This is a genomic window from Nocardioides sp. NPDC054178, assembly GCF_055585005.1.
In genome coordinates this window covers 723,384-779,084 of record NZ_JBVJKY010000002.1, presented here as the reverse complement: position 1 = coordinate 779,084, position 55,701 = coordinate 723,384, and the positions used below count along the sequence as shown (strand labels likewise).

The 55,701-nt window shown below is 69.6% G+C and carries 53 protein-coding genes and 1 tRNA gene (2 of these 54 running past the window's edge); 25 read left to right on the top strand and 29 right to left on the bottom strand.

Features of this window, described 5'->3' with window-relative positions:
* The 3 genes in view from ACZ6WN_RS10470 to ACZ6WN_RS10460 are tightly spaced (at most 55 nt apart) and all read left to right on the top strand, a layout consistent with a single transcriptional unit that may run on beyond the window.
* Positions 1-124, top strand: the end of a protein-coding gene (locus tag ACZ6WN_RS10470; protein ID WP_465864573.1) for an AAA family ATPase. 845 nt of this gene lie to the left of the window's left edge; the window shows 124 of its 969 coding nt (coding positions 846-969); its start codon lies beyond the left edge, outside the window; the stop codon is at positions 122-124.
* 55 nt (positions 125-179) lie between these two features.
* On the top strand, positions 180-1,391 hold the full coding sequence (locus ACZ6WN_RS10465) for a DUF58 domain-containing protein (protein ID WP_465864572.1): 1,212 nt from the start codon (positions 180-182) through the stop codon (positions 1,389-1,391).
* On the top strand, positions 1,388-3,625 hold the full coding sequence (locus ACZ6WN_RS10460) for a transglutaminase TgpA family protein (RefSeq protein WP_465864571.1): 2,238 nt from the start codon (positions 1,388-1,390) through the stop codon (positions 3,623-3,625). Before ACZ6WN_RS10465 ends, ACZ6WN_RS10460 begins: the two co-directional genes overlap by 4 nt.
* Position 3,626: 1 nt before the next feature.
* Here ACZ6WN_RS10460 and ACZ6WN_RS10455 read toward each other — a convergent pair whose 3' ends face one another.
* Both ACZ6WN_RS10455 and ACZ6WN_RS10450 read right to left on the bottom strand, forming a co-directional pair.
* Complete coding sequence (locus tag ACZ6WN_RS10455; protein WP_465864570.1) at positions 3,627-3,992, bottom strand: PPOX class F420-dependent oxidoreductase; 366 nt, start codon at positions 3,990-3,992, stop codon at positions 3,627-3,629.
* Between the two features lie 33 nt (positions 3,993-4,025).
* Positions 4,026-5,555, bottom strand: coding sequence for an FAD-dependent oxidoreductase (locus ACZ6WN_RS10450; RefSeq protein ID WP_465864569.1), 1,530 nt, complete (start codon positions 5,553-5,555; stop codon positions 4,026-4,028).
* Between the two features lie 275 nt (positions 5,556-5,830).
* On the opposite strand from ACZ6WN_RS10450, the gene ACZ6WN_RS10445 reads away from it, so the two are divergent.
* Positions 5,831-6,361: a DinB family protein gene (locus ACZ6WN_RS10445; RefSeq protein WP_465864568.1), complete on the top strand. Its 531-nt coding sequence runs from the start codon at positions 5,831-5,833 to the stop codon at positions 6,359-6,361.
* Positions 6,351-6,764 (top strand): VOC family protein, encoded by a 414-nt coding sequence (locus tag ACZ6WN_RS10440; protein WP_465864567.1) that lies wholly within the window; start codon positions 6,351-6,353, stop codon positions 6,762-6,764. The genes ACZ6WN_RS10445 and ACZ6WN_RS10440 overlap by 11 nt, the downstream gene beginning before the upstream one ends.
* A gap of 233 nt (positions 6,765-6,997) precedes the next feature.
* Here ACZ6WN_RS10440 and ACZ6WN_RS10435 read toward each other — a convergent pair whose 3' ends face one another.
* Positions 6,998-8,179, bottom strand: coding sequence for a PucR family transcriptional regulator (locus ACZ6WN_RS10435; protein ID WP_465864566.1), 1,182 nt, complete (start codon positions 8,177-8,179; stop codon positions 6,998-7,000).
* 71 nt (positions 8,180-8,250) lie between these two features.
* Here ACZ6WN_RS10435 and ACZ6WN_RS10430 point away from each other — a divergent pair, with 71 nt between their 5' ends.
* On the top strand, positions 8,251-9,411 hold the full coding sequence (locus ACZ6WN_RS10430; RefSeq protein ID WP_465864565.1) for a ferredoxin reductase: 1,161 nt from the start codon (positions 8,251-8,253) through the stop codon (positions 9,409-9,411).
* A 28-nt stretch (positions 9,412-9,439) separates the two neighbouring features.
* The gene (locus ACZ6WN_RS10425; protein ID WP_465864564.1) at positions 9,440-10,690 is read left to right on the top strand and encodes a fatty acid desaturase family protein; all 1,251 of its coding nucleotides are present in this window, start codon (positions 9,440-9,442) and stop codon (positions 10,688-10,690) included.
* Positions 10,691-10,765: 75 nt separating this feature from the next.
* On the opposite strand, the gene ACZ6WN_RS10420 is transcribed toward ACZ6WN_RS10425, so the two are convergent.
* Positions 10,766-11,659: an SDR family oxidoreductase gene (locus ACZ6WN_RS10420; RefSeq protein WP_465864563.1), complete on the bottom strand. Its 894-nt coding sequence runs from the start codon at positions 11,657-11,659 to the stop codon at positions 10,766-10,768.
* A 77-nt stretch (positions 11,660-11,736) separates the two neighbouring features.
* Between ACZ6WN_RS10420 and ACZ6WN_RS10415 the strand changes: the two genes are divergently transcribed.
* A complete protein-coding gene (locus tag ACZ6WN_RS10415) occupies positions 11,737-12,300 on the top strand; it encodes a TetR/AcrR family transcriptional regulator (protein ID WP_465864562.1) in 564 nt (187 codons plus the stop codon).
* A gap of 107 nt (positions 12,301-12,407) precedes the next feature.
* The gene (locus ACZ6WN_RS10410; protein ID WP_465864561.1) at positions 12,408-12,959 is read left to right on the top strand and encodes a RipA family octameric membrane protein; all 552 of its coding nucleotides are present in this window, start codon (positions 12,408-12,410) and stop codon (positions 12,957-12,959) included.
* A 10-nt stretch (positions 12,960-12,969) separates the two neighbouring features.
* On the opposite strand, the gene ACZ6WN_RS10405 is transcribed toward ACZ6WN_RS10410, so the two are convergent.
* A complete protein-coding gene (locus tag ACZ6WN_RS10405) occupies positions 12,970-13,683 on the bottom strand; it encodes a Type 1 glutamine amidotransferase-like domain-containing protein (RefSeq protein WP_465864560.1) in 714 nt (237 codons plus the stop codon).
* 76 nt (positions 13,684-13,759) lie between these two features.
* On the bottom strand, positions 13,760-16,837 hold the full coding sequence (locus ACZ6WN_RS10400; RefSeq protein WP_465864559.1) for a M4 family metallopeptidase: 3,078 nt from the start codon (positions 16,835-16,837) through the stop codon (positions 13,760-13,762).
* A gap of 165 nt (positions 16,838-17,002) precedes the next feature.
* Here ACZ6WN_RS10400 and ACZ6WN_RS10395 point away from each other — a divergent pair, with 165 nt between their 5' ends.
* Positions 17,003-17,302: a WhiB family transcriptional regulator gene (locus ACZ6WN_RS10395; RefSeq protein WP_045547698.1), complete on the top strand. Its 300-nt coding sequence runs from the start codon at positions 17,003-17,005 to the stop codon at positions 17,300-17,302.
* Positions 17,303-17,308: 6 nt separating this feature from the next.
* Here the strand turns inward: ACZ6WN_RS10395 and ACZ6WN_RS10390 are convergent, their stop codons facing one another.
* The gene (locus ACZ6WN_RS10390) at positions 17,309-18,190 is read right to left on the bottom strand and encodes a sigma-70 family RNA polymerase sigma factor (protein ID WP_465864558.1); all 882 of its coding nucleotides are present in this window, start codon (positions 18,188-18,190) and stop codon (positions 17,309-17,311) included.
* Between the two features lie 158 nt (positions 18,191-18,348).
* Between ACZ6WN_RS10390 and ACZ6WN_RS10385 the strand changes: the two genes are divergently transcribed.
* Entirely contained in the window at positions 18,349-18,801 is a 453-nt protein-coding gene (locus ACZ6WN_RS10385) for a carboxymuconolactone decarboxylase family protein (protein WP_465864557.1), read from the top strand.
* Positions 18,802-18,920: 119 nt separating this feature from the next.
* Here ACZ6WN_RS10385 and pgm read toward each other — a convergent pair whose 3' ends face one another.
* Positions 18,921-20,585, bottom strand: coding sequence for a phosphoglucomutase (alpha-D-glucose-1,6-bisphosphate-dependent) (gene pgm / locus ACZ6WN_RS10380; protein WP_465864556.1), 1,665 nt, complete (start codon positions 20,583-20,585; stop codon positions 18,921-18,923).
* Between the two features lie 38 nt (positions 20,586-20,623).
* On the opposite strand from pgm, the gene ACZ6WN_RS10375 reads away from it, so the two are divergent.
* Positions 20,624-21,415, top strand: coding sequence for a crotonase/enoyl-CoA hydratase family protein (locus ACZ6WN_RS10375; protein WP_465864555.1), 792 nt, complete (start codon positions 20,624-20,626; stop codon positions 21,413-21,415).
* On the opposite strand, the gene ACZ6WN_RS10370 is transcribed toward ACZ6WN_RS10375, so the two are convergent.
* The 3 genes from ACZ6WN_RS10370 to ACZ6WN_RS10360 form a co-directional block, all read right to left on the bottom strand.
* Positions 21,397-22,230 carry a hypothetical protein gene (locus tag ACZ6WN_RS10370; RefSeq protein WP_465864554.1) on the bottom strand — a complete coding sequence of 278 codons (834 nt, stop codon included), beginning with the start codon at positions 22,228-22,230 and terminating at the stop codon, positions 21,397-21,399. The genes ACZ6WN_RS10375 and ACZ6WN_RS10370 overlap by 19 nt on opposite strands.
* A gap of 70 nt (positions 22,231-22,300) precedes the next feature.
* Positions 22,301-23,242 carry an oxidoreductase gene (locus ACZ6WN_RS10365; protein ID WP_465864553.1) on the bottom strand — a complete coding sequence of 314 codons (942 nt, stop codon included), beginning with the start codon at positions 23,240-23,242 and terminating at the stop codon, positions 22,301-22,303.
* Between the two features lie 59 nt (positions 23,243-23,301).
* A complete protein-coding gene (locus ACZ6WN_RS10360; protein ID WP_465864552.1) occupies positions 23,302-23,910 on the bottom strand; it encodes a LysE/ArgO family amino acid transporter in 609 nt (202 codons plus the stop codon).
* A 74-nt stretch (positions 23,911-23,984) separates the two neighbouring features.
* On the opposite strand from ACZ6WN_RS10360, the gene ACZ6WN_RS10355 reads away from it, so the two are divergent.
* A complete protein-coding gene (locus ACZ6WN_RS10355) occupies positions 23,985-24,914 on the top strand; it encodes a LysR family transcriptional regulator ArgP (RefSeq protein ID WP_465864551.1) in 930 nt (309 codons plus the stop codon).
* Here ACZ6WN_RS10355 and ACZ6WN_RS10350 read toward each other — a convergent pair.
* Both ACZ6WN_RS10350 and ACZ6WN_RS10345 read right to left on the bottom strand, forming a co-directional pair.
* Positions 24,893-25,216 carry a hypothetical protein gene (locus ACZ6WN_RS10350; RefSeq protein ID WP_465864550.1) on the bottom strand — a complete coding sequence of 108 codons (324 nt, stop codon included), beginning with the start codon at positions 25,214-25,216 and terminating at the stop codon, positions 24,893-24,895. The genes ACZ6WN_RS10355 and ACZ6WN_RS10350 overlap by 22 nt on opposite strands.
* 93 nt (positions 25,217-25,309) lie before the next feature.
* Entirely contained in the window at positions 25,310-26,530 is a 1,221-nt protein-coding gene (locus ACZ6WN_RS10345; protein WP_465864549.1) for an MFS transporter, read from the bottom strand.
* Positions 26,531-26,612: 82 nt separating this feature from the next.
* On the opposite strand from ACZ6WN_RS10345, the gene ACZ6WN_RS10340 reads away from it, so the two are divergent.
* Positions 26,613-27,488, top strand: a complete 876-nt coding sequence (locus tag ACZ6WN_RS10340; protein WP_465864548.1) for a LysR family transcriptional regulator — start codon at positions 26,613-26,615, stop codon at positions 27,486-27,488.
* A gap of 85 nt (positions 27,489-27,573) precedes the next feature.
* Here the strand turns inward: ACZ6WN_RS10340 and ACZ6WN_RS10335 are convergent, their stop codons facing one another.
* Together ACZ6WN_RS10335 and ACZ6WN_RS10330 are read right to left on the bottom strand one after the other, a co-directional pair.
* The gene (locus ACZ6WN_RS10335) at positions 27,574-29,427 is read right to left on the bottom strand and encodes an acyl-CoA dehydrogenase (RefSeq protein WP_465864547.1); all 1,854 of its coding nucleotides are present in this window, start codon (positions 29,425-29,427) and stop codon (positions 27,574-27,576) included.
* A 116-nt stretch (positions 29,428-29,543) separates the two neighbouring features.
* The gene (locus ACZ6WN_RS10330) at positions 29,544-30,788 is read right to left on the bottom strand and encodes an MFS transporter (protein WP_465864546.1); all 1,245 of its coding nucleotides are present in this window, start codon (positions 30,786-30,788) and stop codon (positions 29,544-29,546) included.
* A gap of 72 nt (positions 30,789-30,860) precedes the next feature.
* On the opposite strand from ACZ6WN_RS10330, the gene ACZ6WN_RS10325 reads away from it, so the two are divergent.
* Positions 30,861-31,313 carry a nuclear transport factor 2 family protein gene (locus ACZ6WN_RS10325; protein ID WP_465864545.1) on the top strand — a complete coding sequence of 151 codons (453 nt, stop codon included), beginning with the start codon at positions 30,861-30,863 and terminating at the stop codon, positions 31,311-31,313.
* 71 nt (positions 31,314-31,384) lie between these two features.
* Here ACZ6WN_RS10325 and ACZ6WN_RS10320 read toward each other — a convergent pair whose 3' ends face one another.
* The 6 genes from ACZ6WN_RS10320 to ACZ6WN_RS10295 form a co-directional block, all read right to left on the bottom strand.
* Positions 31,385-32,422, bottom strand: coding sequence for a calcium-binding protein (locus ACZ6WN_RS10320; RefSeq protein WP_465864544.1), 1,038 nt, complete (start codon positions 32,420-32,422; stop codon positions 31,385-31,387).
* A gap of 67 nt (positions 32,423-32,489) precedes the next feature.
* Positions 32,490-33,122, bottom strand: coding sequence for a DUF2461 domain-containing protein (locus ACZ6WN_RS10315; RefSeq protein WP_465864543.1), 633 nt, complete (start codon positions 33,120-33,122; stop codon positions 32,490-32,492).
* Between the two features lie 35 nt (positions 33,123-33,157).
* Complete coding sequence (locus ACZ6WN_RS10310) at positions 33,158-34,534, bottom strand: class-II fumarase/aspartase family protein (protein WP_465864542.1); 1,377 nt, start codon at positions 34,532-34,534, stop codon at positions 33,158-33,160.
* A gap of 158 nt (positions 34,535-34,692) precedes the next feature.
* Positions 34,693-34,768, bottom strand: a tRNA-Gly gene (locus ACZ6WN_RS10305).
* 50 nt (positions 34,769-34,818) lie between these two features.
* Complete coding sequence (locus ACZ6WN_RS10300) at positions 34,819-35,610, bottom strand: SGNH/GDSL hydrolase family protein (RefSeq protein ID WP_465864541.1); 792 nt, start codon at positions 35,608-35,610, stop codon at positions 34,819-34,821.
* 83 nt (positions 35,611-35,693) lie between these two features.
* Positions 35,694-36,158: a hypothetical protein gene (locus tag ACZ6WN_RS10295; RefSeq protein ID WP_465864540.1), complete on the bottom strand. Its 465-nt coding sequence runs from the start codon at positions 36,156-36,158 to the stop codon at positions 35,694-35,696.
* Between the two features lie 293 nt (positions 36,159-36,451).
* Between ACZ6WN_RS10295 and dcd the strand changes: the two genes are divergently transcribed.
* The 9 genes from dcd (at position 36,452) to ACZ6WN_RS10250 (ending at position 44,704) form a co-directional block, all read left to right on the top strand.
* Complete coding sequence (dcd, locus tag ACZ6WN_RS10290; RefSeq protein ID WP_141794788.1) at positions 36,452-37,027, top strand: dCTP deaminase; 576 nt, start codon at positions 36,452-36,454, stop codon at positions 37,025-37,027.
* 36 nt (positions 37,028-37,063) lie between these two features.
* Complete coding sequence (locus ACZ6WN_RS10285) at positions 37,064-37,666, top strand: DNA-3-methyladenine glycosylase I (RefSeq protein WP_465864539.1); 603 nt, start codon at positions 37,064-37,066, stop codon at positions 37,664-37,666.
* Between the two features lie 105 nt (positions 37,667-37,771).
* Positions 37,772-38,803, top strand: a complete 1,032-nt coding sequence (locus ACZ6WN_RS10280; RefSeq protein WP_465864538.1) for an iron-siderophore ABC transporter substrate-binding protein — start codon at positions 37,772-37,774, stop codon at positions 38,801-38,803.
* Positions 38,800-39,831: a FecCD family ABC transporter permease gene (locus ACZ6WN_RS10275; protein ID WP_465864537.1), complete on the top strand. Its 1,032-nt coding sequence runs from the start codon at positions 38,800-38,802 to the stop codon at positions 39,829-39,831. The genes ACZ6WN_RS10280 and ACZ6WN_RS10275 overlap by 4 nt, the downstream gene beginning before the upstream one ends.
* Positions 39,828-40,856, top strand: coding sequence for a FecCD family ABC transporter permease (locus ACZ6WN_RS10270; protein ID WP_465864536.1), 1,029 nt, complete (start codon positions 39,828-39,830; stop codon positions 40,854-40,856). Before ACZ6WN_RS10275 ends, ACZ6WN_RS10270 begins: the two co-directional genes overlap by 4 nt.
* A gap of 16 nt (positions 40,857-40,872) precedes the next feature.
* On the top strand, positions 40,873-41,688 hold the full coding sequence (locus tag ACZ6WN_RS10265; protein ID WP_465864535.1) for an ABC transporter ATP-binding protein: 816 nt from the start codon (positions 40,873-40,875) through the stop codon (positions 41,686-41,688).
* Position 41,689: 1 nt separating this feature from the next.
* The gene (locus ACZ6WN_RS10260) at positions 41,690-42,598 is read left to right on the top strand and encodes a siderophore-interacting protein (protein WP_465864534.1); all 909 of its coding nucleotides are present in this window, start codon (positions 41,690-41,692) and stop codon (positions 42,596-42,598) included.
* Positions 42,599-42,681: 83 nt separating this feature from the next.
* Positions 42,682-44,412: a sodium:solute symporter family protein gene (locus tag ACZ6WN_RS10255; RefSeq protein WP_465864966.1), complete on the top strand. Its 1,731-nt coding sequence runs from the start codon at positions 42,682-42,684 to the stop codon at positions 44,410-44,412.
* Positions 44,413-44,422: 10 nt separating this feature from the next.
* On the top strand, positions 44,423-44,704 hold the full coding sequence (locus ACZ6WN_RS10250; RefSeq protein ID WP_465864533.1) for a hypothetical protein: 282 nt from the start codon (positions 44,423-44,425) through the stop codon (positions 44,702-44,704).
* A 15-nt stretch (positions 44,705-44,719) separates the two neighbouring features.
* On the opposite strand, the gene ACZ6WN_RS10245 is transcribed toward ACZ6WN_RS10250, so the two are convergent.
* The 8 genes from ACZ6WN_RS10245 to ACZ6WN_RS10210 form a co-directional block, all read right to left on the bottom strand.
* Complete coding sequence (locus tag ACZ6WN_RS10245; protein WP_465864532.1) at positions 44,720-45,481, bottom strand: DUF4097 family beta strand repeat-containing protein; 762 nt, start codon at positions 45,479-45,481, stop codon at positions 44,720-44,722.
* 74 nt (positions 45,482-45,555) lie between these two features.
* Positions 45,556-46,137 (bottom strand): toxin-antitoxin system HicB family antitoxin, encoded by a 582-nt coding sequence (locus tag ACZ6WN_RS10240; protein WP_465864531.1) that lies wholly within the window; start codon positions 46,135-46,137, stop codon positions 45,556-45,558.
* Between the two features lie 209 nt (positions 46,138-46,346).
* Positions 46,347-49,790 carry a (Fe-S)-binding protein gene (locus ACZ6WN_RS10235; RefSeq protein ID WP_465864530.1) on the bottom strand — a complete coding sequence of 1,148 codons (3,444 nt, stop codon included), beginning with the start codon at positions 49,788-49,790 and terminating at the stop codon, positions 46,347-46,349.
* A gap of 182 nt (positions 49,791-49,972) precedes the next feature.
* Complete coding sequence (locus ACZ6WN_RS10230) at positions 49,973-51,256, bottom strand: choice-of-anchor P family protein (RefSeq protein WP_465864529.1); 1,284 nt, start codon at positions 51,254-51,256, stop codon at positions 49,973-49,975.
* Between the two features lie 262 nt (positions 51,257-51,518).
* Positions 51,519-52,499, bottom strand: a complete 981-nt coding sequence (locus ACZ6WN_RS10225; RefSeq protein WP_465864528.1) for a hypothetical protein — start codon at positions 52,497-52,499, stop codon at positions 51,519-51,521.
* A 244-nt stretch (positions 52,500-52,743) separates the two neighbouring features.
* On the bottom strand, positions 52,744-53,622 hold the full coding sequence (locus ACZ6WN_RS10220; protein WP_465864527.1) for an HpcH/HpaI aldolase/citrate lyase family protein: 879 nt from the start codon (positions 53,620-53,622) through the stop codon (positions 52,744-52,746).
* Between the two features lies 1 nt (position 53,623).
* A complete protein-coding gene (locus tag ACZ6WN_RS10215) occupies positions 53,624-54,694 on the bottom strand; it encodes an HpcH/HpaI aldolase/citrate lyase family protein (RefSeq protein WP_465864526.1) in 1,071 nt (356 codons plus the stop codon).
* A gap of 57 nt (positions 54,695-54,751) precedes the next feature.
* The gene (locus tag ACZ6WN_RS10210; protein ID WP_465864525.1) at positions 54,752-54,898 is read right to left on the bottom strand and encodes a hypothetical protein; all 147 of its coding nucleotides are present in this window, start codon (positions 54,896-54,898) and stop codon (positions 54,752-54,754) included.
* A gap of 70 nt (positions 54,899-54,968) precedes the next feature.
* On the opposite strand from ACZ6WN_RS10210, the gene ACZ6WN_RS10205 reads away from it, so the two are divergent.
* On the top strand, positions 54,969-55,701 hold the 5' portion of the coding sequence (locus ACZ6WN_RS10205; RefSeq protein ID WP_465864524.1) for a GlxA family transcriptional regulator. Its footprint extends 224 nt past the window's final position; 733 of the gene's 957 nt are visible here — the first part of the coding sequence; its start codon is at positions 54,969-54,971; its stop codon lies beyond the right edge, outside the window.

Sequence of the window (55,701 nt, the reverse complement as noted above, 5' to 3'; positions counted from 1 at the left end):
CGAGCCGGTGCTCTGCCACCGCCTGATCCTCGACCCCGAGGCGATGTTCAACGGCGTCACGGTCGAGGACGTCATCGGCGACCTGCTCACCTCGGTCCCCGCTCCCACCGAGCGTGTCGCCTGAGATGAGCAAGGCCCGCAACCTCGTTGCTGACCTGCGGAAACGATCAGCTCCGGTAGTGTCCGGGGCGGGTTCGGCCTACTCGTTCGTCGCCGACCGGGTCCGTCCGTGGTTCGGCACGGTGACCTCGATCGGCTGGGGCGTCCTGCTCCTCGGCGCCCTGGCCTGGGTCGCCGCGACCGCGCTGGGCTGGATCGAGGCGGCCGTGGTGGCGATGGCGGCGCTGTTCCTCGTGATCGGTGCGGCCTTCTTCATGATCGGGCGCACCCGGCTCGCGGTGGCGACCGTCGTGGAGCCGCCGCGCGTCGCCGTCGGCCAGGCGCTCACCGGCGAGCTGCGGGCCCGCAACGAGGCGCGCGGGCCGCTCGTCTCGACGAGCCTGGAGTTCCCCATCGGAGCGGGCGGGGTGACGTACGACCTGCCGATGCTCCTTCCCGGCGCCGAGCACACCGAGCTCTTCGTGGTGCCGACCCAGCGCCGCGGCGTGATCGACGTCGGGCCGGTCCGGACGGTGCGGGGCGACCCGCTCGGGCTCTTCCGGCGGGTGCAGGAGTGGACCGACCGCACCGAGGTGTTCGTCCACCCGCGCACCACCCACCTGGAGCCCTTCGGGGTGGGTCTGGTCCGTGACCTGGAGGGGTCCACGGCACAGAACACCTCGATGAGCGACCTCGCCTTCCACGCCCTGCGCGAGTACGTCCCCGGCGACGACCTGCGCCACATCCACTGGCGCTCATCGGCCCGCCACGGCCAGCTGCTGGTGCGGCAGTTCCTCGACACCCGCCGCTCCCACATCGTCGTCATCGTCGACTCCTCGCCGATGTCCTACGACTCCGAGGACGAGTACGAGACCGCGATGTCGATCGCGGGCTCCCTGCTCCGGCGCGGGATCCTCGACGAGTTCGACGTCTCGTTCGCGACCGGCGACGTCCTGATGGTGCGAGCCACCGCGGCCAGCGGGGGAGGGCGCTCGGCCCTGGACGCCTGCTCCCGGGCGAAACCGCAGCAGACCAACCTGATCGAGATCACCGCCGAAGCCGCGCGCCAGGCGCCGGACGCGTCGCTGGTGATGCTGGTGACCGGGCGCTACCCGGAGTTCGTGACCCTGCAGCGTGCGGCCGGTCAGTTCTCGGTCGACGCGACGACCGTTGCCGTGCGGGTCGACACCTCGCAGCGAGCGGGTTTCAAGGCCGTCGCCGACCTGCCGATGCTCACCCTGCCCGACCTGGACCAGCTGCCGATCGTGCTGTCGAAGGGGTTGTCCGGATGAAGAACCACCACGCCCTCGACGCCCTGCTCCTGTTCCTTCTCGGCACCATCGCCTTCCTCGGCTTCGACGACACCTACGCCGGCTGGACCTACCTCATCGCGGGTGTCGCCGGTCTGCTGCTCGGCATCCTCATCGCCTTCGTCGGCCGTGGTCAGCCGGTGGTCGTGCTGGCCGTCGGGCTCCTGGCCGCCTTCTTCGTGCTGGGCGGCGCGGTCGCGCTGCACGGCATCGGCGACCTCTCCTTCCTCCCGGTCCCCGACACGATCGGCACCCTCGCCGACAACTCCGTGCACGGCTGGAAGCGGCTGCTGACCACGTTGCCGCCGGTCGACGGTGGGGCGCTGCTGACGATCCCCTACATCCTCGGCCTGGTCGCCGGCTGCCTCGGCTTCGCCCTGGCGGTGCGGACGAAGGCGGCTCTGCCGCCGGTGCTCGTCGCGTTCGCGCTGATGGCCGGCGTGATCCTGCTCGGCGTGCAGGACCCGTCCAAGACCGCTCTGCTCGGCGCGCTCTTCGGGGCGATCGCGATCACCTGGCTGTGCATCCGCGGCATGCGGGCCCGCGCCCTCGCCGCCGGCGGCCGCCGTCTCTCGCGGACCGCGATCGGCGCCTTCCTGTGCCTGGGCGCGGCGGGGCTGGCGTTCCTCGCCGGGCCGCTGCTGCCGGGGATGGCGCCCGAGCGTACGGTGCTGCGCGGCGAGATCGAGCCGCCCTTCAACGTCGGGCAGTACCCCTCGCCCCTGGCCGGCTTCCGGGTCTACACCAAGGGCTACCAGACCCCGGAGGACGACCGCCGGCTCTACGAGAAGGACCTCTTCACCGTCTCGGGCCTCCCCGAGGGCACCCGGGTCCGGGTGGCCGCGATGGATTCGTACGACGGCACCGTCTGGCGCGCGGCCAACGACTCCGGCGAGACCGAGGGTCCCGACGACACCTTCCAGAAGATCAGCTCGACGCTGCGCAACCCGCTCGCCGACGGCAAGCAGGTGCGCGGGACGATCACGATCGGGGAGGACTTCGGCGGCGTCTGGGTGCCGCTGCCCACCGCGCTCACCCACATCTCCTTCGACGGTCCCGACTCCGACTCGTTCCGCTACAACCTGGCGACGTCGACCGGTGTCCTGCCGTCCGCGCTGAAGCCCGGCGACTCCTACTCCTTCACCGCCTCGGCCGCCGACGAGAAGGTCGGCAAGAAGAGCGAGGTGTGGTCCGGCGGGTCGCCGATCGGCGACGAGGCCGCCCAGTTCCAGGCGCTCGCCGCCGAGTACGCCGGCGGTGGTGACTCACCGATCACCAACGCGCTGGCGGTGGCCGCGAAGCTGAAGGAGGAGGGCACCTACACCGACGGGGAGCCGCCCAACCAGCAGTACCCGGCCGGCCACTCGCTGCGTCGTCTCGCCGACTTCACCGCCAAGGGCGGCCAGCTCGCCGGCAACGACGAGCAGTACGCCGCGCTGATGGCGGTCCTCGCCAACCAGGTCGGCGTCCCGGCCCGGGTGGTCCTGGGTGCCGTCGTCGGCTCCGACGGTGTGGTCCAGGGCAAGGACATGCACGCCTGGGTCGAGCTGCGGATGTCGGACGGGTCCTGGGCGACCCTGGACTGGTCCGAGTTCATGAACACCGAGAAGCCGCCCGAGCAGAACGCTCCCCAGCCCGAGGAGCTCGTCACCGGCAAGGTCGTCCCGCCGCCGGCGCCCGTACGCCCGCCCGCGACCTCCGGCGACCCGCTAGACGAGTCGGTCAACCAGAAGGCCAACGCGCGTCCCGACGGGTTCACCCTGCCGGGGTGGCTGATCGCCGTCTTCACGTACGTCGGCATCCCGCTGCTGCTCATCGCGGCCGTGTGCGGGGCGATCATCGGGGCCAAGGTCTGGCGCCGACACCGGCGGCGGACCCGCGGCACCCCGGTCGCCCGACTCTCCGGTGGCTGGCGCGAGACGATCGACCATGCCCGTGACTTCGGGGTCGGAGTGCCCGTCGGAGCCACCCGCCGCGAGCAGGCCTCCGTGCTGTCCGCGTCCCCGGGCCTGGACGGTGCGCCGGGGCTGGCGCTGCTCACCGACAACACCATGTTCGGCGAGGCCGGACCCGACGATGCCGAGGTCGCCGCGTTCTGGGAGCAGGTCGGCACGCTTCGCTCGTCGGTCTCCGACTCCCGCACCCGGTGGCAGCGGATCCGGGCGGCGATCAACCCGCTCTCGCTGCTGCCCGCCCGGCTGCTCCGGAAGCGCTGAGTCAGTCCCCGAGCCCGTAGTCCCTGATCCACTCCGGAGTGATCCGGAGGATCTCGCGCGACATCCCCCGCATCGGCGGGTCCACGTCCGTGAGCGCCTCGGCGGTGCCACGGATCTCGACCATCCGCGGCTTCCACGGGTTGGTGGAGGCGAGATCGTCGACCACGAAGGCCACCTTGGCGTGCTTCTGGGCGTTCCGGAACTTCCGTGATCGGCCCATCTGGTGCCCGCCGATGAGGATCCGGTGCTCCTCGTCGATCTTGAACCCCACCGGGTTGTTCTGCAGGCCGCCGTCGGGGGCGAGGGTCGCGAGCCTTCCCAGCGGCTGGGTGCGGAGGTAGCGGAGCTGCGTATCGGTGAACTTCATGGCACCAGCCTCGGTGCTCATGTCGGCTTGAGGTCAAGCCTCCGGATCGTCGGCGCCGGGGCGTGTGAGCGGTCTGACGGCGGGCCCGTCCAGCACCGAGCCGTCGGGGGAGAACCGCGAGCCGTGACACGTGCAGTCCCAGCTGGTCTCGGCCTGGTTCCAGTGCAGGGGGCAGCCGAGATGGCTGCACCTGGCGCTCACCGTGTGCAAGGCGCCCGCCGGGTCCCGATAGCCGCCGACGGTGTCGCCGTCGAGGTCGACCAGGCCGCCTTGGCCCGGTCGCAGCTCGGAGACCGGACGGGCCTCGGGGTCGTGGCGACGGCCGGCGACGAGCTCCTCGCCGACCTTCAGGTTGTCCTTGATGAGCTTGCCGACACTCCTGACGTCGCCGATCCGGCTGGCGTCGAACACCGGTAGCCACGGGTTGTCGGTGCCGGCGAGGAGATCGGCGAGCATCATCGACGCCGCGGTCCCGCTGCACAGGCCCCACTTCTGGAAGCCGGTGGCCACCAGGATCGTCTCGCTCGTCGGTGGATGGCCGACGTAGGGGAGCCGGTCCGGGGTGAGGTAGTCCTGCGATGACCAGCGGTAGTCGATCGCCTCGACGTCGAAGGTGGTGCGGGCCCAGCTCTCGAGGTCGGCGTACATCGCCTCGGTGTCGGGCTCGGCGCCGGTCTCGTGGTCGTTGCCGACCACGATCAGCCCGTTCGGGCCGGGATCCGGCCACGGTCGGGTCGAGCGGCTGGGCGAGTCGATGCTGATCGCCATGCTGGTCGGCGCCGGGCCGCGCAAGCGGACCGCCAACCCGTAGGAGCGCGAAGGCCTGGTTCGCGCGAAGTAGCCGCCGAGCAGGCCGGGCGGGAGCAGCGAAGCGACGACCACCTGGTCGGCCACCACCGTCCCCGCGGGCGTGGTGAGCTGGACGGTTCGGTCGCCCTGCTCGTCGATGTCGATGACCCGCGTCCCCTCGCGCAGGTGCCCTCCGGCCGCGGTGAACGCGTCGGCGAGGCCCGCCAGGTATCGGCCGGGATGGAAGTGGATCTGGTCGTCGAACGCAACCGCTGCCTCGATGTCGAAGGGCAGGTCGGTCCGCTCGGTCATGCGCGCGGGGAGCCCGAGCCGAGCGGCGGCCCGGGCCTCGTCCTCGATCCGGGACCGCTGCTCCGGCTGCCGGGTATAGGCCAGGGCCGGCGCTCGGGTCAGGTCGCAGCTGATCTCCAGCTCCGAGGCCAGATCGGCGACCTGCTCGACCCCGGCGCGCATCGCGCCGGCGTACAGCCGGGCGTCGTCATCGCCGTGCCGCTCGACCAGCTCGGCGTAGATCAGCCCGTGCTGCGCGGTCACCTTCCCGGTGCTGTACCCGGAGGTCCCTCCGCCCACGGTCGCCGCCTCCAGCACGGCGACCTGCAGGCCACGCCGCTGTGCGAGGAGCGCGGTCGTCAACCCGACGATGCCACCGCCCACCACGGCCACGTCGACCGCGAGATCAGCCTCCCGGCCGGTTTCCGGGGTGGCCGACCGCGGCCTCTCGGCCGTGGCCAGCCACACGCTCGTGTGCTCCATCGAGTACGTCCTCTCTGTCGACGTCCGGGCGGAGCCACGAGCGTCTTTCTGGGAATCGGTCAGAGCGGGCCGGGTCGATCTCCCGCCTGCGGGGTGCGCCCCAGTGCGAGGCCGAGCACGATCATCCCGGCGCCCAGCTCATAGACCGATAGGTGGTGGCGTCAGTCATGGCAGCCGTGGTACCCGGTTCGCCGAGCTCGTATGCCGTGCCCAACGGCTGCGTCGCGCCGATAATCGGAAGGTTTACGTCCGGAACCGGGCCTAGCGTGAGCGGCATGACGATCGAGATGACCCCGGTCATGGACGAGGCGGGGACACTGCTCAGCACGCTTGACCGGATCCGGCGTACGTTCGCCTGGAAGTGCGGCGGTCTGAGCGACGAGCAGCTGCGCCAGCGGCTGGAGCCCTCGAAGATCACTCTCGGCTGGCTCCTCAAGCACCTCGCCCTCTGCGAGGACCACTACTTCACCGCGGTCCTCGCCGGCAAGGGCTACCCCGACGTCTGGGACCGCTACGACCCCAGCCAGGACGGCTGGGACTGGAAGACCGAGGAGATCGACACCGCCGAGGACCTGACGGCGCTCTGGGAGGGTGCTGTCGCCCGGTCCCGCCGGTCGATCGCCGAGGCCCTCGCCAAGGACGGGATGGACACCCTCGCCACCAACTTCGAGTGGCAGACCGAGGCCAACGCCCGCCGCTACATCGCCGACATGATCGAGGAGTACGCCCGCCACACCGGCCACGCCGACCTGATCCGCGAGTCCATCGACGGCCTCGTCGGCGAGGACCCACGGGATGGCGAGTGAGGTGGCGGGGATCCGCGGCGTCACCGGATGGATCGGCGTCAACCTCGCCTGCACCGACCCACCCGCACTTGCCACGTTCTATGCGGACCTGTTCGGCTGGGAGGTCAGCAGCTCGGAACCGACATACGCCACGGTTCTCATCCGCGACCCCGCCGGCAACGGCACTCACAGCAACCTCGCCTTCGAGCTCGACCGCCGCTACCGGCGGCCGGTCTGGCCGAGTAATCCCGTAGCCCAGCAGCAGATGGTCCACCTGGACATCGGAGTCACCGACCTGGGCAGGGCCGTCGAGGATGCACTCGCGCTGGGCGCCCAGGTCGCGGACTTCCAGCCCCAGGACGACGTACGCGTCATGCTCGACCCCGACGGCCACCCGTTCTGCCTCTACCTGGATCAGGACTGAGCCGCGGAAATGCGCGGCTGACGACAGCGGGGCGACGTACCGTGGCGTCATGAACGAGGTGACGGCCGAGGAACTGGCCAACGAGACTGAGGCTGTTGTCGGTCGGGCGACTCGCGGAGAGACGATGATGATCACGGACGGGGGTCGGCCGATTGCTCTGCTTCGCCCCCCGCCGAGCGAGCCTGCCTACGTGACGGCAGAACCAGGCGAGCGCCAGGCCTGACAAGGGGCACTCAGCCCAGGGCGACCGTGAGGGCGAGAAGCATCGCGGGGTCGTCGAGCCGATCCCCGTACACATCGCGCAGCTGACCCATCCGGTAGCGGACGGTCTGCGGGTGGATGAAGAGCTCGGCGGCGACCTCGTCGCGCCGGCCCTGGTGCAAGAGCCAGGAGCGGAGGGTCTCGGTGAGCTTCTCGGCGGTGGCGGGGCGCAGGTCGGCCAAGGGGGCGAGCACCTGGGCGCGCAGGTCCTCGCGGGCGTCGGTGTCGGCGGAGAGGACCAGCTCGACGAGGTGCTGCTCGGTGTCGGAGCCGAGGCCCGCGTCCTGGGCGCGGCGGGCGCGCTCGTAGGAGATCCGCGCCTCGCGCCACGGCTTGGCCGGCCCGGCGACCGAGCGGCGGCCCTCCAGCGCCTTCATCAGTGCCCGGCGCCGGCGTCCGTGTGCGTCGGGGACCAGCAGCAGGGTGTGGTCGTCGAGGTCGCGCAGGTCGTCGTGCTCGAGGGTGCCCTGGTTGACCTTGGCGAGGATGGTGCCGACCTGGGAGTTCGGGACGAGCACCGCGGTCAGGGTGCTCGGCGGCGTCCACTCGGCGCGCACCGCCGCGTCGTCGAGCTCTTCCGGGGTCGTCTCGGCGAGCAGCTTGCGGGCCAGCCGCTCGCGCAGCTGACGGCGTACGCGTCCGGTCGTGGCGCGCTCGTCGGCATGCCCGGCCGCCGAGGCCTCCGAGATCTCGTCGATCCAGGCGAAGACCAGCGCGGAGAACTCCACCAGCATCGCCGGTTCCATGCCGCCCTCGACGGCCCTGCTCGCGAGCTCGCGCCAGGCCACGCGGGCACCGATCCGGTACGCCGCCAGCAAGGCCTCCATCGTGCGCCCGCTCCTGGCCTCGCCGCGCCCCAGGTCGTAGGCGCCCTGGAGAGCCGGCGGGGTCGCGGCCGACACGTCGGCGGGAAGGCCCGCGCCCGAGGCGAGCGAGAGGAACCCGCCCAGTGCCACGCCCACCGCGGTCCGGATCGTCTCGCCCATGTGCCCCGAGAGCGCGTCCTGGTAGGGAGGCACCTCGGCGATGATCGCGGCGACCACGTCTTCGCCGACCTGGGGGAGCACGGCACGGATCGAGGCGACGACCTCGGGCGTCAGCTGGACGTCATAGGACGAAAGAGCGGGGACTTCTCGGGAACTTTTGTTCGTCACGTATAAATCCGCCTATCAGATTCACGTCGCTAACACAGGAGTTTACCTCGTATAAGTAGCACCATGGATGCATGGCTGAGATCTCTACATCCCCCGCCCTGTTCGCCCCGGGCGAGGTCAGGCGACCCGCGCTGCGGGAGAGGCTCTCGCGCAAGGTCTGGGAGATCGCCGAGACGATCGCCACGCCGCTGGCGCCGGCCGACTACCTGGACATGTTCAACCCTCTCCGGCCCGGCGCTGACCTGCGAGGACGCGTCGTCAAGGTCACCCCGGAGACCGCCGACGCCGCCACCATCGAGATCAAGCCCGGCGCCGACTGGAACGGTCACACCCCGGGTCAGTACGTCCGCGTGGGTGTCGACGTCAACGGCGTACGCCACTGGCGGGCCTACTCCCTGACCCACGGCCCCCGCAAGGACGGCCTCATCTCGATCACCGTCAAGGCGGTCCCCGACGGCAAGGTCTCCAGCCACCTGGTGCGCCGCCTGCGCCCCGGCAAGATCGTCCACCTCGAGCAGGCCGCCGGCGACTTCGTCCTGCCCAGCGACCTGCGCGGCCACAAGTTCCTGATGGTCACCGCCGGCTCCGGCGTGACCCCGGTCATCGGGATGCTGCGCAACCTCTTCCCGGTCACCGACGAGGGCGTCGTCGAGCACCAGCGGCTCGACGTCACCGTCATCCACGTCGCCCCCAGCCGCCCCGACTCGATTTTCATCCGCAACCTCGAGTCCCTCGCCGAGGCCGGCGCGATCCGTCTCGTCACCCGCTACACCGGCGCCGAGGGCCGCCTCGACATCGACACCCTCGCCGAGCTCGTCCCCGACCTGCGGGAGCGCAAGGCGTACGCCTGCGGGCCTGCCGGACTTCTCGACCACCTCCAGGCCTGGTACGACGAGGCCGGGCTGCCGCTCCAGACCGAGCAGTTCCGCCTGGCCACCGTCGTGACCAGCGAGGGCGGCACCGTCGCCTTCACCGGCAAGACCGTCGAAGCACCTGGTGACAGGCCGATCCTCGACGCCGCCGAAGAGGCCGGCGTCCTCATGCCGAGCGGCTGCCGTATGGGCATCTGCTTCGGCTGTGTGCTCCCGATGAAGGAGGGCGCCGTCCGCGACCTCCGCAACGGCGAGCTCACCGTGGCGCGCCCGGGCGAGACCGGCCCGGAGGGCGTACCCATCCAGACCTGCATCTCCGCCGCCGCCGGCGAGTGCGTCATCGACCACCCTGCCTCCTGACCCCCCACAAGACGAGAGCGAGACAGACATGACCATCGCACCTGACGCTCCGGCCTACACCGGCCCGATCGCCCACCTGACCCGCGACGACATCGAGCAGCTCGGACGCGAGCTCGACGCCATCCGCCAAGAGGTCATCGACACCCGCGGAGAGCGCGACGCGGCCTACATCCACAAGGTGATCAAGGTCCAGCGCTCGCTGGAGCTCGGCTCCCGTGCCGTCCTGCTCGCGAGCATCTTCCCGCCGGCGTTCGTCGTCGGCACCGTCGGTCTCTCGATCGCCAAGATCCTGGACAACATGGAGATCGGCCACAACATCATGCACGGCCAGTGGGACTGGATGCGTGACCCGAAGATCCACTCGACCGTGTGGGAGTGGGACAACGCCTCCACGAGCGAGGGCTGGAAGCACTCCCACAACGAGCTGCACCACACCTACACGAACATCGTCGGCAAGGACAACGACCTCGGCTGGGGCATCATGCGCGTCGACGAGGAGCAGCGCTGGACCCCGTCGAGCCTGTTCCAGCCCGCGATGAACTTCATCAACATGTGCATCTTCGAGTACGGGATCGCGGCCTACGACCTCGAGCTCGGCCGGGTGATCCGGCAGAAGAAGAAGGGCCGTCGCCCGAGCGCCGAGTGGCAGCTGGCGGCGAAGCGTACGGTCGCCAAGATCCGCCGCCAGGCGTTCAAGGACTACGTCGCCCACCCGCTCGTCTCGATGGTCACGCTGTCGGGCCCGACGACGCTGCTGGCCAACGTGATCGCCAACTTCACCCGCAACGTCTGGACCCACTCGGTGATCATGTGCGGTCACTTCCCCGAAGGCGTGGAGACCTTCGAGCTCAAGGACATCCCGGAGAACGAGACCCGCGGTGAGTGGTACGTCCGGCAGATGCTCGGTTCGGCCAACATCTCCGGCTCGAAGTTCCTGCACGTGATGACCGGCAACCTGTCCCACCAGATCGAGCACCACATCTTCCCGGACCTGCCCTCGAACCGCTACGCCGAGATCGCGCCGAAGGTCCGCGCGCTCTTCGACAAGTACGGCCTCAACTACCACACCGCGCCGATGCCGCAGCAGGTCGCTTCGGCCTGGCACAAGGTCGTGCGCCTCTCGCTGCCCAACGGATTCCTCGAGTCCACCAACGTGCGCAACGCCCCCAAGCAGGTCGTCAAGCTGGTCAAGGCGGTCCGCGGCGACACCCGCACGCGACGCCGGCTCCTCAAGGAGTTCGAGGCGGCTGGCGCGGCCTCGGTCGGCAAGGCCATCTGAATCGATACGACGGGACGTTCTTGTCGGTCCACCCGCGGGTGACCGACAAGAACGTCCCGTCGTATCAGCTCTCGCTCAGACGTCGTACGCGCCGGACTTGATGTCGTCCATCAGGGTCGGGCCTGTCGGGTCCCAGCCCAGGGTCGTGCGAGTGATCTCGGACGAGGTCGGCAGGTCCAGGCCGAACATCATCGACATCCAGCCGAAGTGGCCCGGGGCGTCCTCCGGGTCGATCGAGCGCACGGGCAGGTCCAGACGCTGGCCGAGGGCCTCGGCGATCTCGCGGGTCGCGATGCCCTCCTCGGCGACCGGGTGTGCGCGGAAGCCTGCCGGCGCCTTCTCGAGGGCGAGCCGCACCAGGTGAGCCGCGTCGGGCCGGTCGACGAACGCCCAGCGGTTGTCGCCGTCGCCGATGTAGCCGGACACCCCGTGCCTCTTGGCGACCTGGGCCAGGTAGGTGACGAAGCCGGGGTCGCCGGCGCTGCCGTGGACGATCGGGAAGCGCAGCGCCACGGGGCGTACGCCCTTGTCGGCATAGCTCAGGGCGAGGTTCTCGCTGCCGCCACGCATCGAGTCGGGACCGTGGAAGGGGCTGGCGTCCTCCTCCGTGGCGGTGCGGCCCGGGGCTGCTCCGGCGGCGCCGCTGGCGAACAGGAAGGCCTTGCCGCTGCCCTCGAGGGCCTCGAGCATGGCGCTCACCGCGGCACGCTCGGTCCGCCCGGCGGCGTCGTAGTTGTCGAAGTCGTGGTTGAACGCCAAGTGGATGACGGCGTCGGCCTCCTCGGCCGCGGCCGCGAGCGAGGCGGGGTCGTCGAGCGAGCCGCGCCGAGCGGTCACGCCCTTGGCCTCCAGCGCCGCGGCGCTGGCGTCGGACCGAGCCAGGCCGGTGAGGGTGTAGTCGTTGGCGAGGAGCTCGTCGGTGACGGCAGAACCGATCCAGCCGGAGGCTCCGGTGACGAAGATGTTCATCGAACTTCCCTTCATGTCAGTAACTGACATCAACATAGCACGCGATGTCAGAAACTGTCATCGCGTAGACTGGAGGCATGGGTCGATGGGAGCCGGACGCGCGAGGTCGGATGCTGGATGCCGCCATCGAGCTGTTCACCGAGAAGGGCTACGACAAGACCACCGCCGGCGACATCGCCGCCCGGGCCGGGGTCACCGAGCGCACCTTCTTCCGTCACTTCGCAGACAAGCGTGAGGTGCTCTTCGCCGGTCCGATCACGCTCGACGAGATGGTGGCCAAGGCCGTGGCCGCCGCCCCCGCGGACGCGACGCCGCTGCGGATGGTGCTCGACGGCGTACGTCAGGCCGCGGTCGAGCTCAGCGCGGGCCGCACCCGGGAGCAGGCGGCCCAGCGGGCCCGGATCGTCGAGGCGACGCCCGCGCTCCGGGAGCGCGAGTTGCTCAAGATGGCGGCGATGGCGACCGCGGCGCAGGCCGCGCTCGCCGAGCGGGGTGTGGCCGAGTCGACCGCTGCGCTGGCCGCCCACAGTGCCGTCGCCGTCTTCCAGACGGCCTTCGCCCGGTGGGTCTCCGGCGCCACCGACCTCGGTCTTCCCGAGTGCGTCGACGAGGCTGCCGAGACGTTGCGTTCCCTGACCTAGGCACGCCCGCTGGTGAACACCTCGGTCACACCTGGACCACGGTGACGGATGTCGTATGGACATCACCCGCCGGGACCGGTAGACAACTAGGCACTATGGAGAACGAGTTGATTCCCGGAACTGAGTCGCGGACCGCGGTGCGCAGCTATGTGACCGCCAACAAGCCGAACCCGTCGGCGCTCGCCGAGGGACTGTGGGTGCTGCCTCCCGACGTGCTCTCCAGCGGCGACCGCGCGGTCCTCTTCGACCAGTACAAGCTCTACGTCGCCGAGACCGAGCGGCTCAGTGTGCGGCGTACGATCACCAGCGCGTTCTTCCTGATCCTCAACGTCGGGGTCCTGGTCGCCGGCACCGCGCTCGTGGCCGCCGCCCCGGAGCGTCCGTGGCTGTTCACGATCGCGCTGATCGCCGCCCTCGGCCTGTGCCTCGGCTGGTTCTGGATCGTCCGCTCCTACCGGCAGATGGCGAGCGGGAAGTACGCCGTCATCACGCACCTCGAGAAGCAGCTCCCCGCGGCTCCTGGTGTCGCCGAGTGGTCGGCCGTCGGCCTCGGTCAGGACAGCTCGCGCTACCTGCCGATGAGCAACATCGAGGTGTGGGCGCCGGTGTTCTTCGCGTTCTGCCACGTCGCGACGTACGCCCTCCTCTACATCCCCTAGGTTCGGGCCCTCAGTCGAGCACCCGCACCTCGAGCGGGGTCTCCCCGTCCGGCCCGACGACGTAGGCGACTCCGTCGGGCCGCTCGCTGAGCGCCTCGATCAGCTCGCCGTCGCGCCACAGCAGGGCGACCCCGTCATCGGCCGCGTGCCCGGCGGGCAGCGCCCCGGAGCCGACGAACCGGACGTACGTCTCGCGCCGGTCCTCCTCGCCGAGGTAGTGCGGGCAGAACGAGCCGGGGAGGAAGCCCAGGCCGTCGGGGAGCGGCGCGGTGGGGCCGAACGAGTCGGTCGAGGAGGCCTCGTACCAGCAGTTGGCCCCGGCCGAGATCCCGGCCAGGATCGTCCCGCCGGCGGCAGCCTTCTCCAGCAGGGCGGGCAGTCCGTGCAGCCGCCACACCGCGAGCAGGTTGGCCGTGGACCCGCCGCCCACGTAGACGATGTCCTGGTCGAGCAGCTGCTCGAGGTCGTCGATCGGGAGATCGTGGCCCTCGGGCGCCTTGTTGAAGAGTGACAGCACCTTCGCCTCGGAACGGCCGGCGTACGCGGCGAGGAACTTGTCGTGATAGCTGTCCGCGTCGCCGCTCGCGGTGCCGATGAAGCAGACCTTGGGTCGCTCCTTCCCGCTCAGGCGGCTCAGCTCGGCATCGAGGGGGGAGAAGTCTCGTCCGTGCACCTCCGGCATCGAGAAGCCGCCACCGCCCAGGGTCAGGATCGTTCCGCGCATGAGGGTGAGTGTAGGGACACGGAAGGCCCCGCCGGACAGGGTTTTCTTCCGGCGGGGCCTTGCGAAGGTGTGACTGCTACTTGACCTTGACGGTCACCGTCTCGGTGATCGCCTCGTTGCGACGGTCACCGGAGTAGGCCACCTGGTAGGTGTGCGTGCCGCGGCTCGCCCGGAAGGTCGCCTCCTCCCACTTCAGGCGGAACCGGCCGACGCGCTTGCCGTTCTCGGTGACGACGATCTCGCCGGAGGCGCGCTCGCCGTCGACGGTGATCTCGACCTTGCCCTTGTGGGGCGAGGTGGCGGAGATCTCCGGGACCGCCTTCTCGGTGCAGTAGCTCACCGAGACGTTGTCGACGGCCCAGCCCTCGACGCCGTTGCAGCCGTCGCGACCGAGGTCGAAGCGGAACTTGACGGTGTCACCGGCGTCGGCGACCGCGTCGAGATCGATGATCGTCGTGCCCCACTGACCGGTGAACTTGCCACCGTCGGTGCCCGTCCAGGCGGGCTCGCTGGCGAGGTAGCCGCTGTCGGGGTCCATCGTCGCGCCCGGTGCGTTGAACAGGTACGCAGCCTGGTCGACGAGGGTGAAGTCGCCGCCGTTGACCGACACCTTGACGTTGCCGCCGTCCCAGCCGGACTCGGTGCGTACCGAGTGGTCGAACGTGAAGCGCGGCGTCAGACCCGCGGGCACCTTGATCGCCGGGGAGATCAGGCCGTTGCGGCTGGTGATGTCACCGGCCGGGTCACCGCACTGGCCCTCGACGGGGTCGGGGCCCCACGCCGCCTTGGTCTCGTTGCCCTCGACGTCGCTCAGGGTCTCCCAGGGGTAGTCGTTGCCGGGGACCAGGGACTCGGCGTCCTGGGTCCAGCCGGTCAGACCGTCCTCGAAGTCCTCGGTGTAGGTCGTGACCTCGTTGGTGCCCTCGCCACACAGGGCGGGGGTGTTCGGGTCGAGCATCGGGCCGAAGTTGCACTGGACCGGCTCCGTGGTCAGCTCGGTGGCCGTGTTGGCCGCCACGACCGCCGCGCAGTCGGTGGCCGTGATCGGCTCAAGAGCCGGTGCCGTGGCCTCGCCACCCGGAGTCTCGCCGCCGCCGGTCTGCGGCGTCGAGGTGCCCAGGGTGAGCTTCTTGAGCGTCGTCACGCCCACCAGGTCGGCGCAGGAGGAGACCATCGCCTGGGCGTACTCGGGGAAGCCCGAGGTCGGCGTCAGGTAGTTGGTCTGGGCGTGCCAGATCAGGTTGGCCGCCTTGTCCAGGCCGATGCCGGGCACGGTGACGTCGTTGTAGGCGCCGCCGTCGACGAGCAGGGCGTAGTGGTGGTTGATGACACCGGAGTTGGTGTGGACGCCGCCGGAGTCGGTGGCTCCGTCGCAGTGGTACTCCTCGTCGGAGACCTTGCCCGGGTCGCCGTAGCAGGTCGGGTTCCACATGTCGCGGATCGCGCCGCCGAAGGCGGTCGAGTCCTCACCCATCAGCCAGCGTACGGACTCGTCCTTCGACTCGGTCGAGGTGTCCTTGATGGTGATGTTGACCGGGCCGGTGGCGTTCTTGATCTTCTGGCCGGTGGCGTAGTCGGTGGTCGCGCCGTAGATGTCGGCGTTGCCGGCGATCGAGCCGATCGGCTGGCCCTCGAGGAAGCCGATCACGATGCCCTCGGCGCCGGCGGCGGACGCGTTGGCGACCTTCTGGGTGAAGGCGCAGACGCCGCGGTCGACGAAGACGAACTTGCCGGCGATGGCGGCGGCGTTGGTGAAGGCGCCACAGCCGTTGGTCGGGCTGCCGTCGGCCGGGTCGTCCTGGCCCACGACGATGTCGGAGGTCACGCCCGCGGTCGGGAAGACCGGACCGAAGCTGGCCGCGGCGGCCGGGCAGGCACCCGCGACGTCGGCGGGGGAGTTGATGGTCAGCTCGATCGCGCCACGCGTGGACGAGGAGCAGTGGCCGTCGGTGCGGCGTACGTCGTCGGTGGTGTTCTCACGCGCGTTGAGGAAGTCGACCGTGTTGCCCCACATGTCGGAGTAGGCCTCGTTGAGCGCCCCCGGCTGCCACTGGTAGATCAGGCCGGAGGTGTACTCGGTGTAGGCGTGGCCCCACTCGTGGGCCACCACGTCGTCGGAGGTGACGCCGGAGCAGTAGTTGGTGGTCGCGCCGTTCCAGTTGGCGTTCGGGCACGAGATCGCCGGGTCGTTGTTGACCGTGACCATCTTCGCGCCGGCGCCGTCGTAGGAGTCGCGGCCGAAGGTGTTCTTGTAGAGCCAGTAGGACTCGCCGGTGGTGGCGACCTCGTTGGCCTGGTCCTGGTCGAGGGTGCCCGGGAAGGCGTCGTTCTCGTTCCAGACGGTCGCGTCGTCGCCGGTGTCGGGGGTGTTGTGCTTCTCGACGAGCTCGCGGTCGGTGGCCGAGTGGAGCATCGAGTAGCGGTTGACCGGCTTGCCGCTGGCGGCGTCGAGCACGACGGTCTCGCGCACGGTGGACTGGTTGGACAACTGGTTGGACACCTCGACGACCCAGGCGAGCAGGCTCTTGCCGCTCACGCCTTGGGCGGCGCCCATCCGGTAGATGTTGAGGTCGGCCTTGACGACCTCGACGCCGGTGGTGTCGACGGTGCTGTCAGCGTGGGCGTCGGCCGGCTTCGACTTCACCAGCTCGAGCGCCTTGGCCTCGGCCTTCTCCTTGGACCACTTCGGGGTCGTGCTGAGGTCGAGGTCCGGGGCGGCGAAACCGTTGACCGAGGTCAGGTCGCCGGCCTTGTCGACGTGGGCCTTGAGGACGCCGCCGAAGACCGGCACGTCCTGATAGGCCTGCTCGAACTCGACCGTCCACCCGGCCGGGGTGGTGCTGACCTTCGACTGGTCGAGCTGGTCGGCCTCGGCACCGAAGACCGTGGCGTATTTGTCGAGATACTTGCGTGCCTTCGCGGCCGCCTCCGACTTGCTGTCGGCGCCGACGCCGGGCAGCAGGTCGCCCTTGGTGGACGCGAAGCCGATCAGGCCGGTGGCGCCCTCCTTCTTGAGCGTCACGGTCTGGTCGGCATCTGCCTTGAGCTGGTCGATGCCGCCGGGATCCGGCTTCGCGGCGACCGCGGCGACCGGTGTGATCACCAGGCCCGCCGCGACGAGCGCAAGGCTGATTCCTTGCTTTCCGAGCTTCACGGGTTGCTCCTCTCGGGGTTCCGCCGCGTCGAGTCGCGGCGATTTCGCATCGTAGAGATATTTGCGACGAGGAGGGGTGCAAACGCCAATCACGAGTCCGAAACGATTCGCCCTCAAGAGATTCTCAGGGGGAGGCCCTCAGGGGAGATCTAAGGTAGTTGCCCGATGTGCGGGCCTACCTCAGGAGCAGATTCTCGTGGGGTGCCCTTGGAGATCATCCCGCCTTTGTACGCCGCCGGCCTGCCGTGCCACGGAGACGACTCTGCGTTGTGGTTCTCAGAGTCCCCGGCCGCCCTCGAGGTGGCCAAAGATCGCTGCCTCGACTGCCCGGTGATGCGTGAGTGTCTCTCCGGTGCCCTGGCCCGCTCCGAGCCCTGGGGCGTCTGGGGCGGCGAGATCGTCGAACGCGGCCAGGTGGTCACCCACAAGCGCGGCCGCGGCCGACCCCGCCGCCAGGCGGCGTAGGGCGACCTAGCTTTGCGCTGACTCCAGGCCCAGGCCGGCGGCGAGGTTCGCGACCTGGGCGGGAGCGGCGTACGCCTCGATCTCGGTGATCCGTCCGTCGACCACCGTGAAGCCCATGATGCTGAAGAGCTTTCCGTGGAAGGTGATCGCGACGCCGGCTGCGCCGTTGACGAGGGCCGGGTGGGTGACGCGGTCGGCGTGGGCGTACATGACGGCGTTGCCCGCCACCTTCGCCGCGCCCCGGTAGGTGGTGATCCCGGAGCCGAGGTCGGCGCGCAGGACGACCTCGGGGTGGAGCGCACCGATCAGCCGATCCAGGTCGCCGTCCTGGGCGGCGGCGAAGAAGGCGTCGACGACCTCGCGCTGTGCGGTGACATCGCCCTGGGGCGTACGTCCTCGAACCCGGCGGCGCGCCCGGCTGGCGAGCTGGCGGGTCGAGTCGGAGGAGCGGTCGAGCATGGTCGCGATCTCGTCGAAGGGCACGGCGAAGAGGTCATGGAGCACGAAGGCCAGCCGCTCGTCCGGGGAGAGCTGGTCGAGCACGACCAGGAGGGCGATGCTGACCGAGTCGGCGAGCATCGCCCGCTCGGCCGGGTCCTGGGTGGTGGGGTCGTCGAGCACGACCGTGGGTTCCGGCAGCCGGTCGTCGATGGACAGCTCGCCGCGGGTCTTGCGCGAGCGCAGCATGTTGAGGGAGACCCGGGCGACCACGGTCGTCAGCCAGCCGCCGATGTTGTCGATCTCATCGGTGTCGGTCCGGCTCAGCCGTAGCCAGGCGTCCTGGACGGCGTCCTCGGCCTCGGAGGTGGATCCGAGCATCCGGTAGGCCACCCCGAACAGGTGCCTCCGCTCCTCCTCGAAACGCTCGGCCAGCCACTCCTGCTGCATCTTCGGTCCTCTCGGTCGGCGGCCCTCACAGGCCAGGCCTCTACGGACCCGACCCGCGAAGCAGACCAGATGTGACACCTTCTGCGAAAGAGATTTTTCTTTCACGGATCCGTCACATCCCCCCGCCTCGCCGGGTCAGGGATGGCATGAGCAACCGAATGAAGAACCCCGCAACCGTCATCCCGCAGGCCTACAAGGGCATCGGCAACCTTCTCGCCGCCGTGGTCGAAGGGGGCCTCCCCGAGACCACGACCGAGCTGATCGCGATGCGCGTCAGCTCGCTCAACGGCTGCGCGGCCTGCCTCCAGGGCCACGCCGTCCGCGTCGAGGAGGTCGGCCTCCCGATCGAGAAGATCGTCGGCCTCGCCGCCTACCGTGAGTCGCCCTTCTTCAGCGAGGCCGAGAAGGCAGCCCTCGCGCTCGCCGATGCGGTCACCCGTCTCGCCGACGCCGAGGACGCGGTGTCGGACGAGCTCTGGCGTGAGGTCACCAAGCACTACGACGAGAAGCAGACCGCCGCTCTGGTCCTCTGCATCGCCACCCACAACCTCTTCAACCGGGTCAACGTGACAGTGCGTGAGGACGCCGAGCACCCCTTCTGGACCCGCTGACCCCGCCGACGCCGAGAAGTCAGTTTCTGACCGCGAGAGGTCGATTTCTGACGCCGAGTGGTCCATTCGGTGTCAGAAATCGACTCTTCGACGTCAAAGATCGACGTCTCGGCGAGTGGTCAGGCCAGGGCGGCGGAGACGACCGCTTTGGCCTCCTCCTGGACCTTTGCCAGGTGCTCGGGGCCCTGGAAGGACTCGGCGTAGATCTTGTAGACGTCTTCGGTTCCGCTCGGGCGCGCGGCGAACCAGGCAGACTCGGTGGTCACCTTCAGGCCGCCGATGGCCGCACCGTTGCCGGGCGCCTCGGTGAGCTTGGCGGTGATCTCCTCGCCGGCCAGGCTCGTCGCGGTCACGGCTTCGGGGGAGAGGGCGGCGAGCTTCGCCTTCTCCTCGCGCGAGGCCGGGGCGTCGATCCGTGCGTACGCCGGCTCGCCGTGCTGCCCTGGATTGAGCTCGGCGACCAGCTCGGCATAGCGCTGCGAGGGCGACTTCCCGGTGCGCGCCAGGATCTCGGAGGCCAGCAGGGCGAGGATGATGCCGTCCTTGTCGGTGGTCCACACCGTGCCGTCGAAGCGCAGGAACGAGGCGCCCGCCGACTCCTCGCCGCCGAAGCCGAACGAGCCGTCGATCAGGCCCGGCACGAACCACTTGAACCCGACCGGCACCTCGACCAGCGGCTTGTCGAGCGCACCCGCGACCCGGTCGATCATCGAGGACGAGACCAGGGTCTTGCCGATACGCGCCGTCGCCGGCCAGCCGGGACGCGCGCCGCCGAAGAGGTGGTCGATCGCGACCGCGAGGAAGTGGTTGGGGTTCATCAGCCCGGCGTCGCGGGTGACGATCCCGTGCCGGTCGGAGTCGGCGTCGTTGCCGGTGGCGATGTCGAACTCCGGAGTGCTCTCCAGGAAACGAACCAGCTCGGCCATCGCGCTGGGGGAGGAGCAGTCCATCCGGATCTTGCCGTCCCAGTCCAGCGGCATGAAGCGCCAGGTCGGGTCGACCAGCTCGTTGACCACGTTGAGGTCGAGCTTGTGCCGCTCGGCGATCGCGCCCCAGTACGCGACCGAGGCCCCACCCAGCGGGTCCGCCGCGATCCGCACCCCGGCCTCGCGGATGGCAGCCAGGTCGACCACGTTCGGCAGGTCGTCGACGTAGGAGCCCAGGAAGTCGTACGCCTCCGCCTGTCGTCGCGCGGCAGCGAACGGCACCCGCTTGACGCCGGCGAGCCCGGCACGGATCAGCTCGTTGGCGCGGGCGGCGATGACCTTGGTCGCGTCGGAGTCGGCAGGACCGCCGTGGGGCGGGTTGTACTTGAAGCCGCCGTCGGAGGGCGGGTTGTGCGAGGGCGTGACGACGATCCCGTCGGCCAGGCCGGAACCAGACAGACGGCCGGCGTTGGCGCGAAGGATCGCGTGCGACACCGCCGGCGTGGGCGTGTAGCCGTCGCGGTCGTCCACCAGGACGCGTACGTCATTGGCGACCAGCACCTCCAGCGCGCTCGCCCACGCGGGCTCGGAGAGGCCGTGGGTGTCACGCCCGATGAACAGCGGACCGTCGATTCCCTGCGAGGTCCGGTAGTCGACGATCGCCTGGGTCGTGGCCAGGATGTGCGTCTCGTTGAAGGCCGACCTGAGCGAGGACCCGCGATGCCCCGAGGTGCCGAAGACGACCTGCTGGGCCGGATCTTCCGGGTCCGGCTGCAGGTTGTAGTAGGAGGCGACCAGGTGAGGTACGTCGACCAGGTCGGCGGGCGTAGCGAGCGTTCCAGCGCGTGGGTCAGCCATGTGCCCCATCATGCCTACTGCCCCGTAATGTTCTCCCCATGCCCCTCGTCACCACCGAAATCAGCGACGGCATCGCCCAGGTGCGTCTCAACCGCCCGGACAAGCTCAACGCGTTGACCCTCGAGCTGCTCCGGGAGCTGGTCGACACCGCCAAGGTGCTCGGCAAGAACCACGACCTGCGCGCGGTGGTCATCGCCGGTGAGGGGGACGCGTTCACCGCCGGCCTCGACTTCGCCTCGGTCCTGCGTGACCCGAAGAAGATCGTCGGCGCCTTCATCCCGGTGCCCTTCCGCGGCACCAACCTCTTCCAGGAGTCGGTCTGGGCCTGGCGCCGGCTGCCGGTCCCGGTGATCGCGGCCGTCCACGGTCACTGCCTCGGCGGTGGCGTACAGATCGCGCTCGGCGCCGACTTCCGCATCGCCGAGCCCGACTCGCAGTGGTCGGTCCTCGAGGGCAAGTGGGGCATCATCCCCGACATGACCGGCATCCGGTCGCTCTCCGAGGTCGTCGGCATCGACACCGCCAAGAAGCTCACCATGACCGCCGAGCAGTTCTCCGGCGAGCGCGCCTACGAGCTGGGCCTGGTCACCGAGCTCTCCGCCGACCCGGTGGCCACCGCGACCGCCTTCGCCCGCAAGCTCTCCGAGCGTTCCCCCGACCAGCTCGCCGCCGCCAAGCGCCTCTTCAACTACACCTGGTACGCCCCCGTCAAGCGCACCTTCTCCCGCGAGCGTATCGAGCAGCTCCGTCTCCTCTTCGGCGAGAACACCAAGATCGCCCGCGAGGCCGCCTTCAAGCGCGAGAAGCCGACCTACAAGCCCCGCCGCTGACCCGACTCAGCCGAGGCGTCACCCCGGTCGGCCGAGGCGTCACCCCGGTCGGTCGAGGCGTCATCGCCTGCCTTCTCGGCCGACGTGCCTGCCTTCTCGGCCTGCGCGGCTGACGCCTCGGCCTGCGCGGCTGACGCCTCGGCCTGCGCGGCTGACGCCTCGGCATGCTTGCGACGGCGCTTGATCTCACCCTGAGCGAGGACGAAGGCGAGGATGACGGGCCAGACGTACTTCAGATGGCTGGCGACCCACTTCACCCATTCGGGGACCTGTACGTCCGGCAGGTCCGGCCACGGGATCGAGGGCCACGGGATGCTGGGCAGGTCGGGGAGCGGCAGGTCGGGGAGGTCGGGCAGGTTCGGGAGCGGGAGGTCGATGTTCGGCAGCGAGATCCGGGCGACGATCCATGCGACGACCGCCGCGACGACGATGCCGCCGAGCACGCCCGCGGCGCCGCCGAGGGTCTCGATGAGCGCGTAGCGCTTGGGGTGGTCGATGACCCGGCGTTCGTACGCAGCGGCTCGTGACCCCGGCTCCGGGGTGAGGTCGAGGCCGCCGATGCCGGCCATCCCGGCCAGGTCCTCACCGGGCTCGAAGTAGGTCGCCCGTCGGGGCGTACCGAGCCCCGAGTGGATCACGAGCAGGCTCCCGTGATCCTTGCTCTCGAGCCGGGCCCGGTCGTCGGCGGTCTTCTTGGTGAGGACCTCCTCGCCGTCGACCGTCCACACGAACCTACGGACGATGTCGCCGGTCACCTCGAGACGGTGGGTGTGCCCGGAGATCGTCCGTGACCAGATCTGGACCTTCTTGCTCACCCTGGTGAATCTAGGATCCGGCGCACCGTCGGGGCATCGGCCGGAGGTAGCGACCGGGGTCAGACTTTGGTCAGGGGTAGGCGATGCCCGTGGTCTGCTCGGAGAGCTCCCACAGCGCCCGCGCGGCCTCGGGATCGCGTGCGAGGCGCGACGGGGAGACCGGCTTCGGCACGCCGCGAGCCTCGAAGGCGTCGCTCGGCCCGATGTACGTCCCCGGCTCGAGCCCCGGATCGGTCGCCGCCATCAGAGCAGGCCAGGCGCCCGCCTCGGGGGTCTGCGCCATCGCATGGACGGCGGCCTCGCTGATGCTCGCGATCGGCGCGATCAGCCTCCTGGACGTCCCGTTCGCCATCAGTCGTGTCGAGGCGAGCCCCGGGTGGGCGGCGTACGCGGCGATCGGCAGCCCCGCCTTCTCGAGGCGTCGCTGGAGCTCGAAGGTGAAGAGCAGGTTGGCGAGCTTGGACTGGGAGTAGACGTTCCAGGGCGAGTAGCGTCCGACCTGCACGGTCGGGAACCCGAGCGGTGCCTTGCGGGCCAGCTTGTGCATCATGCTCGACATGGTCACGATCCGGCCCTCGCCGCTCTCGGCCAGCGGCTCCAGCAGGAGCCCGGTCAGCAGGAACGGCCCGAAGTGGTTGGTCGCCATCTGCAGGTCGAGGTCGTCGACGGTGCGTGACTGCGGTGTCGCCATCACACCGGCGTTGTTGACCAGCAGGTGCAGCGGCCCGCCGCCCTCGAAGGTCGCCGCCGCGATCGCCTCGGCCCCGGCCCGCACCGCCTGGAGCGAGGAGAGGTCGAGCGCGACCCGGTCGAGGCTGGCGCCCGGAACCTCCTCGGTGAGCGCCGCGGCGGCCGCGTCGAGCTTCTCCCACGAGCGCCCCGCCAGGATCACCCGTGCTCCCGCGGCGGCGAGGCCGCGCGCGATGAAGTAGCCGATCCCGCCCAGCGTCGGTCCGGTCACCACGGCGTTCTTGCCGGTCAGGTCAGGAATGTCGGAGGTCGTCCACGGCATGCGGCCACACTAGGCCGCCGGTCAACACAATGGACGGATTTGAAAGTCGGCCGGTCCGATCAGCCCAGTCCGCCCAACGCGAGCCCACCGGCGATCGCGAGCATCGTGCACCCGATCAGGCTGTCGAGCACCTGCCACGCACGCCGGCTGGCGAGGAGCGGCCCGAGGAGCCGGGCGCCGTAGCCGAGCCCGGCGAACCAGATGATGCTGGCCAGGCAGCCACCGATGGCGAACCCCCATCGCGCCGAGCCGTAGGTCGCCGCGATCGACCCGTGGAGCACAAGTGTGTCGATGTAGACATGCGGGTTGAGCCAGGTGAAGGCGGCCGCCTTGGCGATCACGCGGGGGAGCGCCTCCCGAGGCGCATCTGCGGCATCCAGGCCCGAGGGCCGCAGCGCCCGCCGGAACGACCCGATGCCGTACCAGCCGAGGAACACCACCCCGAACCAGCGCAGCACCTCCAGCACCCACCCCGCGTGCGAGACGACCGCGCCCATCCCACCGACCCCGGCGCAGATGAGCAGGAGATCGGAGACCGCACACACGGTCACCACGGCGAGGACGTGCGAGCGCAGGATCCCCTGGCGCAGGACGTACGCGTTCTGGGACCCGATGGCGACGATGAGGCTGAGCCCGGTCAGGAGCCCGGCGAGGCCGGCGTTGATCACACCGGCGACGCTAAGCGGTCGCCAACCTGCAGACCAGCGAAAGAATCTTACCGAAGATGAGCCACACTTAAGTCATGCCCACTCTCGACCCGACCCAGCTCGAGACCCTCGTCGTGATCGCCGAGGAAGGCACCTTCGACGCCGCGGCGCGCCGCCTGCACATCACTCCGAGCGCCGTCAGCCAGCGGATCCGGGCGCTCGAGCGCGCGGCCGGGCAGGTGCTGGTGCGGCGTACGACGCCCTGCGTACCCACCGAGGCCGGCGAGCCCCTGATCAGGCACGGCCGCCAGCTCCGTCTCCTGCTCGACGAGGCCGCGGCCACCCTGAGCGCGGGAGACGGCAGCGACGACACCGTCGTCGACCTCTCGGTCGTGGTCAACGCGGACACCCTCGCGACCTGGTTCCGTCCGGTGCTCGACGAGGTGGCGACCTGGGACCGGACGGCGCTGCGGATCACCGTGGAGGACCAGGGCTACTCGGCCGACGCGCTCAGACGCGGCGAGGTCCTGGCGGCCGTCACCAGCGAGCCGAAGCCGGTCCAGGGCTGCACGGTCGAACCGCTGGGAAGGCTCCGCTACACCCCGGGCGCGGCCCCCGCGCTCGTCGAGCGCCACCGCAAGGGCAGGGGCATCGACTGGGGCGCGATCCCGATGATCGTCTTCAACGAGAAGGACCACCTCCAGGACGAGGTGCTGGCGGCGCACGGCGCGACCCGGCCCCCGGTCGTCCACCGGGTCCCGAGCAGCCACGACTTCCACGAGGCCATCAGGCGCGGCCTCGGCTGGGGGATGCTCCTCGACGCCCAGGCCGAGGCCGACCTGGCCGGCGGCACGACCGTCCCGCTACCCGGCGCGAAGCCGATCGACGTCCAGCTCTTCTGGCAGCGCTGGCGCCTCGACTCGGTCGCGCTGGACGACCTGAGCGAAGCCGTACGCCGCGCCGCCCGTGGTCAGCTGCGCCCGACGCGTGGCGCGCGAGCGGCTCAGCCGCGCTCGGGCGGGTAGCCACCCCCGTTGGGGTAACCGCCCTGCGGCGGGTAGTGCCCCTGAGGAGGCGGGTAGTGACCCTGCGGCCCGCCCTGGTAGGGGCCGGCGTCGTACTGGCGGTGCTCGACGGCCGTGGTGTGCTGCGACCGGTTGACCGACAGCAGGACCCCGATCCCGATGGCGAGTCCGCCGGCGATGACGAGGATCCAGCCCAGGGGCTCGCTCGCGATCGCGTTGGCGACGTCGTCGGGCAGGTCGACCGCGCCGGTGAGCAGGATGAGTCCGAGGACCAGCAGGATGATCCCGAGGCCGATGGTCATGAGAGAAGCTCCAGACGTGTGGGGACTGGCGCGCCACGCTACCCAGCCGATCCGGCCCCCCATACCGTCCCCCGCATCACGACCGCCAAGCGGTCAGGACATACGCCGCGACCCGGCCACCCCTCGAGCGGCGACCCCGAGCAGCACCAGCAGGAGCGCACCGAAGGCCACCACGGCTGGGCCGGTCGCGACGTACTGCACCAGGATCCCCAACAGCACCACCGGCACCGTGATCCCCACATAGGCCATCAGGAACAGCCCGGCCAGCGCCTCGCCGCGGCTCTGTGGCGGTGCCACCGAGATCACGGTGGCGATCGCCGCCTTGAACGACATCCCCGATCCGGCGCCGGTGACGACGGCTCCGAGGACAAGGACCCAGAACGTGCCGGTCAGGAGCGCGCCGACCACGAGCAGCAGCCCGGCGGTCAGCGCGACCAGCCCGGTGACGTACAGCCGACGCCGCGGCCAGTTCCCGGCCAGCACCTGGAAGAGCGCCGCGGAGCCGAAGATGGAGAACCCGACCAGGCCCGCGACCGAGTGCGAGCGGAGCGAGAGCTCCTCGGCGAGGAACGACGGCACCAGCGAGGTGAAGAAGCCGAACATCGCGAACGCCACGAAGCTCGCCATCCCCGCGGCGAAGTACGCCCCGCGCGCGTCGGCCGGCACCCGCACCCGCTGCGGCCGGTACGTCCACCCCGGCTGGTCGGTGTCGACCGTCTCCGGCGCGGCGACGACGGCGAGGAGCCCGATCACCATGAGGAACGCGAAGACCGCGTACGGCGTGTAGAGCGGTCGCGGCGCCCACTCGGCCAGCACGCCGGCGACCAGCGGGCCGAGCCCGAGGCCACCGATGTTGGCCGCGGTCGCGACCACCTCGGCCCGGGTCGCCGGCGCCTGCGGCCGGGCGGTCCGGTGCAGCTCGGCGAGATGGGCCGTCGCCGTCGCGGTCAGCATCCCGACACCCAGCCCGGACAGCAGCCGCGCCAGCAGCAGCCACCCCAGCTCGTGGGTCGAGAGGAAGATCAGCGCCGAGAGCACGTTGAGCAGCACCGCCGGCGCCACCACCCGCCGCCGCCCGAACCGGTCGGAGAGGTGGCCGGCGAGGAAGAGCGAGACCGCCACCCCCGCGCCGTACGTCGCGAACACCACCGTGATCACGAATGAGCCCCACCCCTGCTCGTCGACGTAGAAGACGTAGAGGGGTGCCGGCGCGGCCGCGAAGGCCATCGTCACCGCGAACAGGAACGCCACCGACCAGAACCCGCGGACGTGGTGGTGCCGCTGGGTGACGGGGACTGCCTGGAGCGTTGTCATACGTCCATGCTCGCCGATCGCCACGATCATCTCCAACGAATCTTGTCGAAGGTAGGCATCACGATCTGCGATAGTGAGGAGCATGCAGCCGCACCAGCTGGAGTACTTCGTCGCCGTCGCCGAGACCGGAAGCTTCACCGCCGGCGCCGACCGGGTCGGCGTGGTGCAGTCCGCGGTCTCCGCGGCCATCAAGCAGCTCGAGCGCGGCCTGGGCGCCCCGCTGATCGAGCGCGGCTACCATCGCCTCGCGCTGACCGCCGAGGGCGAGGCACTGCTCCCGCGCGCCCGCGAGGTCCTCGCCGGCATCGAGGCTGCTCGCGAGGCGGTCGCCGGCGCCCGTGGCCGGGTGGTCGGCACCGTCCTGTTCGGCACGCTCTCCTACACCGGCCGCTGGAACATCGCCGAGGTCCTGCAGGGCTTCGCCGCCCGCCACCCCGGCATCACGGTGCGCCTGCGCCAGACCATCTCGGGCAGTGCCACCAGCGAGGCAGACGTACGCTCCGGGGCCCTCGATCTCGCGCTGGTCTCCACGCCCGCGGCCTCGCTGCCCGGGCTGACCCTGACCCGCATCCACGGCGACGAGCTGGTCTTCGTCTGCGCACCCGGTCACCGCCTGGCGCGGGCCGGTGCGGTCACCGCCGCCGACCTCGCCGAGGAGACCTGGGTCGACTTCCCGACGGGGTGGGGCAACCGTACGGTCGTGGACGCCGCGTTCGCCGCCGCCGGCGTCTCGCGGGCGGTCCGCACCGAGGTCACCAGCTTCGAGCTCGCGCGCAACCTCGTCTGCCGCGGTCTGGGCGTCTCGGTCGTGCCCCGCGCGTCGATCGAGGGTGACCCCGGCGTCGTCGCCGTCCCGATCGGTCTGGAGTGGTCCTTCCAGCTCGCCGTCGCGAGCAACCGACGGATCTCCGCTGCCGCGGCACGGCTCGCCGAGGCGGTGACCGCCTCCGCGCTCTGAACGGCGGCATGAGCAGACGACGAAGCGGCCCGCCCGGAGAAACCGGGCGGGCCGCTGCGTACTGCAGGTCAGAACCTGGGGAGCCTCAGAAGGCCGACTCCGGCAGGTCCATGATCGAGTTGTCGATCGCCTCGGCGATGGCCCGCTCAGCGGTCAGCTTGGGCAGGTTGTAGGAGGCGAAGAACTTCGCGGCGGCGACCTTGCCGGTGTAGAAGTCCTTGTCCTTGCCCGGGTCACCCGCGAGGGCGGCGAGGGCGATCTCGGCCTGGCGCAGCAGCAGCCACGCGACCACGACGTCGCCGACGGCGAGCAGCAGGCGCGAGGTGTTCTGGGCGACCTTGTAGATGTTGGTGATCTCCTCCTGGGAGGCCATCAGGTCGTTGAACATGTGCCCGACGATCGCGTTGACGTCCTCGAGCGCGGTCGCGAGCAGGGCACGCGACTCCTTGAGCTCGGCGGAGCCCTCGTTGTCGAGGAAGGCCTGGATCTCGCCGGCGATCTGGCCGAGTGCGGCGCCCTGGTTCTTCACGATCTTGCGGAAGAAGAAGTCCTGGCCCTGGATCGCGGTGGTGCCCTCGTAGATCGAGTCGATCTTGGCGTCGCGGACGTACTGCTCGATCGGGTACTCCTGCAGGAAGCCCGACCCGCCGAAGGTCTGCAGCGACTCGGTGCCGAGCAGCACCCAGGCGCGCTCGGAGCCGTAGCCCTTGACGATCGGCAGCAGCAGGTCGTTGACCGCGGCGGCCAGCTTGTTCTCGTCGGAACCGTCCTCGGTGAGGACGACCTTCTCCTGCCACGAGGTCGTGTAGTAGACCAGCGCGCGCATGCCCTCGGCGAACGACTTCTGCACCAGCAGCGAGCGGCGTACGTCGGGGTGGTGGGTGATCGTGACGCGCGGGTCGGTCTTCGCGGCGGCGACGAGGTCGGCGCCCTGGACGCGGGTCTTGGCGTACTCCAGCGCGTTCAGGTAGCCGGTGGAGAGGGTCGCGATCGCCTTGGTGCCGACCATCATCCGAGCGTTCTCGATGACGTCGAACATCTGGCGGATGCCGTCGTGCACCTCGCCGAGCAGCCAGCCCTTGGCGGGCTCGCCGCCGCCGGCCTGCGGGTCGCCGAAGGTGAGCTCGCAGGTGTTGGACACCTTGATGCCCATCTTGTGCTCGACGTTGGTGACGTACGCACCGTTGCGCTCGCCGGTGAGCTCACCGGTCTCGTGGTCGAAGTGGTACTTCGGCACGAGGAAGAGGGAGAGGCCCTTGGTGCCCGGGCCGCCGACGCCCTCGACGCCCTTCGGGCGGGCGAGGACGAGGTGCATGATGTTCTCCTGCAGGTCCGACTCGGCGCTGGTGATGAAGCGCTTGACGCCGGTGATGTTCCAGGAGCCGTCCTCGTTGGGCGTGGCGAAGGTCTTGCCGGCGCCGACGTCGGAGCCCGCGTCGGGCTCGGTCAGCACCATCGTGGAGCCCCAGAGGCGCTCGACCATGATCTTCGCGATCTGCTTGTCGCGGTCGTTGCCGTTCTCGAAGACGACCTTCGAGAAGAACGGGCCGGCGGCGTACATCCAGATCGCCGGGTTCGCCCCGAGCAGCATCTCGGCGGTCGCCCAGACCAGCGAGTTCGGGGCCACCTGGCCGCCGATCTCCTCGGGAGTGTGCAGGCTCCAGAAGCCCGAGTCCATCCACGCGTCGTAGGACTTCTTGAACGCGGCCGGGACCGGCGCGGTGTTGGTCTTGGGGTCGAAGACCGGCGGGTTGCGGTCGGCCTCGACGAACGACTCGGCGAGGTCCTCGCGCGAAAGACGCTCGACCTCGGCGAGGATCTCCTTCGCGGTGTCGACGTCCAGGTCCGCGAACGGACCGGTGCCGAGAACCTTGTCGGTCCCGAAGACCTCGAACAGGTTGAACTCGATGTCGCGGAGATTGCTCTTGTAGTGGCTCACTGATCCACCTTCATAACCTTTGTCGGATGTACCAGTTGCGGGAGCGCCGGTCGGCACGCACTACTGGCGGGTAACATTAAGAATAGGCTCGCCCTCCAGGGGTGGCAAGCCCGGGGCTACTCGCAGGTAGGGTTCTTCGTCACAACGGCCCGCCAGGGAAGCAGCCCGCAGGAGAGCAGGAGTACGCCTCCGGCCACCGCGATCGCGGCCCGAGGGCTCGTCGCCGCGGCCAGTGCGCCGGCCGCCAGGACCCCGACGGGCTGGGCGACCTTCATGGTGATCGACCGCGCCGCCTGCACCCGCGCCATGTGGTCGTCGGCGGTCTCGCGCATCCGGTAGGTGGCGAAGGTCGGGTTGAAGACACCCGCGCAGAGGATCAGCCCGAAGTTGGCCGCGGTGAACCACGCGAAGCCGAGCGGGCCGCTCGGGGTGAAAGCGATCGGGATGGTCCACAGGGTCCGCGCGACCCCGGACCCGAGCAGGACGGCCCGTTCGCCGAGCCGGTTCGTGATCCGGGGTGCGCACATCGCGCCGAGGATCCCGCCGAGGCAGGGCAGGCCCATGGCGACGCCGTACATCCACGGCTCCATGCCGAGCTCTCGCAGGGTCAGCACGGTCTGCAGCGGGCTGGTCGCGATCACGCACGAGCCGAAGAGGGCGGCGTTGAGGAAGAGCGCGCGCAGGTCGCGGCGGGCGAAGATGTAGCGCCAGCCCGCGGTCACCTCGGCCAGCCAGTGCTGCGGCTTCCTCGTCGGTGGTGGCGGCTCCGGTGTACGGATCGAGCGGAGGCCGAGCGCGGAGAGCAGGTACGTCACCGCGTCGACGAGCACGGTCAGTGTCGGCCCGAACGCCGAGACGAGCGCGCCGCCGACCGGCGGGCCCGCGGTGAAGGTGGTCCAGAACGTCGTCTCCAGCCGGCTGGTGGCGGCGAGCCTGGCCTCCGGGTCGACCAGCGCCTTCAGGTGGGCGCCGGCGGCGGTGGTGAAGGCGAGCTCGCAGGTCGCGGCGAGGATGCCGACGACGCACAGCTGGGCGTAGGTGATCAGGTCGAAGATCCCCGCCGCCGGGATGCTGAGCATCGCCGTGAACCGGATCAGGTCGGCGCCGATCATCGTCGGCCGCTTGTGGCGGTACTCGATCCACGGCCCGAGCCGCACCCCCGCTGCCGCGGCCGCGAACCCCGACAGCGCTGCCAGCAGCGACACCTGGAAGGTCGAGGAGTCGAGCACGAGCACCGCGACCAGCGGCAGGGCGCCGTACGCGATGGTCGATCCCGCCTGGCTCGTCGCCGTCGCCAGCCAGAGCCGGTTGAAGTCCCGCCCGGGTGCCGCGGTCCGGCGAGCGATCTCCGAGACGGGCACCCGCCGACCCTATCCGCGCCGGAGTTGGCGATCAGGTAGAACACGTTTCAGTTTCGGCGTACGATCGCCTGCATGATCTCCTCCGACGCCATCACCTGGAACGCCCCCGACGACGAACACCCCGCACGTACGGCCGGCCAGCGCTCCTATGCCGCCGTCGCCAAGGGCGACCTCGACGAGTGGCTGACGATCTACGCCGAGGACTGCGTGCTCGAGGACCCGGTCGGGCCGTCGATGTTCGACCCCGAGGGCAAGGGCCACCACGGCCACGAGGGGCTCAAGGCGTTCTGGGAGAAGGCGATCGCCTCGGTCCACAAGTTCGAGTTCGAGATCAACGACTCCTTCGCCAACCCCGAGGGCAACACCTGCGCCAACATCGGCCGCATCAAGACGAGCTTCCCCGACGGCAGCCACACCACCACCGACCTGATCATGGTCTACACCGTCAACGACGAGGGCCGCATCAAGTCCATGAAGGCCTTCTGGGAGCCCGAGCGCACCATGTCGAGCTTCACCTCCGCCTGAGGCCTGATAGTCCGAGACGTTCTGGCCCATCTACCGACGGCTGATGGGCTGAAACGTCTCGGACTACGTCGTCAGGGAGTCCAGTAGGTGCCGCCACCGATCGGCGGACCCGACGGCAGGCCGCGCTCGACGCGGCAGGAGTACGTCACGCCGGCGCCCGGTTCGGGTGCGCAGAGATCGGCGCCTGACTCGCCCTTGACGACGTCGGCGTTCGCGCCACCGACGAGCCAGTCGGGACCACCGCCGCCCAGGAGGCGGTCCCGGCCGTCTCCGCCGACGACCGAGTCGCCGTCGGCTCCGGCCGCGAGGTAGTCGGCGCCGCCATATCCCTTGAGCCAGTCCCGCCCGGTGCCTCCGTAGATCCGGTCGTTGCCGGACATGCCGTGGAGACTGTCTCGCCCGGCATCGCCGTAGAGGAGGTCGGCACCGCTGTGGCCGATGACGGAGTCTGCGCCGTCCCCGGCATGGATGCGGTCGTCCCCGATGCCGCCCTCGAGCATGTCGGTGCCCCAGCCGCCGGAGATGTAGTCATTGCCGCTGTTGCCGACAACCAGGTCGCCGCTGCCCTCGCCATACAGCCGGTCACTGCCGCCGTGGCCGTAGATCGAATCACGGCCGGAGCCACCGTAGATGACGTCACCGCCGTCGGTGCCGATCACCGTGTCGGTGTCGGGGTTGTTGTGGCCGTACAACTGATCTGATCCGCCCAGACCCCACATGGCGTCGGAGCCGGATCCACCGCTGAGGTAGTCGTCGCCGGAGGTCCCGTAGAGCTTGTCGTTGCCCGACTGCCCATCGGCCCAGTCGCTACCCCGGATCTCGTCGTTACCAGGGCCGGCGAGTACGCGACTCCCGCCGCGGATCTGGTCGTCTCCAGAGCCTGCGCAGACGACGTCGTTGGAGTCGGCAGTGATCGAGTCGGCGCCGGACGTACCCAGAATGACGTCGCGGATCGCTGGATCCGTCCGCTTCTCGCCCTTGCTCAGGTCGACGGTGACCGCCCTGTCGATGCAGCTGGTCGCGGCCACGCCGCTCGAGCTGGTGGTCAGGACGAAGGCGGGGACGATCAGGAGAGATGCCGCTGCCGCGACCGAAAGAGGTGTACGCACGGCGCACACCGTAGCGGGTATCGCTCGGCCGCGCGCCGGCATTTGTCGATCGGTCCAGACGGCCGGCTCACGCGACCGCGTGCTCGGCGATCCACTCGACCAGCGGGCGTACGGCTCGCCAGTCCTTCTTCACCTCGCCGACCAGGTCGGGGGTGTGGATGATCGGCTCGAAGCCGATGGTGCGGCCGAGGTGGATCGACTTGTGGCGGAGGAGCTCGATCTTGGGATGGTTCTTGTCGATGCCGCGGGGCGCGGTCTTGAGGCGGTCGCCGGTGACCTCGTAGCCCTTCTTCTCCGCGACGGCCAGGCGCTTCTCCAGCTCGGCGCCGTAGTGGTCGTGGACGATGGCGTCACGGAAGGCCGCGAGCCGGGGCGGCTCGAACCAGTAGCAGCCGCCGCCGGTGCGGATGCCGCGAGGCGAGACCTCGACGTAGTAGCCGGTCTGCGGGGCGACGGCGACGAAGGCTCCCTGGTGGGTCTTGTAGGGGAGCTTGTCCTTCGAGAAACGTACGTCGCGGTAGGGCCGGAAGATCTTGGCGCTGCCGAACTCCTCGGCGAGCTCGTCGGTGAGCGCCTTCATCGGCGCGTGGACCGACTCCTTGTAGATGTGCTTGTGCGCTTCCCAGAACGACTTGGTGTTGTCGACCTCGAGGTCGTCGTAGAAGTCGAGCGCTGCCACGGGGAAACCTTCGAAAGCCACGTACGCAGCCTATCGACGTCCGGGCAACGCCAACGTCAGACGGCGGGGATCTGGATGGTGTCGGCCACGCGGCGGGCGTGCTCGGCCATGGCGCGGGCGATGTTGGCGGACTCGCCGAGGTGGCGGCAGGGGTCGAGCAGGTCGGCGATCTCGGCGCGGCTGAAGTGGGCCGAGACCTCGGGGGAGGCGGCGAGGAGGGAGGCGAAGTCGATGTCGTCGACCGCGGAGCGCTGGGCCAGCTCGAAGACGACGTCGTGGGCGACCTGGCGGCCGATGCGCTCGCCGAGCTCGAGCATCAGCGACTCCGAGCCGATGAGACCGCCGGACAGGGCCAGGTTGGCCCGCATCCGGTCCTCGTCGAAGGTCAGACCGGTGAAGATGACGACCAGGCGGGCCAGGACGTCGCCCGCGAGACGCGAGGCCTGGGCGACCGCGTCCTCGAGGATGCCGGTCATGGCGCCGTTGGCCTCGTGGTCGTGGAGCATCGACTCCATCGCCGGGGCGACGAGCCCGCGCAGCTGGGTGGCGGCGGTGATGACGTCGAGGGTGAGCTGCGGGTTGCGCTTGTGGGGCATCGTCGAGGAGCCGATGGTGCCCTCGGGGATCGGCTCGAAGGCCTCCCCGAACTCGGGCTGCATCATCGAGTAGACGTCCTTGCCGATCTTGCCGGCGGTGCCACCGAGCATCCCCAGGATCGAGACCCACTCGACCATGCCGTCGTTGATCGCCCGCGAGGGGACGGGCATCGAGCCCATGTCGAGCCGGGAGGCGGTCTCGGTCTCGATCGCGCGGGCGTGGGACCCGAAGGAGGCCATGGTGCCCGCGGCTCCGCCCATCAGGAGGCGGAAGACGCGGTCCTCGACCGAGCGGAGCCGGTCGACGTGGGCGGCGATCTCGTCGATCCAGATCGCGACCTTGAAGCCGAAGGTGATCGGGACGGCGTGCTGGGAGTGCGTACGTCCCGGCATCGGCACCTCGGCGCCGGCCTCGGCGACCTTGGACAGCGAGCGCAGCAGGTCGCCGAGCAGGTCGAGGATCTTGTCGTGCGCCTGGCGCATCAGGATCAGATCGGCGGTCTGGGTGATGTTCTGCGTGGTCGCGCCCCAGTGGACCCAGCCACCGTGCTTCGCGCCGACGACCCGGGAGAGCTCCTCGACCAGCGGCGTCAGCGGGTGGCTGTGCTCGGCGGTGGCCTTCTCGATGCGGCCCAGATCGAGCTTGTCCAGATCGGCGGCCTCGGCGATCGCCTCGCCGGCCTCCGCGGGGATCACCTTCACGGCCGCCTCTGCCTCGGCGAGCGCCGCCTCCACGTCGAGTCGCGCCTGCAGGCGTGCCTCGTAGGTGAAGAGGTCTCCGATGCCGTGGTCGGGGACTCGTCCGTCGGTGAATCGGTTGCTCGAGCCCGCGGGCATGGCGAGTGATCCTTTACGTGTCGTTCACACAATGATGGGAAAACAGAAACCCAATGTTAATCGACACAAAGCGGGAACACCCGTGATCGTGTGCTGCATCACTTGGAACGTGCAAGTGAACCGAAACAGGCCGTGCCATACGGCACGACCTGGATCTGTGGAGCGGACGACGAGATTCGAACTCGCGACATCAACCTTGGGAAGGTTGCGCTCTACCAACTGAGCTACGTCCGCAGGTGCGACCAGGATGTTACCCCACACTCCCGGCCAGGTGTGAAACCGGTTCACGAAAGTCGTGTCATCCGGGGATAGCGGGCCGACAGCCCGTCCCCGGCGGGGCCGCGGAGCAGGCGGCGTACGGCCCAGGGGAGCGCGCGGGAGGCCAGCCGCCGGACCTCGCGGACCGGGCCGGCCAGGCCGCCCACGCTCGGCTCCTCGATGACGGCCAGCGGCTTCGGGGTGGGCAGGTGGTGGCGTACGCCGAGGGTGTCGAGGACCTTGATCGCCATGAGCTGGTGGCCGGGGACGCCCAGGAAGCCGTGGCCGTCCCAGTAGCCCGCGTCGTCGTACTCGGTCATCCGCCAGAAGTCGACGAGCGTGGCCCCGCGCCGCTGTGCGATCTCGCGGACGGCCTCGTTGTAGACCGCGAAGCGTCCCCGGAGGAGTCGCCCGACGGTCGTGGCCCGCGCGCCGTAGGCGGTGAACACCAGCACCTTCGCGCCGGTGTCTGTGAGCTCGCCGATCGCCGACTCGTAGGTGGCGAGCAGGGTGTCGATGTCGACGTGCGGCCACATCAGGTCGACCGATCCGCCGTAGATCGTCACCACGTCCGGCTCGAGCGCGAGCGCCGGCCCGACCTGCTCCTTGACGATCCGGTCGATCCCGCGGCCGCGGACGGCCAGGTTGGCGTAGCTGAACTCGGGGGTCCGCTCGGCCATCACCTCGGCGACCCGGTCGGCCCAGCCGCGGACGCCGTTCGGGCGGCGCGCATCGCTGTCGCCGACGCCCTCGGTGAAGGAGTCGCCCAGCGCGACGTACCGGCGGTAGCCGCCGGGGATCAGCGCATCCAGTGCCATGGCTCCGATTCAATCCGGTTTACCCCGGGACGTACGACTCTGGCGCGGAATCTGTGACACATGGGGCAAATGATGCTGAGGACTCACGGCATGACGGCGGGAACCAGGTCGGTCAGCATGCTCTTGACGGTGGCGGTGGCCGCGGTTGCGTTGAACTTCTCGTCTCGGAGCGACACGACGAGCACCACTCGATCTACGCGGACCGCGCCCGCTGCCCAGCCGTCGTCGGCATTGATGGTCGCTTGGTCCCCGATGGGGTACGAGTCGCCATCGGTGATGTAGGGCGCCTCCGAAGCCGCAGTGCCTACGTCCGGGAACTCGAGAACGTTGAGGATCGTCTCGGTCTTCGGGTCGTCCGCGGGCTCATCCTTCGGGAGGATCCAGCAGTACGTGGCCGAGGTCGGTTCCGTCGACAGCTCCGACGACAGGTCGGCGAGCCAGGGGAAGGTCTCCTGCTGCTCGGTCCACTCCGGTGACCCGGCCTTCGCGATGCCGAACTGCGACTTCACCTCTGACTCGCTCGTGAAGTAGGCGTCGGACTTGGCCATCGACTTGCACGGTTCGACGTAGACGTACACGTCCTGGATCGACTTGATCCGCGACGGCTGCGGGGTCGGTGATGCCGACGATGTGCGTGTCGGGCTCGCCGATGCGGCCGGCGTGCTGCTGGCAGCGGAGGGACCCGCATCCGCGTTCGTGCTCTGGTCGGATCCGCAACCGGCGCCAAACAACGCGAATGCGACGACAAGTGTGAGTGCCCGAGTCACACGGGAGTTGTGGCGCACAAGCGCAGCGTATGGCGGCGGTGAACGCTACGCATGAGAACCGGTAAGTTGGCCTCGTGCTGCTGAGCGACAAGGACATCCTGACCGAGATCCACGACGGACGGATCGTCATCGACCCCTGGGACGAGTCGATGCTGCAGCCGTCGTCCGTCGACGTACGCCTGGACCGGTTCTTCCGGGTCTTCGACAACCACAAGTACGCCACGATCGACCCGGCCGTGGACCAGTCGGAGCTCACCCGGCAGATCGAGACCGAGGGCGACGAGCCGTTCATCCTGCACCCGGGCGAGTTCGTGCTCGGGTCGACCTACGAGACCGTCAGCCTGCCCGACGACATCGCCGCGCGCGTGGAGGGGAAGTCGTCGCTGGGGCGCCTCGGGCTGCTCACCCACGCCACCGCCGGCTTCGTCGACCCGGGCTTCTCCGGCCACGTGACGCTCGAGCTGGCCAACGTCGCGACGCTGCCGATCAAGCTCTACCCGGGCATGAAGATCGGCCAGTACTGCTTCTTCAGGCTCACCTCGCCCGCGCAGAACCCCTACGGCAGCGAGAAGTACGGCAGCCGCTACCAGGGCCAGCGCGGCCCGACCGCCTCGCGCAGCTTCCAGAGTTTCCACCGCACCAAGATCTGAGCGGACCTGTCGGTGGTCGCCGCTAGGGTCGGTTGGATGAGTGAGACACCGTTCCTGGCCCCGGACGGCCAGACGCGCTGCGCCTGGGCCGGCGGGGCGCCGGAGTTCCTGGACTACCACGACACCGAGTGGGGTTTTCCGGCCGGCGGTGACGTACGGCTCTTCGAGAAGATCTGCCTGGAGGGGTTCCAGAGCGGGCTGTCGTGGCGCACGATCCTCAACAAGCGGCCCGCCTTCCGTGAGGTCTTCGCCGACTTCGACTTCTACAAGGTGGCCGAGTTCGACGAGGGCGACGTCGAGCGCCTCCTGCAGGACGCGAGGATCATCCGCCACCGCGGCAAGATCGAGGCGGCGATCAACAACGCCCGCCGTGCGGTCGACCTCGTCGAGGAGCGCGGCTCGCTGGCTGCGTACGTCTGGGGGTTCGAGCCCGAGCCGCTCACGATTCCGGAGGTGGTGGCCACCTCCGCCGCCTCGATCAGCCTCTCCAAGGACCTCAAGAAGCGAGGCTGGAAGTTCGTCGGGCCGACGACGATGTACGCGTTCATGCAGTCGATGGGGATCGTCAACGACCACTCGCTCGACTGCGTGATCCGGGATCGGGTGGAGGCCGAGCGGGCGGCGTTCGACAGGCCCTGACCGCCCACCGCGGCGTCCCAAACCTTGGGGGCCGATACCCCGTGGAAACCAGAATGTGTTTAGGCTGTCCTAACTAAGCATTGCCTAACCCGAGGTGGTCCCCACGTGATCCGTCGTCCCGTACTCATCGCAGTGAGCACCGCGCTCGCTGTCTCCGGCCTGGCTGCCTGCAGCACGGGCTCCACCGACTCCGCCGACTCCGGCCAGGAGTCCACCTCGAAGGCCGACTCGGGCGCCTTCCCGGTGACCATCGAGCACGCCTTCGGTGAGACCACGATCGAGGAGGAGCCGAAGCGCATCTCCGTCGTCGGTGTCAACGACGCCGACATGCTCCTCTCGCTGGGCGTCGTGCCCGTCAGCATCCCCAAGGTCACCTGGGGCGGCGACGAGGACGGCACCACGCCCTGGTTCGACGAGAAGCTCGAGGAGCTCGACGCCGACATGCCGGCGATCCTCGACCAGACCGACGCCATCCCGGTCGACGAGGTCGCCAAGCAGACCCCCGACCTGATCCTGGCGACCTACTCGGGCATCACCGAGGAGGAGTACAAGAAGCTCTCCGAGATCGCGCCGGTCGTCGCCTACCCGGACCAGCCGTGGGCGACCGCGTGGGAGGACTCCCTCGACATGGTCGGTCAGGCCACCGGTCGTAACAAGCTGGCCGACGAGGTCGAGGCCGACACCCAGAAGCTCTACGAGGACGCCAAGAAGGACACCCCGGAGATCCAGGGCAAGACCTTCATCTGGGCCGCGCTGGCCACCGCCGACCTCTCCCAGATCCCGTTCTACACGACCGAGGACGCCCGCCCGGACTTCCTCTCCGACCTGGGCATGAAGAACGCGCCGGTCGTGGTGGAGAACACCAAGAAGGGCGAGTTCTTCGCCCAGGTCTCCGCGGAGAAGGCCAGCGAGCTCGAGTCCGACTTCCTGTTCACCTACGCGGTGGAGGACACCGACGCCGAGACGTACGCCAAGGACAAGCTGATCGGGCAGGTCCCCGCGATCAAGGCCGGTCACATGTGGGCCTCGACCGACAACGTCGCCTCGCTCGCCGCCGGCACCCCGACGCCGCTCTCGGTGCCCTACGCCATCGACGAGTTCGTCCCGGGCATCGTCAAGGCTCTCGAGGGTCAGTGACCCTCACGACGACGCTCGACCGAGCCCCGGCCGCGGATCCGCGCGGCCGGGGCCGGTCGTCGATGCTGCGGGTCGTGATCCTGCTCGCCGGTGTCCTCCTGGTCGCCGTGGTCGCCTCGATGCTGATCGGTGCGAAGCTCGTCTCCCCGCTGGATCTGTGGCGTGAGGGCAGCGTCGGCCAGGGCATCCTGGAGACCCGGATGCCGCGCACCGTCCTCGGGCTGATGGCCGGCGCCGCGCTGGCGCTCTCCGGCGCCTGCCTGCAGGGCCTGACCCGCAACCCGCTGGCCGACCCGGGGCTCCTCGGGCTCAACTCCGGGGCCACGTTCGCGATGGTGCTGGCGGTCTCGGTCTTCGGCATCGGGTCGCTCAACGCCTACCTCTGGTTCGGCTTCGCCGGTGCCGCGATCGCTGCGGTTCTCGTGCACACGGTCGCCTCCTTCGGGTCGGGTGGCGCGACCCCTGCCAAGCTCGTCCTCGCCGGTGCCGCGCTCGCCGCCGGGGTCACCTCGTGGACCACTGCCGTCCTGCTCACCGACAAGGCGACCTTCGACGTGATCCGGCTGTGGCAGGTCGGCACCATCGGCGGCCGTGGCTGGGACATCGTCCTGACCGGCCTGCCCTTCCTGGCCGTCGGCGCGCTGCTGACCCTGGCCGGCGCCCGCACCCTCGACACGCTCGCCCTCGGCGACGACCTCGCGCGCGGGCTCGGACGGCGTACCGGCATCGACCGCGCCGTCATCGGCCTCGGCGTCGTGCTCCTCACCGGCACCGCCACCGCGCTGTGCGGGCCGATCGGCTTCGTCGGCCTGATCGTCCCCCACATGGTCCGGGTCATGGTCGGCTCGGCCTACACCCGAGTGCTCCCTCTCTCGGCGGGCTTCGGCGCCGCCCTCACCCTCTTGGCGGACGTGGTCGGCCGGGTCATCTGGCCGCCCTCGGAGATCCAGGTCGGTGTGATGGCAGCCGTCGTCGGCGTACCCGTCTTCGTCTTCTTCCTGCGCCGCGGACGGATGGCCGGACTATGACCGTTCAGTCGATCAACCCCACCGCGGTCGTACGCAGCGCCCGGCGCATCCCGCAGCGGCGGCTCGTCCTGGTGGCCGGTGGCCTGGGCACGGCTCTGTTCGGGCTGTTCGTGCTCCGTGTGCTCGCCGGCGACTACATCATCACCCTGCCGGACTTCTTCCGGATCCTCGGCGGCGAGGAGATCCCCGGAGCGACCTTCATCCTGATGGAGTCGAAGCTGCCCCGGGCGGTCCTGGGCGTACTGGCCGGAATCGCCTTCGGCGCTGCCGGCGCGATCTTCCAGTCGACCCTGCGCAACCCGCTCGCCAGCCCCGACATGCTCGGCATCTCGTTGGGGGCGAGCGCGTCGGCGGTCTTCGCGATCGTCGTCCTCTCGCTGAACGGCTCGGCGCTCTCGGTCGCCGGGATCATCGGTGCGGTGCTCACCGCCGTCGTGATCCGGCTGGTGGCCGGCAGCGACGGTGGCTACCGCCTGGTGCTCGTCGGCGTCACCGCTGCCGCGGGCCTGGTCGCGGTGATCCAGTACCTCTTCACCCGCGCCAACGAGTACGACGCCCAGCTCGCGCTGCGCTGGATGACCGGCAGCCTCAACTCGGCCTCCTGGCCGACGATCCGGATCCTGCTCGTCGCCCTGGTGATCCTGCTCCCGCTGGTGGCCTGGACGGTGAAGTCCCAGCGCGTGCTCGAGCTCGGTCCGGACGTCGCCAACGCGCTCGGCGTCACCCACCGCTACGCCGACCTGCTGCTCCTCCTCGCCGTGCTGCTGTGTGCGCTGGCGGTCGCCGCGACCGGCCCGGTCGCGTTCGTCGCGTTCGTCGCCGGTCCGATCGCCCGGGTCCTCAACGGCGGGCGTACGACGATCCTCGGGGCCGCGCTGGTCGGCGCCGTCGTGATGGTCGGGGCCGACTACGTCGCGGCCTATGGATTCCCCGACACCAACCTCCCGGTCGGTGTCGTCACCGGTGCGTTCGGGGCGCCGTTCCTGTTGTGGTTGCTCGCCAGTGGGCGGGCCGGAAGGCGATGACATGAAAGAGGCCCAGATGAGACTCGCTGCGGAGAGTGTGAGCCTCGGCTACGGCGGCGACCCCATCGTCGACGAGGTCTCCCTGGAGATCCCCGACGGCCTGACCACCGTGATCGTCGGTGCCAACGGCTGCGGGAAGTCGACCCTGCTGCGCGGGATGGCGCGGCTGCTCCGCCCCATCTCGGGACAGGTCGTCCTGGACGGGAAGGCGGTCCACAAGCAGCCCACCCGGGCGGTGGCCAAGACGCTCGGCCTCATGCCTCAGTCGCCGATCGCGCCCGAGGGGATCACGGTCGTCGACCTCGTCGGTCGCGGTCGCCAGCCCCACCGTGGCGCGCTGCAGCGCTGGTCGCCCGCGGACGACGCCGCCGTGGCCGAGGCGCTCGAGCTGACCAACACGCTCGACCTCGCCGACCGGATCGTCGACGAGCTCTCCGGTGGTCAGCGGCAGCGGGTCTGGGTGGCGATGGCGCTCGCCCAGCAGACCGACCTGCTGCTCCTCGACGAGCCGACCACGTTCCTCGACGTCGCCCACCAGATCGACCTCCTCGACCTGCTCCACGGACTCCGCTCCTCGCGTGGCACCACCGTCGTGATGGTGCTCCACGACCTCAACCTGGCTGCCCGCTACGCCGACCACCTGATCGCGATGAGCGGCGGCAGGATCGCCGCCACCGGCAAGCCCGCAGATGTGGTCACCGCCGACCGCGTCGAGCAGGTCTTCGGTCTGGAGGCGCAGATCATCTCGGACCCCGTCTCGGGCACACCGCTGGTCGTCCCCATCGGACGTCACCACCGGCCCACCGCTCACCCCCACGCACAAGGAGCCTGACATGCCCATCCTCGCCCGCGTCTCGGTGCGCTCCGTCGAACGCCTCTCCCCGTCCTTCGCCCGGATCGAGCTGGTCGGCGACGACCTGGCCGACTTCGGCAACGACGGGCCGACCCTCGACCAGCGCATCAAGCTCCTCTTCCCGGCCACCCCGGGCGTGCTGCCCGAGCTGAGGGCCGAGGACTGGTACACCGAATGGCTCGCCCTCCCCGAGGAGGAGCGCCCTCGGATGCGCACCTACACGATCCGTTCGATCGAGGGCGAAGGCATCGAGAAGCGTCTGTACGTCGACTTCGTGCTGCACCCCGGCGCCCACGGCCCCGGCTCCGACTGGGCCGGCGCGGCCCGGCCGGGCGACGAGATCCTGGTCGCCGGACCCAAGCTCGGCGAGCCCTACGGTGGGATCGAGTGGCTTCCCGACGACGCGACCCGGCTCCTCCTGGTCGGCGACGAGACGGCTGTCCCGGCGATCGTCTCGATCCTGGAGTCCCTGCCGGCGGACGCCACCGGATCGGCCTTCCTGGAGGTGCCTGTCGCTGGTGACGTACAGGATGTCTCGGCGCCCGAGGGGCTGCAGGTCACCTGGCTGCCGCGTGAGGGGGCGCCCGTGGGCGGTCCGTCCCTGGCTGCCGTCGGCGGGCTGCTCGGCTTCGCGGCGACGCCCGAGGACGTGACCTCGGTCGAGGTCGAGGACCCCGATCTGTGGGAGACGCCCGTCTACTCCTCCTCCGGTGAGGCGGTGGTCTCGAACGGCGCCGAGGGAGGCGAGGACGGGCGCTACGCCTGGGTCGCCGGGGAGTCCCGGATGGTCACCGCACTGCGTCGTCATCTGGTCAACGAGCTCGAGATGCCGCGCAAGCAGGTCGCCTTCATGGGCTACTGGCGAGAAGGCGTGTCGATGAAGGGGTGACCCAGCGCGTTTTCGGGGCGTCCGCGTGGTTAAGTTTGATCCGCCCACTCCATTAGAAGGGTCTCGGTATGCAAGCAAGCATCCTGGCCGCGGACACCCTGATCCAGGCAAACGCGGTCGACTATCTCCTGATCGCCATCTACTTCGCGTTCGTTCTCGGCATCGGCTTCCTGGCCAGCCGGGGTATGTCGAGCTCGGTGGACTTCTTCCTGTCCGGTCGGTCCCTGCCCGCGTGGGTCACCGGTCTCGCCTTCATCTCAGCAAACCTCGGCGCCGTCGAGATCATGGGGATGTCGGCAACGGGAGCCCAGGTCGGGCTCCCCACCGTCCATTACTTCTGGATCGGTGCCATCCCGGCGATGCTGTTCCTGGGCGTCGTGATGATGCCGTTCTACTACGGCTCGAAGGTGCGCTCGGTCCCCGAGTTCATGAAGCGTCGTTTCGGCACCGGCGCCCATCTGGTCAACGCGCTCTCGTTCGCCGTGGCGCAGCTGCTCATCGCCGGTATCAACCTCTACCTGCTCGGCTCCATCGTGCACGCGCTGCTCGGCTGGCCGCTGTGGGTGGCGCTGATCGTGGCCGCGGTGATCGTGCTGTCCTACATCACCCTCGGTGGTCTGAAGGCCGCGATCTACAACGAGGTGCTGCAGTTCTTCGTGATCGTCGCCGGGCTGCTGCCCCTGACCATCCTGGGTCTCCACCGGGTGGGTGGCTGGGACGGCCTGACCTCGAAGATCGAGCAGGCCGCGGCTGCCAACCCCGACACCATCGCGCCCGCCGCCGACCAGCTCAACTCCTGGCCCGGCGCCGCCCTGACCGGCTTCTCCTCCGACTTCCTCTCGGTCGTCGGCATCGTGTTCGGTCTCGGCTTCGTGCTCTCCTTCGGCTACTGGACGACCAACTTCGTCGAGGTCCAGCGAGCGATGGCCGCCGACTCGATCAGCGCGGCCCGCAAGACGCCGATCATCGGTGCGTACCCGAAGATGTTCATCCCGTTCATCACCATCCTCCCCGGCATGATCGCGGCAGTCCTGGTCACCGAGATCGCCCAGACGAAGGCGGGGGAGTCGATCGCCGGCGGTGCCTCGGGCGAGGGCGTGACCTACAACGACTCGCTGCTCTACCTGATGGCAGAGGTGCTGCCCAACGGTCTGCTCGGCCTGGCGATCACGGGTCTGCTGGCGGCGTTCATGGCCGGTATGGCGGCCAACGTCTCCGCCTTCAACACGGTGGTGTCCTTCGACATCATCCAGGAGTACATCATCAAGGACCGCCCCGACGACTTCTACGTGAAGCTCGGCCGCTGGGCGACCGTCGCGGCGACGGCCATCGCGATCTTCACCGCCGTCCTGGCCTCCAGCTTCTCCAACATCATGGACTACCTGCAGACCCTGTTCGGGTTCTTCAACGCGCCGCTGTTCGCGACGTTCATCCTGGGTATGTTCTGGAAGCGGATGACCGCGACCGCCGGCTGGGCGGGTCTCGTGTCGGGCACCTTGGCAGCGGTGGGCGTCGGCATCCTCGCCGACGGCACGCTCGGCGGACTCTCCGTCGGCGTCCTGCCGCTGTCCGGTCAGGGCGCTTCGTTCGTGGCCGCCGGTGTGGCCTTCGGCGTCGACATCATCGTCAGCGTGCTCGTCTCGCTGGTGACCGCGCCGAAGCCGGAAGGCTCTCTGAAGGGTCTGGTCTACTCCGAGACACCGAGGGAGGACCTGGTGGATCCGGAGGACGCCGGTCGCCCGTGGTGGCAGCGCCCGGTGCCCCTCGCCGGCCTCGCGCTGGTCCTGGTCACCATCCTGAACGCGATCTTCTGAGGAGACTGAGATGCCTAGCGAATCGAACTCAGCCAAGACCGACAAGGGGCTGCTCGGCACGCTGCTGTCGCTCTTCGACATCCGCAACGTGATCGGGTCCCTGCTCGCGGTCTACGGCGTCATCCTGCTGCTGATGGGCCTGTTCGGCGACCCCGAGGTCGACAAGACCGGCGGGCCCAACGCCAACCTGTGGGCCGGCATCGCCCTGCTCGTCGTCGGTGGTGCCTTCATCGCCTGGGGCCTGCTCCGGCCGGTCGTGCCGGACGCTCCTCACCTCACCAAGGAGAAGTAGCCCTCCTCATCGGGCTCAGAGCCCGATGAGGGTGATGTCACCACTCACGGTGGTGGTGCGGAGCTCGACGTAGGGCTCACCTGCGGCCGGTGCACCAGCGCTCTGGACAGTGCTGGTGCACCGGCCGGTCACCGTGTTGACGTCGGTCCACACCGGGGTGCCGTTCGGGATCCCGATGCGTACGTCGGAGGAGGCTCCCTTCACCGAGATCCGGCCCGCGCCGACCGAGTGGATCGCAAAGTCGCCGGCGCCGGTCGAGTGGCTCACGTCGCCCTCGACCTCGTCGATCTCCACGCTGCCGGAGCCGGTCTTGGTGTGCAGGTCGTGGACCGTACCGATCCGGATGTCACCGGACCCGGACTTGATCGACGCGCGCCCGTCGAGGGTGTCGGCCTCGACGTCGCCCGAGCCGGACTCGACCTGGAACTCCTCGGTGACCCGGTCGATCCGTACGTCGCCCGACCCGGTCTGCACCCAGGTCGCCCGGAGCACGCCCTGGGTGGCGATGTCGGCGCTCCCGGTGCGGACACGGAGCTGGCTGCGGGCCGGGACCGTCACGCTGATGTCGTAGCTTCTCGAGCGGCTGAACGGGCCCTTGTGCGGGTCGACGATGTTGATGGTGTCGCCGCTCTGCTCGACGACGAGACTCTCGGCATCATCGCCGTCGACCTCGACGACCGTCTCGTCCGTGTCGGTCGCCTGGACCTCGAGGTTGCCCTTGCCGAACTCGACGAACAGCTTGGCGGGGGCGGTGGACATGAAGGTGTACGTGCTCATGGTGCTGCTCCTGAAGGGTGTGGTGATCTACCGGACCGGCCGGGCGGCCGTCCGTTGTCGTGGGTGGGGTCAGGTCAGAGCCAGCCGGTCATCCGGCGGTCGGACCTGCCGCGAAAGCTCTCGCGGAACGGATCGAGGCTGCTCATCGCCTCGCTGACGATGTTGGGGATGGCGGAGAGGTCGACGTCGACGTTGACCGCGTGCTCGCGGGTCGCCGCGCGGACCGCGCCGACGAGCCAGGTGTTGAGCGACTGGCCGGCGTCGGCCGCCGCCTCCTCGGCCTTCGCCTTGAGCGACTCCGGGATGCGCAGCGTCACCCGGGAGAGGGTGTCGTCGCCCTCCGGCTCCGGCGGGGCCGGGGGAGCGGGTGGGGCCGGCGGCGTCGGCGGCGCCGGGGCGACCGGCTCGACGGGCTCCGGAAGCGTGACCCCGAACTCCAGGTCGCGCCCGCGCAGACGTACGTCCACGTTGCCCGTCGGCAGCTCCGCCGTGATCTCCGCGGCCGCCTGGCTCACCGCCTCCATCACCGCCAGCCGAGCGGCCGGGTCGAGCGCGTAGGTGAGCCGCTCCGCAGTCTCCCGCGCCTCCGGCCCGGAGGCCTCGGCCGCGGCCAGCAGGTCCCGTCGCAGGCTGTCGATGTACGGCGTGATGTCCATGCGCACCACTATGACATCATCGTGACGTCACCACAACCCCAATGTGACATCACGTGACGTCAAGCTCTCGCCGAGGCGTCACCCCGGTCGGCCGAGTGGGCATGCTGGTGCCGTCTCGGCCGACGCGGGTGACGCCTCGACCTAAATGCCGATGACACCTTGTGAATCACTCACAAGGTGTCATCGGCTGGTGCTGCGGACCGCGGGGGTCAGAGGTCGAAGAGCGACCCTGCCTCGTGGATGTCGACGTCGGTACGCGGCGTGTGCGCCTCTCCGCTCACGGCCGGCGCCGGCTTCGGCTCCGGTGCGGGGGCGGCCTTCTCGGGCTCCGGCTCCGGCTCCGATTCCGGCTCGGGCTCGGCCGAGGCCTCCTCCACGACCGCCGCTTCTTCGGCGGGTGCGGCAGGTGCCTCGTCGACCACGGCCTCCGGGGCGGCCTCGGCCGCAGGAGCGGCGGGGGCGGCCGGAGCTGCTGCCGCGACCGTTCCCTCCGGTGCCTCGATGTCGAAGAGCGAGCCGAGGCTGTCGAAGTCGACATCCGTCTTCGGCTCCGAGGTCACTCCCGACCCGGCGACCGGCGCAGCGGGTGCGACGGGCGCAACCGGAGCGGCAGCCTCGGCTGGGGCTTCAGCCTCGACCGGAGCCTCAACGGCCTCGACCGGGGCAGCGGCCTCGGGGGCCTTCGCCGGAGCTGGCTCGGGCTCGCCGGCCGGGATGTCGAAGAGCGAACCACCGGCGCTGAGGTCGATGCTCGGCTCCTCGGCAGCCGGCGCGGCAGCCGGGGCAGGTGCCTCGGGCTCGGCCGGAGCCGGTGCGGCCTTCGCCTCGGGGGCCGGTGCGGCCTCCTCGGCAGGGGCGGCCGGGATGTCGAAGAGCGAGCCGCCTCCGCCGAGGTCGACAGCGGGCTCCTCGGCGGGTGCCGGGGCGGCCTTCGCCTCGGGTGCGGCGGCAGGCTCGGCCTCCTGGGCGGGTACGTCGAAGAGCGACCCTCCGGACCCGAGATCCGCAGCAGGCTCCTCGGCCGGCTTGTCGGCCGGCTTGTCGGCGGGCACGTCGAACAGCGACCCACCCGAGGCCGGGGTCTCCTCGGCGGGCTTCTCCGCCGGCGTGTCGAAGAGCGACCCGCCGTCGTCGAAGAGCGACCCGCCGGAGGCCGGCTTCTCCGGCTCGGCGGCCGGAGCGGGGGTGTCGAAGAGCGACCCGCCGCCCGACGTACCTCCGGTGGCCGGCTCGGCCGGGGCGGGGGTGTCGAAGAGCGAGGACGCGTCGGCAGGAGCCTTCTCGGTGGTCTCGGTCGTCTCGGGGGCGGAGTCGAAGAGCGACGTGCCCGCTGCAGCGGCCGGCGCGGCCTCCTCGACGGCCGGAGCGGCCTTGGCGGCGGCACCGACCTTCGCACCCTCGCCCGGGGCCAGCTTGGTGGCCTGCTCGCCCTTGACGGACGCGAGCAGCATCTGCGCAACGTCGAGCACCTCGACCTCTTCGCGGGCGGCCCCGTTGGCCTGGGCCTTGGTCAGGCCGTCGGAGAGCATCACGCGGCAGAACGGGCAGCCGACGGCGATCTGGTCGGCGCCGGTGGCGACGGCCTCGTCGGTGCGGTTCTCGTTGATCCGCGACCCGATCTTCTCCTCCATCCACATCCGGGCACCGCCGGCACCACAGCAGAAGGAGCGCTCGGAGTTGCGGGGCATCTCCTTGTACTCGGCACCCGGCATGATCTGCAGCAGCTCGCGCGGCGGCTCGTAGACGCCGTTGTGGCGACCGATGTAGCACGGGTCGTGGTAGGTGATCGAGCGCTTGTGGGCGCCGGCGCCGTCCGCGACCGGGGTCAGCTTGCCCTCGCGTACGAGACGGTTGAGCAGCTGGGTGTGGTGGACGACCTCGAGCTCGATGCCGAACTCCTTGTACTCGTTCTTCAACGTGTTGAAGCAGTGAGCACAGGTGGTGACGGCCTTCTTGACCTTGAACTCCTTGAACGTCTCGACGTTCTGCTGAGCCAGGCCCTGGAAGACGAACTCGTTGCCGGCGCGGCGAGCGGAGTCGCCGGTGCAGGTCTCACCGTTGCCGAGTACGCCGAAGGAGACCCCGGCCATGTCGAGCAGCTCGGCCACGGCGCGGGTGGTCTTCTTGGCCCGGTCCTCGTAGGCGCCGGCACAGCCGACCCAGAACAGCCAGTCGACCTCCTCCAGCGACTCGATGTCCTTGCCGACCTCCTTGACGTCGAAGGGCAGGTCCTTGGCCCAGTCCATGCGCGCGTTGGCGTTCATGTTCCAGGGGTTGCCCTTGCCCTCCAGGCCCTTGAAGAGGCCGTTGAGCTCGGAGGGGAAGTTCGACTCGACGAGCACCTGGTAGCGGCGCATGTCCATGATGTGGTCGACGTGCTCGATGTCGACGGGGCACTGCTGGACGCAGGCGCCGCACGAGGTGCAGGACCAGAGCACGTCCTCGTCGATGACGAAGCCGCCGTCCTCGGGGTTGTAGAACCAGTCCAGGACCTCGGTGTTGCTTTCGGCGCCGGCCGGGGCGCCGTCGGCCTTGCCGATCAGCGGCTTCTCCTTGAGGTCGCCGTCTGCGGCCGCGGCGTACGCGTGCTCGCGCAGCCCCATCATCAGCAGCTTGGGCGAGAGCGGCTTCTCGGTGTTCCAGGCGGGGCACTGCGACTGGCAGCGGCCACACTCGGTGCAGGTGGTGAAGTCGAGGATGCCCTTCCAGGAGAAGTCCTGGATCGAGCCGACGCCGAGGATCGCGTCCTCGGGGATCCGGTCCTCCTCGACGTCCTCGAGGGTGACGGGCTTGCCGTCGATGAGCATCGGCTTGATCGCGCCGAGCGCGGTGCCGAGCGGGCGCGCGCCGTCGACAGCAGACGTACGCGACGCCGGCTCGCGCTTGAACCAGATGTTGAACCAGGCGGTGAAGCGGTGCCAGGCGACACCCATGGTCAGGTGGGTGGAGACGACGGCCAGCCAGATCAGCGCGGTGATGATCTTGAAGGCCGCGATCGCGTAGATGACGTTCTCGAGCGTGGGGATCGCGTCGGCGCCGGTGGGGTAGAGCGCGCCGAAGAACTGCGAGATCGGGAAGTGGAAAGCAGTCGCGTGCTCGGCGACCTCGCCGCCGTGGGCCTTGGCCAGGTTGTACTCAGCGCCGCGGATGAACAGGATCGCCGCGCTCTCCACGAGCACCATTGCCTCGACGAAGAACGCCTGCCACTGGGTCGAGCCGTAGAACCGAGTCTCGCGCCCCATCTTCGCCGGCTGGTGGGTCAGCCGGTAGACGATCAGCGGGATGATGCCCAGCGCGCCGAGCAGGCCGAGGACCTCGGCGACCCATTCGTAGGCGAACAGCTTGCCGATGACCGGAAGCGTCCACTCGGGGTCGAACAGCTGGAAGTACGCCGCCCCGACCGCTGTGGAGAGCACGATGAACGCCGCGAAGGCGAACCAGTGCAGGATCCCGACCCAGGTCCACTGCAACATGCGCGTGTGGAGGACGGTCTCTTTCAACATCGTCAGGGTGCGGGCGAGTGGCTGGTCGACGCGGCTGATCGGCGTACCGATCTTGATGACCGCGAGCATCGACCGGACCGCCTTGATCACCAGGTAGGCGGTGGCCACCGTTGCCGCAAGACACACGACGATGGCGATGATCTGCAACATGCCTAGGCGCTCCTCATCAGGGGGCAGGACTGCCGGAATGACCCGAGCCTAATGCTTCGGGTCGGCTCGGGTGCGTATGGGTGGGTTGATACTACCCGTGAGTAACTTCAGAATGAAGAAACGGCCCGCGACCTGGTCAGGACGCGGGCCGTTTCTTAGGACAGCCTCAGTGGATCAAGGCCTCACGCGTTCGAGTTCACCTTGAACTTGGCGTGACCGATGTTGACAACGGTCTTGGTGCCCTCGGTGGCGTCGAGGAGCGTCAGCCGCAGGGCGACGACCTCGATCAGGTTCTTGCTGCGCTCGACGACGACGTTGGTCTCGATCTTGGCCAGGCCGGGGATGTCGACGCGGGAGAGCGCCGACCCGAGCTGGGCGAGGGAGACCTTCTGGTCGTTGATGTAGATGTCGCCGAACTTGGTGCCCGAGGTGGACGTCGAGGCGCCCTTGCCCTTGACGAACTTGGCGTTCGCCTGGGCGCGGATGGCCTCGATGCGGATCGCGCCGTCGCCGATGTTGACGCCGGCGACCTCGGCGAAGGTGTAGCCCTCGGCGGTGGTCTTGGTCTGGTTCGAACGCTGACCGCTGGTCAGGCCCTTGACGTCGACGACGCTGCCGGCGTCGCCCAGCGGAACACCGGCGATGGACTTGGTCTTCAGCTTGCCCTTGGTGCCGGCGCAGGAGGCGTTGGTCAGCGGGTTCTTGCCGACCTTGGCGACACCACCGAGCGCGGAGGCGTCGATGCCGTTGGAGAAGCCACGGAAGGTGGCGGAGTAGGCCTGACCGTTGATCTCGGCGCGCGAGCGACCGACGATGACCTCGGAGTCGGTGCCGTGGAGCTTGATCCAGATGCCGTTGGCGTAAGCCTCGGCGCCGTCGGCGTTGGTCTTCTCGACGGTGTTGCCCAGACCGATGGTGGCAATGCCCGGGATGACGAGCGGCTTGTCACGGCCGGGGATCGGCAGGTCGATCTTCTGGCCGGGGCCGGCCGGGTCGAGAACGATGTGAGCGATCTTGGCCTTGGAGTCGGCCTTGTAGCCCTTGCCGTCCCACCACGCCTGGGAGACCGAGCTGAGGCCCTCGACGGTGACCGTGCCCAGCGGGCTCTTGTCGAGCACGACGTCGGCGATCTTGTGCTCCGAGATGGACTTGACCGTCGCGCCGGACTTGACGGTGCGCTGCTTGGTCGTGGTGGCACCGATCGTGCCGAGACCCGGCACCTTGGCGCCGGCGGTGTTGTTGTTGACGTCGTAACCAGCCTTACGGGTGCACCCGATGGTCTGGTAGCCGAGGTCTCCCGAGTTGGCCGGGATGTTTCCACCGGTCACGCGGGTGCCGAAGCCGCTGGCAAACAGCCCGAACGAGGTGTTCGTCAGTGCGGCCTGTGAGGGCGCCGGCACAACCAGAACTGCGCCGACGACGGCGGCAGCGGCTGCGGACAGCGCGAGCGTACGGATGCTTCGCATTGTTGGTTGGACTCCGATTCTGCGGTGGGGATCCCCCAAGATCCCCGCAACGGGGCCGTGCCACCTGCCAGATCCGGGGGAACCTGGCGCACTCCCGAGTTAAGGGGTGGCACATCGGGCAAACGAGAGAAAACCACGGAAGTTATCGGGACGGAGGTCCTATTTCTAGATGGCCCTTCCTGGCCATGGGTAACCCACCCGGGCATACGCAAACGGGCCGTGACCTCGGAGAGGTCACGGCCCGTCGTGGGTCACCTGTGGATCAGGGGGTCAGGTCGAGCTGAATTCCGGTGAGACCGTCGATGACACCCGTCACCGTGTCGAGCACCGGGGCCACCACGTTCTTGCCCAGCGACGGTTCGGTCGGCGCGGGGGTCGGTGCGGGCTCGGGAGCAGGCTCGGGTTCCGGGGTCGGCTCCGGCGCCGGCTCGGGGGCCGGTTCGGGAGCGGGTGCCGGATCCTTGTCGGACAGAGGGTCGCCCTCGAGCGGTGCGGGGATGGTCCTGCTGGAGGAGTGAGCGCCCCCGTAGGCCTCGGCGGTGGAGGGTGCGTCGTAGTCCCCGTTGGAGTGCTTCCCGCCGGAGGTGTTGCCCGGGGCCGAGGGGGAGAACGGGGACGCCTTCTCCGGCGCGATCACGCCAGGGGCGTCGATGACCTGCTGGTCGGCGATGTCGACCACGGGTACGGCGTCGTACTGGCCGGCATGGGCCTTGACCTGCTGGGCCTCGAGGTCCGGGCCGACGTTGGCCTGGGCGAAGGCGCCGATGCCGGCCGAGGCGATCGCCATCGCCGCGAGCGGCAGCAGCACGGCCTTCTTGTTGCGAACGTGGCTCTTCGGGGCCGGGCCGTTCAGGACGGCGCCGTTCCGCGTCGGCACCTGAGCGGCGGCGTAGGACGGCATCGCCGGGTTGGCGAACGTCACGGGCCCTGCCGGGTGCAGCTGGTGCGCCGTGTAGGGGCTCGGCTGGTAGGCGTACCGCGGCAGCTGCGCGTGCGGAGGCATCGGGCGCTGGTAGACGGGCCGCGGCGGCGCGGGATAGCCGGCGTCGGGGCGTCGCGGGACGAGCGCGGTGCTGGGCTGGGGCTGCTGCGGCTGGGGCGTGTACGGCGTGTGGCGAGGTCGCGCCTGCTCGGCGGTCGCCCTCGGGGTGTTGAACCACGACTCGGTCGCCGGCGACAACCCCTCGAGAGCGCGGTTGGCGATCTCGAGGGGGTCGGCCGTGGTCTCGTTCTTGGTGCGCATCTGTGGGGCGTGGTGTCGAGCCGGCGTGGGTGGGACGTTCGAGTGGTCCCCCGTCGCGGGCCGACGATTCGCTTCAGTCATCTGACGCTGTCTCCTGAGCGCGTGTCGGTTGTGTCGCGCAGCACGTACGGAACCAGAATCTCGACTGCTTGTCACCTTCTTCTCAGAAAAAAGTTACTGACAAGGCCTAATGCACTCACGAGGTAACGAAGAAGATACGCCCGGGGGTATATCTTCCTGTGGATTACAACGCTGCGATGGCGTCGGCGATGCTCAGCGTGCGCCGCGCGGACTCGACGTGGAGGTTCTCCACCATCTTGCCGTTGTAGGTCACGACGCCGCCGTCGCTCGCCTCCCAGGTCTCGATGAGGCCCTTGGCGTCGGCCACCGCCTGCTCGCTGGGCGCGAAGCCGGCGTTGGCCCCCTCGACCTGGCTGGGGTGCACCAGGGTCTTGCCGTCGAACCCGAAGATCCGGCCCTGCTCGACCTCGGCCGCGTAGCCCTCGGCGTCCTTGACGTTGTTGTAGACGCCGTCGAGGATGACCTTGCCGCTCGCGCGCGCGGCGAGCACGGCCAGCTGGAGGCTGGTGACCAGGTTGGTGCGGGCGGGGACGTGGTCGACGTACAGCTCCTTGACCAGGTCGTTGGTGCCGAGCACGAGCACCGTCAGCCGCTCGGAGGCCGAGGCGATCTCCTCGGCGTGGAGGATGGCGTACGGGCTCTCGATCATCGCCCAGAGCTTGGTCTGCTCCGGGACGCCGGCCTTCTCGAAGGCCGCCACCAGGTCGAGCACCTGCTGGGGGCTGTTGACCTTGGGGACGACGATCGCGTCGGGGCCGGCCTTGGCGGCGGCGGCCAGGTCGTCGGCGTGCCACTCGGTGTCGGCGCCGTTGATGCGGATGGTGAGGTACTTGTTGCCGTACTCGCCCGAGGTCACGGCCGCGGCCGCGTTCTCGCGCGCCTCTGCCTTGGCATCGGGGGCGACGGCGTCCTCGAGGTCGAGGATCAGCGCGTCGGCGGTGATCGTCTTGGCCTTCTCGAGGGCGCGGGTGTTGGAGCTCGGCATGTAGAGGACCGAGCGCAGGGGGCGGCTGTGCTTGATCTCTTGGGTTGCCTCAGTCATCTCAGTCCTCGATCTCGATGGTGTCGTAGAGCTCCTTGAGCTTCGGGTCGATGGCGGCCAGCTCCTCGGCCAGGTCGACGAGGACCAGGCACTGCTTGAGGCTGGCGTCGTCCTCCATCTTGCCGTCGAGCATGACGGCGCCGGTGCCGTCGCCCATCGCGGCGACCACGCGACGGGCGTGCTTGATGTCCTCGACGCTGGGGGAGAAGACGCGGTTGGCGATCTCGATCTGCTTGGGGTGCAGGCTCCAGGTGCCGACGCAGCCGAGCAGGAACGCGTTGCGGAACTGGTCCTCGGCCGCGACCACGTCGGTGATGTCGCCGAACGGGCCGTAGTAGGGGTAGATCCCCGCGGCGGCGCAGGCGTCGACCATCTTCGCGATCGTGTAGTGCCACAGGTCCTGCTGGAAGACCGTGCGGTTGCCGTGGATGTCGCCGTCCACCGGGTCCTGGCGGACCAGGTAGCCCGGATGGCCGCCGCCGACGCGGGTGGTCTTCATCTTGCGGTCGGCTGCCAGGTCGGCCGGGCCGAGGCTGATGCCCTGCATGCGCGGGGAGGCGAGCGCGATCTCCTCGACGTTGGCCACGCCGCGCGCGGTCTCGAGGATGGCGTGGATGAGGATCGGGCGCTGTACGCCGCCCTTGGCCTCGAGCTGCGCGAGCAGCCGGTCCACGTAGTGGATGTCCTCGGGGCCCTGCACCTTCGGCACCATCACGACATCGAGCTTGTCGCCGATCTCGGTGACCAGGGTGACCAGGTCGTCGAGCACCCAGGGGGAGTCGAGCGAGTTGATCCGGGTCCACAGCTGCGTCTTGCCGAAGTCCGTCTCGGAGGCGATCTTCACCAGGCCTTCGCGTGCGGCGACCTTGTTGTCGGCCTTGACGGCGTCCTCCAGGTTGCCGAGGAGCACGTCGACGGTGCCGACCATGGCGGGCACCTTGGCTGCCATCTTCGGGTTCGACGGGTCGAAGAAGTGGATCGCGCGACTCGGCCGTGCCGGGATCTCCCGCAGCGGTGCGGGAGCGCCCACCGCCAACGGCGCGAAGAAGTCCTTGGGGCTCTTGTGACTCATGCCGGTCACCCTAACGGCCGGTGGTTACCGGCCGGTAGGCGTCTCGGCTTGTAACGATCACGACCGGCGGCGGGAGGGATGATCCTTCGGGACCGGGGCGCCGTGACGGATCCGAGCGCCGGCGTCGAAGCCGGCGAGGACGGAGCGGACGGTGCTGCGGACGTTGCTGCGGACGTTGCCGGGGTTCTTCCTGTTGGTGGTCATGACTCCAGCGTGCTCGTGCGGAGTGAGTTGGAGGAGTGGCAGGATTGACTAAGAATGATAGATTCTTGCCATGCCTGCGAAGCCGTCCATCGCCATCCCGATCGTCGAGGGGATGACCCTGTTCGAGATCGGGATGCCGCTCGAGGCGCTCGGCTACGACTGGGACCACGACGCCAGCCCGCTCTATGACGTGGTGCTGTGCGGCGACCTGCGAGGGGTGCGTGTCCACGGTGGCCCGCGGCTGACGCCGCAGCGGCCGATGGCGGCGCTGACCGAGGCGGCAACGGTGCTGGTGCCGGCGATCCGGCCGGGCGACCCGATCAGTCCGACCCTGGTCCGGGAGCTCCGCCGGGCCGCCGCGGGCGGCGCCCGGATGGTCTCGCTGTGCACCGGCGCCTTCGCCCTGGCCGAAGCCGGGCTGCTCGACGGTCGCCGAGCCACGACCCACTGGCGGTGGGTGGAGCTGTTCCGGCGTACGTTTCCACGGGTCGACCTCGACCCGCGGGCGATCTACGTCGATGACGGCGTGCTGACGAGCGCGGGCTCGGCCGCCGGGCTGGACCTGTGTCTCCACCTGATCCGCACCGATCACGGCCAGCATGCCGCCAACACCATCGCCCGCAACCTGGTCATCGCCTCGCACCGCGACGGCGACCAGGCACAGTACGTCGCGGCCGACCCGCTCACCGAGCAGGCCCACTGGCTCGACGAGCTGCGCACCTGGCTCCGGGCCAACCTGCACGAGGACGTCACCCTCGAGCGTCTGGCGGCGGCCGCCGCGGTCTCGCCCCGCACGCTCGCCC

What these genes read in the sequence shown, in the direction of transcription:
- ACZ6WN_RS10460 (WP_465864571.1), top strand. Translation starts at nt 1,388, where the DNA reads ATGAAGAACCACCACGCCCTCGACGCCCTGCTCCTGTTCCTTCTCGGC.
- ACZ6WN_RS10455 (WP_465864570.1), bottom strand. Translation starts at nt 3,992, where the DNA reads ATGAAGTTCACCGATACGCAGCTCCGCTACCTCCGCACCCAGCCGCTG.
- ACZ6WN_RS10450 (WP_465864569.1), bottom strand. Translation starts at nt 5,555, where the DNA reads ATGGAGCACACGAGCGTGTGGCTGGCCACGGCCGAGAGGCCGCGGTCG.
- ACZ6WN_RS10445 (WP_465864568.1), top strand. Translation starts at nt 5,831, where the DNA reads ATGACGATCGAGATGACCCCGGTCATGGACGAGGCGGGGACACTGCTC.
- ACZ6WN_RS10440 (WP_465864567.1), top strand. Translation starts at nt 6,351, where the DNA reads ATGGCGAGTGAGGTGGCGGGGATCCGCGGCGTCACCGGATGGATCGGC.
- ACZ6WN_RS10430 (WP_465864565.1), top strand. Translation starts at nt 8,251, where the DNA reads ATGGCTGAGATCTCTACATCCCCCGCCCTGTTCGCCCCGGGCGAGGTC.
- ACZ6WN_RS10425 (WP_465864564.1), top strand. Translation starts at nt 9,440, where the DNA reads ATGACCATCGCACCTGACGCTCCGGCCTACACCGGCCCGATCGCCCAC.
- ACZ6WN_RS10420 (WP_465864563.1), bottom strand. Translation starts at nt 11,659, where the DNA reads ATGAACATCTTCGTCACCGGAGCCTCCGGCTGGATCGGTTCTGCCGTC.
- ACZ6WN_RS10415 (WP_465864562.1), top strand. Translation starts at nt 11,737, where the DNA reads ATGGGTCGATGGGAGCCGGACGCGCGAGGTCGGATGCTGGATGCCGCC.
- ACZ6WN_RS10405 (WP_465864560.1), bottom strand. Translation starts at nt 13,683, where the DNA reads ATGCGCGGAACGATCCTGACCCTGGGCGGTGGCGGCTTCTCGATGCCG.
- ACZ6WN_RS10395 (WP_045547698.1), top strand. Translation starts at nt 17,003, where the DNA reads ATGTGCGGGCCTACCTCAGGAGCAGATTCTCGTGGGGTGCCCTTGGAG.
- ACZ6WN_RS10390 (WP_465864558.1), bottom strand. Translation starts at nt 18,190, where the DNA reads ATGCAGCAGGAGTGGCTGGCCGAGCGTTTCGAGGAGGAGCGGAGGCAC.
- ACZ6WN_RS10385 (WP_465864557.1), top strand. Translation starts at nt 18,349, where the DNA reads ATGAAGAACCCCGCAACCGTCATCCCGCAGGCCTACAAGGGCATCGGC.
- pgm (WP_465864556.1), bottom strand. Translation starts at nt 20,585, where the DNA reads ATGGCTGACCCACGCGCTGGAACGCTCGCTACGCCCGCCGACCTGGTC.
- ACZ6WN_RS10375 (WP_465864555.1), top strand. Translation starts at nt 20,624, where the DNA reads ATGCCCCTCGTCACCACCGAAATCAGCGACGGCATCGCCCAGGTGCGT.
- ACZ6WN_RS10365 (WP_465864553.1), bottom strand. Translation starts at nt 23,242, where the DNA reads ATGCCGTGGACGACCTCCGACATTCCTGACCTGACCGGCAAGAACGCC.
- ACZ6WN_RS10355 (WP_465864551.1), top strand. Translation starts at nt 23,985, where the DNA reads ATGCCCACTCTCGACCCGACCCAGCTCGAGACCCTCGTCGTGATCGCC.
- ACZ6WN_RS10350 (WP_465864550.1), bottom strand. Translation starts at nt 25,216, where the DNA reads ATGACCATCGGCCTCGGGATCATCCTGCTGGTCCTCGGACTCATCCTG.
- ACZ6WN_RS10345 (WP_465864549.1), bottom strand. Translation starts at nt 26,530, where the DNA reads ATGACAACGCTCCAGGCAGTCCCCGTCACCCAGCGGCACCACCACGTC.
- ACZ6WN_RS10340 (WP_465864548.1), top strand. Translation starts at nt 26,613, where the DNA reads ATGCAGCCGCACCAGCTGGAGTACTTCGTCGCCGTCGCCGAGACCGGA.
- ACZ6WN_RS10325 (WP_465864545.1), top strand. Translation starts at nt 30,861, where the DNA reads ATGATCTCCTCCGACGCCATCACCTGGAACGCCCCCGACGACGAACAC.
- ACZ6WN_RS10310 (WP_465864542.1), bottom strand. Translation starts at nt 34,534, where the DNA reads ATGCCCGCGGGCTCGAGCAACCGATTCACCGACGGACGAGTCCCCGAC.
- ACZ6WN_RS10300 (WP_465864541.1), bottom strand. Translation starts at nt 35,610, where the DNA reads ATGGCACTGGATGCGCTGATCCCCGGCGGCTACCGCCGGTACGTCGCG.
- ACZ6WN_RS10295 (WP_465864540.1), bottom strand. Translation starts at nt 36,158, where the DNA reads ATGGCCAAGTCCGACGCCTACTTCACGAGCGAGTCAGAGGTGAAGTCG.
- ACZ6WN_RS10285 (WP_465864539.1), top strand. Translation starts at nt 37,064, where the DNA reads ATGAGTGAGACACCGTTCCTGGCCCCGGACGGCCAGACGCGCTGCGCC.
- ACZ6WN_RS10270 (WP_465864536.1), top strand. Translation starts at nt 39,828, where the DNA reads ATGACCGTTCAGTCGATCAACCCCACCGCGGTCGTACGCAGCGCCCGG.
- ACZ6WN_RS10265 (WP_465864535.1), top strand. Translation starts at nt 40,873, where the DNA reads ATGAGACTCGCTGCGGAGAGTGTGAGCCTCGGCTACGGCGGCGACCCC.
- ACZ6WN_RS10260 (WP_465864534.1), top strand. Translation starts at nt 41,690, where the DNA reads ATGCCCATCCTCGCCCGCGTCTCGGTGCGCTCCGTCGAACGCCTCTCC.
- ACZ6WN_RS10250 (WP_465864533.1), top strand. Translation starts at nt 44,423, where the DNA reads ATGCCTAGCGAATCGAACTCAGCCAAGACCGACAAGGGGCTGCTCGGC.
- ACZ6WN_RS10245 (WP_465864532.1), bottom strand. Translation starts at nt 45,481, where the DNA reads ATGAGCACGTACACCTTCATGTCCACCGCCCCCGCCAAGCTGTTCGTC.
- ACZ6WN_RS10240 (WP_465864531.1), bottom strand. Translation starts at nt 46,137, where the DNA reads ATGGACATCACGCCGTACATCGACAGCCTGCGACGGGACCTGCTGGCC.
- ACZ6WN_RS10235 (WP_465864530.1), bottom strand. Translation starts at nt 49,790, where the DNA reads ATGTTGCAGATCATCGCCATCGTCGTGTGTCTTGCGGCAACGGTGGCC.
- ACZ6WN_RS10230 (WP_465864529.1), bottom strand. Translation starts at nt 51,256, where the DNA reads ATGCGAAGCATCCGTACGCTCGCGCTGTCCGCAGCCGCTGCCGCCGTC.
- ACZ6WN_RS10225 (WP_465864528.1), bottom strand. Translation starts at nt 52,499, where the DNA reads ATGCGCACCAAGAACGAGACCACGGCCGACCCCCTCGAGATCGCCAAC.
- ACZ6WN_RS10220 (WP_465864527.1), bottom strand. Translation starts at nt 53,622, where the DNA reads ATGACTGAGGCAACCCAAGAGATCAAGCACAGCCGCCCCCTGCGCTCG.
- ACZ6WN_RS10215 (WP_465864526.1), bottom strand. Translation starts at nt 54,694, where the DNA reads ATGAGTCACAAGAGCCCCAAGGACTTCTTCGCGCCGTTGGCGGTGGGC.
- ACZ6WN_RS10210 (WP_465864525.1), bottom strand. Translation starts at nt 54,898, where the DNA reads ATGACCACCAACAGGAAGAACCCCGGCAACGTCCGCAGCAACGTCCGC.